Source organism: Cryobacterium cryoconiti, from assembly GCF_004403065.1.
In the GTDB taxonomy this organism is placed as follows: domain Bacteria; phylum Actinomycetota; class Actinomycetes; order Actinomycetales; family Microbacteriaceae; genus Cryobacterium; species Cryobacterium cryoconiti.
Genome location: NZ_SOHA01000028.1, coordinates 168,165 through 209,350, shown reverse-complemented (window position 1 = coordinate 209,350; position 41,186 = coordinate 168,165). Strand labels below are relative to the sequence as shown.

Sequence of the window (41,186 nt, the reverse complement as noted above, 5' to 3'; positions counted from 1 at the left end):
AAACCCCCCCCCCCCCCCCCCCAGAAAATGAAAAAGGAATGCCGATCATGACCGAAAAGCCCACCGTTCTCTTCGTCTGCGTGCACAACGCGGGCCGCTCCCAGATGGCCGCCGGCTACATGACGGCCCTGTCCGAAGGCCGCGTCGAGGTGCTCTCCGCCGGCTCGGCGCCGAAAGACCAGATCAACCCCGTCGCCATCGAGGCCATGAACGAGGAGGGCATCGACATCGCGCACAACGTGCCGAAGATCCTCACCACCGAGGCCGTGAAGGAATCGGACGTCGTGATCACCATGGGCTGTGGCGACACCTGCCCGATCTTCCCCGGCAAGCGCTACGAGGACTGGGAACTCGCCGACCCGGCCGGCCAGGGCATCGAGTCCGTGCGCCCGATCCGCGACGAGATCAAGGCCCGCATCCAGGCCCTGCTCGCCGAGATCCTGCCCGCCCAGGCATAGGTTCGACCCGCCATGAGCGATCTGAGCGCACGCAATGCCCTGCCCGGGCTGGCCTTCCCCGAGGAGTCCCTGCGGCGGCTGGCTGCTGACCTCACCCGGCGGTTCTCGGGCATTTTCGGCGGCGAGACGATCGAGCGCTATGTGCTCGAGTCGTACACGTCGCTGCTGCGCACGTCGACGGTCACGGCGTTCCTCGTGACCAACACGGGGCGTTACGCCACGGATCGCCTGACCGCGCTGGCCCAGGCCAAGGGTGCGATCGAGAAGGACGTCCCCGAGGTGCTGTTCGTCTGCGAGCAGAACGCGGGGCGGTCCCAGATGGCGGCCGTGCTGACCCAGGCCCTGTCCGGCGGCCGGGTGCACGTGCGTTCGGCCGGTTCGGCGCCGGCCAAGGGTTTGAACCCCACGGTGATGGCGGTGATGACGGAGCTCGGCCTCGATTTCCAGGACGAGTTCCCGAAACCACTGACGGATGACGTCGTGCAGGCCGCCGACGTCGTCGTCACCATGGGCTGCGGAGACGCCTGCCCGGTCTACCCGGGCAAGCTCTACCAGGACTGGGCCCTGACCGACCCGGCCGGGCAGCCGATCGAGGAGGTGCGTCGCATCCGGGACCAGATCCGGCGCCAGGTCGAGGCCATGCTCGCGACGCTCGGCGTCGATCCGCAGCCACTGCCCTAGGCCCAGCCGTAGCCCGAGTGACACTCGCCACGCGAGAGTGCCCGTTCCGGTCGAGAGTGACCCGCACAGCGGGCACTCTCGACCGGAACGGGCACGGTCAGTGTTCGGACCGGGGAACCGGCCCTACTTGCGCACCAGCTTCGCCACCGTGAACCCGCCGGCGGCGACCGTCACGGCCCCCGTCTTCGGGGCCTTCTTGTCGACGGATGCGACAGGCTTGCCAGTCGCATCGAACGCCTGCTGCGCCAGCTTGTAGCCGCGCGGCACGACGACCGTGCGCACACTGGTCTCGTTCGCGGCGCTGACGTACACCGTGGACTCCCCCGCCGAACCGGTCACCGTGATCGTCGAGATCAGCGGCTGGATCAGCAGCGCGTCAACGGATGCCGCCCCACCGGCAACGCCGACGACGGCGGTGTCCACGCCCGGCAGTGCCTCCTCGAGCGAGAGCGGCATCAGGCGTCCCGGGGCATCCGTGATGCCCTGCGCGCCCGCGCCGCCGTTACTCGTAGCGCCCAGCGCCGACGAAGCGGAGGACCAGGTCGTGGTCCCGGAGTCGGCCTCACCCTGGTTCACGATCGGGAAGACGTTGCGAGCCTGGTCGGTGGCGGGAACCGGGATGCTCAGCGAGTCGCCCGCAGCCAGCGCCACGTAGGCGCCGCCGGAGAGGTTGGCCTCGCCGGTCCACGACGACGGCGGCGTGACCACGGCTCCGCTGCCGGTGATGGTGCCGGACTCGGCCTCGACAACGCTGAGCCCCACCGTGGAGACGGTCTCGTCGATGCCGAGGGCCTTGGCCTTCAGCTTCGGATTCGCGTCCAGGGTGAGCATGGTCATCAGGGCATGGATGGTGGATTCCGCGCCCGAGTTGGGGTTGATCCGGCCGTCCTGCTCGATGCCGTCGATAGCGGTGCCGGTGGCCGGGTTGTAGGCCGGGGCTCCGTTCGGGTTGGCGCCGAAGAACCAGCCGGCGGTCACTGCGGCGAGGTCGAGCAGACCGGGAGCGTTCGCGGCCTTCGCCGTCGCGACGAGACCCTGCACCCGGGAGTCGACGCCATAGGCGATCTGGGCCTCACCCGGGGTGGGGCTCCAGGCGTTGTCCGGTCCGCCGGCGGCGAGCAGCTGCGGGGTGAACTGGGCGGCGTCCTTTACGGCGGCGCCAAGCAGGTCGGAGCGCCCGAGCACGGTGGACGCGGTGGCGACGGCGGCCGGGGCCAGTCCGCCCCAGGCGTGCCACAGGGTCTGCGACTTGTTCCACGGCATGATCGCGCCGTAGGGCCACTCGGTGGCGGAGCCGGCGGACATCTCGGCGACGCCCTCGGAGAGCTGGGTCAGCGCTGTGCGCGCGGAGGCGTCGTCCGGGACGGCCGTGACATAGGCGGCGAGGCCGAGCGCGGCCTCGGCCGAGGCATCCGCCCCGCCCGCGATCAGCCAGGCCGGCACGTTCACTCCGTCGGCCACGTCGTAGGTGCCGTACTTGCCGAGCGACTGGCGCTCGAGGGAGTCGAGCGAGAGGTGTAGGCGGTCCTGCAGGAACGACGCGAACTCCGGGTCGGTGTCCTGGAACGCCGCGTAACCCTCACCGAGGGCCCAGACGGTGCGGGCCACCCAGTAGGACTCGGCCGAATCGCTCGGGTCGGGCAGTTCCACCGGGCTGGCGCTGGGGGTCAGAGTGCCGTCGGCCTGCTGCCAGAGCACGACGTTGCCGGCGTTCGGGCCGGTCGTGGTCTGCAGGTACGTGAGGGAGCGCAGCGTCTGCACCGCGTGCTCGCGGCTGGTCTCGTCGCCGGTCTGCTGCCAGTGGCGCAGGTAGACGACCGCCGTGCGGGCCACGTCGTCGGCGTTGTATGCACCCTGAGTCCAGTGCCCGGTCGCGGGGTCGAGGCTTCCGCCACCGACCCGGCCGTAGCTTCCGTCGGCGTTCTTGTCGGAGTAGGTCCACGGCGCCTGGGCGGTGGGCTGCTCATCGATCTGATACGTGGTGTGCCCGGGGATCTCGGTCAGCGGCACGGTGTCGAGCAGGAAGTTCAGGTGCGACAGATTGGTCAGCGGTGTGGAGGCCGGCCTCGGCTTGAGGGCGGCCGCTGAGGCGAGCCCGGCAGCGGCGGTTCCGGGCGGCGGAGCCGCGGCTGCCGCGGCAGTTCCTGCTCCCAGGAGGAGCATCGAGACCGCGGCGGTGAGGGCCACGGCTTTCATTGATCGTGTGCGGGGGGACTCTGAGCGAACAGCGATGTACGTCATTTCTTCTCTCCTGGTTCAAGCCTGAACCGGTTTGGTATCACCAACTAAACCGGTTAAGGCCGACCGAGTCAAGAGAATCGCGGCAATGCGTCCCCCATTCGGGGCCGCACGGCGCCCCCCGTCAACCCATGAAAGTGCCCGTTCCGGTCGAGAGTGCCCGGCCTGCCGGGCACTCTCGACCGGAACGGGCACTGTGAGTGCGCGGTTCGCGTCGCGGTCGCGGTGCGGGCTCAGCTGCGGGCGATCTGCACCTTCTTGGTCGACTCGGTGACCTCGGGCACCGGCACGCGCACTTCCAGCACGCCGTCCCGGTACGACGCCGTGACATCCTCTTCCTTGACCCCGCGGGGCAGCACGATGTCGCGCGTGAACGATCCGTACCGGAACTCACTCCGGTAACCGTCCTTGCCCTTGTGCTCGGTCTTCTCCTGCCGCTCCGCCTGGATGTGCAGCACGCCGTCGCTGACCGACACGTCGACATCCTTGTCCGGGTCGATGCCGGGCATTTCGGCCTTCACGACGAGGTTGTCACCGTCGCGGAATTCCTCCACGCGCAGTGAGGGGGCGTCCCAGTCACCCTCGAAAAAGCGCCGCACAGGCTCCGGCATCTCGAAGCGTTCGCGCTTTGCAATTGCAGCCATGATTCGTCTCCTCCAGTTGACCCGGATGTTCCTCCAGATGCCGCACACAGTACCCCCGGGGCCGACCCCACGCCCCGGCCCCAGGCAGCAACGGCGGCGACGGATGCCCGCGCAGCCGCTTCCCAGCGTCCCGCTTTACCCTGAACGCATGACCGTCTCCCTCCAGCGCGACATCGACAGCGGACGCAGCTCCGGGCACCCGATCCGGCGCTTCCTGCGCCGCAGTCGCGCGTGGGTGGACCGGTATCCGCGACTGCGCTGGGTCTACCGGGTCCTGGTCGGTGTGCTCGGCTCCACGGTGGCCGTGATCGGCCTGATCCTGGTGCCGCTGCCCGGCCCCGGCTGGCTGGTCGTCTTCCTCGGCATCGCGATCCTCGGCACGGAGTTCCCTGCCGCGCACCGCCTCGCGGTGGTGCTCAAGCGCATCCTCACGACCGTGTGGGCGTGGTGGCGCTCCCGCCGGGCCCGCGCGTCCGCCGGAACGTCGACCGCTTCGGCTGGGTCTTGAGCTCGGTGCGCACCGAGCCGAGAATCCTCGTCACCGTCGCCAGATCCTCCGCGCTGATCCGGTCGAACAGCATGCCCCGCACCAGCCGTACATAGCCGGGGACGCCTTTGGTCAGGCAGTCCCGGCCGGCCGGTGTGAGGTGGGCCATCACCGAGCGCTCATCGCCGGCGGCCGGGCGCCGCTCCACCAGGCCGCGCTGCTCGAGTTGGCCGATCTGGTAGGTGAGACCGCTCCGGGAGACCGTGAGCTCGTCGGCGATATCGGTCATCCGGCGCGCCGATCCCGGCCCCTCACCGATGCGCGCCAGAATCTCGAACTGCGCCAGCGACAGCCCGACGCTCCCCCGCAGCTCGCGGTCGGCGGCGTACTGCACGGTGTTCGACGTCTCGAAAATTGCGGCCCAGGCCTGCATCTCGGCGGGGGTCACCGCGGGTTCGGGAATACTCATCGACCGTCCCTAGTTGTTTCGAATACGAAGCACTTCCTGCGGAGCACACACCCAGTCTCTCCCGCCACGCCCCGAAAGAGGACACCATGAGCACGACCACCCCCACGAGCACCACCGTCTACACCGCCTCCGCGACCTCCTGGGGCGGGCGAAGCGGCAAGGTCGTCACGAGCGACAACAAGCTCCAGCTGGACCTGTCGATCCCCGCCGAAATGGGCGGCGACAACGGCCCCGGCACCAACCCCGAGCAGCTCTTCGCCAGCGGCTGGGCCGCCTGCTTCCACAACGCCCTCAAGGGGGTCGCACGTCAGCAGAAGCTGGACGTGGCCGACTCCGCCGTCACGCTGACCGTCAACCTGATCGGCGGAATGGCCACCGGCTTCGACTTCGAGGTCACGATCGAGGCCCAGCTGCCCGGCATCGACGAGGCCACCGCCCAGGCTGCCCTCGAGGCCGCCCACCAGGTCTGCCCGTACTCGCGTGCCACCCGCGGCAACATCGCCGTGAACCTGGTCGTCGTCAGCGACGAAGACTAGGCACCGGGAGCGGCCGGGCCCGTCCGGGTCCGGCCCGCCACGTCATAGTCGTGCCGCAGCAGAGCCGGCAGGGCGGCCAGGTTCGCCCGACGCTCGGCCGGCAGCGCGGCGGAGAGCAGGCCCGGCAACAGCAGCGTCCACATCTCCTCCACCCTCTGGTAGAGGTCGTCCCGGCCGGTGAGCACCTCGGACACGGTCTGCACGCCCGTGAAGGCCGGACTGATGAAGTGCGCGGCCGCCTCGACGTTCAGTTCGGCGGCCGCATCGCCCTCGTCGATCGCACGCCGCAGCAGTCGGCCGCACATGTCGATCCAGTCGATGTAGGGCGCCGCAACGGGCACCGAGAAATTGGAGGCCTCCAGGGTGAGACGGATGCCCGCGCTCACCACCGGGTCGTCCCGGAGGGTCTTCGCCATCGCGAACGTCATTCTGATCGCGGCGTCCAACCCGGGCCGGGTGCTCCCCAGATACTCCGCGCCGAGGGCGATGGACGACTCGTGCTGCGTCTCGATCACGGCGAGCGCGAGGGCTTCCTTGGACGCGAAGTGAAAGTACAGCGCGCCCTTGGTGACTCCGGCGGCCGCTTCCAGACCGGCGAGGGTCGTGCTGCCGTAGCCGTGCTCCCGGAATGCTTGCGCCGCGCCGCGGATGATCGCCGCCCGCGTTCCGATCGCCCGTTGCTGCTGCGCCATGCCACTCCTCGATTCGATCCCGGTCCCAGCGTAGCGACCGCCCCGACCAGGCTGGCCCGGCAGCTCGCCGAAGCATCCGTCGCCGGCCAGCAATCCGCCGGGAATACTCCCGGCGGAAGATACTGTTTGGTATGGTTTAGGTTCACGATGCCTTCACGGGGGACAGCCGCGGCGAGTTTGTCGCCGTCTGCTGCGGGGATGCATCGCCGGGGAATCAATGTGGGGGGTCACAGATGATCGACAGCGCAAGCATGGTGCAGGTTGCCGCACTCGGACTCGGGGGCCTCGCGGTGCTGGGGAGCATCGCCCTCATCATCGCGGCACTGGTGCAGATCACCCGCGCGTTCCACCTTCATGAGGCGGCGCGGGCGAGCTGGGCACTGGCCGTCATCTGCGCGCCGGTCTTCGGCGCCGTGGCGTGGTTCGCCGTGGGCAACCGGATCGACGCCGACTGAGGCGGATTGGACCGAGGTGGCACCGCTAACTGTTCGGGCGCACGACCAGCACCGGGCATTTGGCGTGCCGCACGCACTGCTCGCTCACGGAGCCCAGCAGCATTCCGCTGAGTCCGCCGCGCCCGCGGGAACCGACGACGAGCATCCGTGCGCCCCGGGACGCATCGACGAGGGACTTCAACGGGCTGGCATAGACGGCCCGGTATTCGACCTTCAGGTCGGGGTGGCGGGCCACCTCGGCCATCACGGCCTCGACGAGTTCTTCGCGCACCGCGCCGGCGTACTCCTCGATCGAGGAGACATAGCCGAACGTCCAGTTGGCCGGGCGCGGCGCCGTGTCGATGGACCATGCACGCACCAGAACGACCGGCGCGTGCAGCTGCTGGGCCAGGTCGAGTGCCACGGCCACGGCGTGATCGGCATAGCCCGATCCGTCGTGCCCGACGACGATGGTGTCGCTGGAGGCGGGAGTCTGTTCTTGCTGTGTGTCCGGCATGACCCCAAACTACTCCGGGCCCGCCCGCCCTGCCGTGCCCCGCGGCTGCGTGTCGAAACCGCTGCAGCCGACCGCGCCGCACTCCCAGCCCTTTCCCGCCGGGCCCCGCTAAGGTCTCCCCTATGACGTACCTGGGCACGCCGCGTCGACGCCTGGCCGCAGTGGCGGTCGGCGTCACCCTGGCCCTGGCGGCCGGCGGCCTGGCTCTGGCGACATCCGTCCGCACGACCGACACGGCCGATGGCCCGGCGGTGTTCGAACCCGGCGCGATCATCAGCGACTACAACTTCTTCAACGCCGCCGCCCTGACCGAGCCGCAGATCCAGGCGTTCCTGGCAGACCGCTCCTGCCTCCCCCGCGACGAGTCACCGTGCCTGACGGACTACGAGGAGAGCACCGAGAGCCAGCCGGCGCAGGGCGACGGGCACTGTGCCGCCTACCCGGGTGGCCGCAACGAGTCGGCCAGCCGCATCATCGCGAAGGTGTCCGCGGCGTGCAACATCAGCCCGAAGGTGCTGCTGGTGCTGCTGCAGAAGGAGCAGTCCCTGCTCACCCGGCCGAGCGCATCCGGCTATCTGCGCGCCACCGGCTACGGATGCCCCGACACGGCCGACTGCGACGCGCAGTACTTCGGCTTCTTCAACCAGGTCTACCGGGCGGCCTGGCAGTTCCGGCAGTACACGCAGGAGCCCGAACGCGCCTACAAGATCGGCACCGTACGCGTGGGGTTCAATCCGGATGCGACGTGCGGGGCGACATCCGTGTCGATCCGGAATCAGGCCACCGCGAACCTGTACAACTACACGCCGTACCAGCCCAACGAGGCAGCGCTGACAGAACCGGGCACCGACGGCGACGGATGCTCGACGCACGGCAACCTGAATTTCTGGCGGTTCTACAACCAGTGGTTCGGGTCGTCCCAGTCGGTGGGCTACCCGACGGCGTTCAACTCGTGCCTGAACCTCGTCGGCGGCCAGCCCTGCCGCGACCACGGGCTGCTGCCCACCCCCTGACCGCGCCCTCGCCAGGCAGGTTCGCGGCGGGTTTCTCCGCGCAGAGCGTAATCGCCCTGACCGCACCCTGGGGCACGGGATTCAGTCAGCCCGTTTACTGAGGCCGCCGGTATGACAGGCTCAATCCCTGGTCAGGCGTTATTCTTCAGCCCGGATGACCACTCGTGGTTCGGGTTTGGTTCCCGGCAACACGCCCATCGAAACGAGCGGGCGTCCGCCCCGATTCCCAGCCCGCACGGACCGGCCACCCACTCCCGGTACCTAAGCTCCTCCGATGACTACGAACGGTCGATCGGGTATTTCACCGGCCGGCCGCCGCAATCGAAAGGATCCACTGTGAACAAGCACCAGATCAACCCGGCAACCGCCACCTCTCGCACCAAGCGGGTCGCCCTCGGCGCCGCCTCCGTGCTGACCGCCGGAGCACTGCTCGGCGTCGGCGCCCAGGGTGCCACCGCCGCCCCGCTCAGCTCCGAGACCACGTCGAGTTCCAGTTCGAGCGCCGGCGGGAGCTCCACCACCACGACCGACGCGTTCCTGGCGTCGATCACGACGGAGCTGCGTGCCGACCTCTCACACGGGCAGAGCTGGAACGTGAAGGCCCAGAACGTGGCCACCACGGTCTCGGAGCACGCTGAACTCTTCGAGAGTCTGCCGGCGAACCTGCAGGATGACCTGACCACGCTCACGGATGCCTCCGGCGCGGCTGAGCGGGCCGCCGCCGTCGACACCGTTCGCACCACGGCCCTCGCCGGGGGCTACGGCGAGGAGATCACCACGATCGCCGAGGCCGTTCGGGACAACCCGCAGCATCCGCTGGCCGCAGCCGTCCGCGCCGCCCTGGGCAGTGATGTCGGCACCGCGACGGGTGCCGAGCCGGAAGCGGCCACGGACACCGGTTTCTCGGTGACGGAGCTGGCCCTCCACCTCGCCGACAATGCCGCGCTTCTCGAGAAGCTGCCCGCCGACCTGCAGGACGATCTGGCCGACCTGAAGAGCGTGCCGGCCGACGAGCAGGAAGCAGCGGCGCAGGCGCTGGAAGCCGCCGCTCTGAACGGTGACTACGGAACCGAGATCCAGAAGCTTGCCGAACGGGTCCAGACGCACGTCGCCGCCGAGGCAGACGCTGACGCCAACGTGGGTGGAGACGCCGACGCAGGTGCCGGAGCGGGTGCCGACGCGGACGTCCACGCCGGAAACTAGCACCCCCGCACAACGGATGGCCGGAAGCGCACCGCTTCCGGCCATCCGTCTGCCCGGCGACCGCGGCATACTGGGGCCATGGCCGAGAACAAGACGCAGCCGACGGATGCCTCCGTCCAGGAATTCCTCGACGCCGCGACGCCCGACCGCCGCCGCGAGGACGGCAAGGCACTCGCCGCGATCTTCCGCGAGGTGACCGGCGAGAACCCGGTCATGTGGGGTCCGTCGATCGTGGGCTACGGCAGCTTTCGCTATGTGTCGCCCGCGAACCCGCGCACGCACGGCGACTGGATGAAGACGGGGTTCTCGCCGCGCAAGACGCAACTGTCCATCTACGGGCTCAAGGACCTTCCCGAGGGTGCCGCGCTCCTCCCGCAACTCGGCGCCTACACGGAGGGTGCCGGCTGCGTCTACGTGAAGAAGCTCGACGACATCGACCTCGACGTTCTGCGGCGCCTGGTCGCGATCGCCTGGTCGCGCGGCGACGACCCCGCGCCGGCACCGACCCCAGGGTAGGTCACGGCGCGGATCGACGACGCGCCGCCCGCCACGCGCCACCACCAGCCGCACCCCGCCGCACCCCGCCCAACAGACAGTTCCGGTCGAGTTCGCCTGGCGGAGCAGGCGATCTCGACCGGAACTGTCGACGTCGGTGGCGCGGTCACACGACCGGAGGAGCTAGAAGTCCCAGTCGGCGTCTTCCGTGTTGACGGCCTTACCGATGACGTAGGAGGAGCCCGACCCGGAGAAGAAGTCGTGGTTCTCGTCGGCGTTCGGCGAGAGCGCGGCCAGGATGGCCGGGTTCACGTCGGTGACGGTCTTCGGGAACATGGCCTCGTAGCCGAGGTTCATCAGCGCCTTGTTTGCGTTGTAGTGCAGGAACTTCTTGACGTCTTCGGTCAGACCGTGCTCGTCGTAGAGGTCCTGCGTGTACTGGATCTCGTTCTCGTAGAGCTCGAACATGAGATTGAAGGTGTAGTCCTTGATCTCATCGCGGCGCTCCTGCGAGGCAGCCTCGAGTCCCTTCTGGAACTTGTAGCCGATGTAGTAACCGTGCACGGCTTCATCCCGGATGATCAGACGGATGAGGTCGGCCGTGTTGGTGAGGCGGGCGCGGCTGGAGAAGTACATCGGCAGGTAGAAGCCCGAGTAGAACAGGAACGACTCGAGCAGCACCGAGGCGACCTTGCGCTTGAGCGGGTCGTCGCCCTGGTAGTACTTCATGATGATCTCGGCCTTGCGCTGCAGGTTGACGTTCTCCGTCGACCAGCGGAACGCCTCGTCGATCTCCTTCGTCGACGCGAGGGTCGAGAAGATCGACGAGTAGCTCTTGGCGTGCACGGACTCCATGAACGCGATGTTCGTGTAGACGGCCTCTTCGTGGGGCGTGATCGCATCCGGAATCAGCGACACGGCACCCACGGTGCCCTGGATCGTGTCGAGCAGGGTCAGGCCCGTGAACACGCGCAGGGTGAGCAGCTGCTCCGCCGGGGTGAGCGTGGCCCAGGACTGCACGTCGTTCGACAGCGGCACCTTCTCCGGCAGCCAGAAGTTGTTCGTGAGGCGGTTCCACACCTCGACGTCTTTTTCGTCTTCGATCTTGTTCCAGTTGATCGCGTCAACGTGGGAGACGAGCTTGAGCTTGTCAATCATTGGTTGTTCCTTAGTCGGCAGTTCACAGGCGATTCAGTAGTCGGGAGGCTCAGCACGAACGCACTCACAGCACCGGTATTCACAGGGCGCAGGAGACGCAACCCTCGACTTCGGTTCCCTCGAGGGCCATCTGGCGCAGACGGATGTAGTAGATCGTCTTGATGCCCTTTTTCCACGCGTAGATCTGGGCGCGGTTGATGTCGCGGGTCGTGGCGGTGTCCTTGAAGAACAACGTCAGCGACAGACCCTGGTCCACGTGCTGCGTGGCAGCGGCGTAGGTGTCGATGACCTTCTCGTAGCCGACCTCGTAGGCGTCCTGGTAGAACTCCGTGTTGTCGTTCGTCATGAACGGCGCCGGGTAGTAGACGCGGCCGAGCTTGCCTTCCTTGCGGATCTCGATCTTCGACGCGATCGGGTGGATCGATGCGGTCGAGTTGTTGATGTAGGAGATCGACCCGGTCGGCGGCACGGCCTGCAGGTTCTGGTTGTAGATGCCGTGCTCCATGACGGATGTCTTGAGCTCGGCCCACTCGGCCTGCGTGGGGATGTGCACGTCGGCCTGCGCGAACAGCTCGGCGCCGCGCGCGGTGGCCGGCTCCCAGACCTGGTCGGTGTACTTGTCGAAGAACGCGCCGGACGCGTAGGTGGAGTCCTCGAAGCCGACGAAGGCGTGGCCGCGTTCGATGGCCAGTTTGTTGGAGGCGCGGATGGCGTGGAACAGCACCGTGTAGAAGTAGATGTTGGTGAAGTCGATGCCCTCTTCGCTGCCGTAGTAGATGCGCTCACGGGCGAGGTAGCCGTGCAGGTTCATCTGGCCCAGGCCGATGGCGTGCGACTTGTCGTTGCCGTCCTCGATCGAGCGCACGGAGGAGATGTGGCTCTGCTCCGACACCGAGCTGAGGCCGCGGATGGCGGTCTCGACGGTCTTGCCGAAGTCGGGCGCATCCATGGCCAGGGCGATGTTCATCGACCCGAGGTTGCAGGAGATGTCCTTGCCGATCTGGTCGTAGGACAGGTCCTCGTTGTACGTGGTCGGGGTGTTGACCTGGAGGATCTCCGAGCAGAGGTTCGACATGTTGACGCGACCCTTGATCGGGTTCGCCGCGTTGACGGTGTCCTCGAACATGATGTACGGGTAGCCGGATTCGAACTGGATCTCGGCGAGCGTCTGGAAGAAGTCGCGGGCCTTCATCTTGGACTTCTTGATGCGCGGGTCGTCGACCATCTCGTGGTACTTCTCGCTCACGGAGATGTCCGCGAACGGCACCCCGTAGACGCGCTCCACGTCGTAGGGCGAGAACAGGTACATGTCCTCGTCTTTTTTGGCCAGCTCGAACGTGATGTCGGGCACGACGACGCCGAGGGACAGCGTCTTGATGCGCACCTTCTCGTCGGCGTTCTCCCGCTTGGTGTCGAGGAAGCGCATGATGTCGGGGTGGTGCGCGTGCAGGTAGACCGCACCGGCACCCTGGCGGGCGCCGAGCTGGTTGGCGTAGCTGAAGGAGTCTTCGAGCAGCTTCATCACGGGGATGATTCCGCTGGACTGGTTCTCGATCTGCTTGATCGGTGCACCGGACTCACGGATGTTGCTGAGCAGCAACGCCACGCCGCCGCCGCGCTTCGACAGCTGCAGCGACGAGTTGATGCCGCGGGAGATCGACTCCATGTTGTCTTCGATGCGGAGCAGGAAGCAGGAGACGAGCTCGCCGCGCTGCGCCTTGCCGGAGTTCAGGAAGGTGGGGGTGGCCGGCTGGAAACGGCCGGCGATGATCTCCTCGACGAGGGAGATCGCGAGCTGCTCGTCGCCCTGGGCCAGGCCCAGCGCGGTCATCACGACGCGGTCTTCGAAGCGTTCGAGGTAGCGCTTGCCGTCGAACGTCTTCAGCGTGTACGAGGTGTAGTACTTGAACGCGCCGAGGAAGGTCTGGAAGCGGAACTTCTTCGAGTACGCCAGCTTGTTGAGGTCGGTGATGAACTCGAACGAGTACTGGTCGAGCACGGCCTGCTCGTAGTATTCCTTCTCAACCAGGTAGTCGAGGCGTTCGCGCAGCGTGTGGAAGAACACCGTGTTTTGGTTCACGTGCTGCAGGAAGAACTCCCGCGCGGCTTCGCGGTCCTTGTCGAACTGGATTTCCCCGTTCGGGCCATACAGGTTGAGCATGGCGTTCAGGGAGTGATAATCCATCGCCAGGCCGGCTGCCGGGTGAGCCATCGTCTTCACGGCTGTTGCTTCCAAAATGATTCCAATCCGTCGTGGACGATGCGCACATCATCCGGAGTTCCAAATACTTCAAAGCGAAACATGTGGGGCACCTTGCACTTCTGGGCGATGATGTCCCCGGCGAGGCAGTACGCCACGCCGAAATTGGTGTTGCCCGCGCCGATGACGCCGCGGATGAGCGAGCGGTTCCGCTCGTCGTTCAGGAACTTGATGACCTGCTTGGGAACCGCGCCCTTGTTCTCGCCGCCGCCGTAGGTCGGCACGACCAGCACATAGGGCTCGTCGACGACGAGCGGCTCGTCGCGCGCGTGGAGCGGGATGCGGGCCGCCGGGCGGCCCAGCTTCTCAATGAAGCGGTGCGTATTGCCCGAGGTGCTGGAGAAGTAGACAATATCGGTCATGGAACACCCCCTGTCGTTGAGAAGTCGGCACGCCAAACGCCGCAGTTTTCTGCGACGCCGCCCCTGGCGACGCGGTGTTACGCGAGGCGCTGCGCGAGCTCGTTGATCTTGTCGGGACGGAAGCCCGACCAGTGGTCCTCGTCGGTGATGACGACGGGAGCCTGCAGGTAGCCCAAGGCCTTGACGGCTTCCAGCGCGTTCTCGTCGACCGACAGGTCGAGGATTTCGTATTCGATGCCCTTGTTGTCCAGGGCGCGGTAGGTCGCAGTGCACTGCACGCAGGAGGGCTTGGTGTAGACCGTGATTGCCATGGTGGGCCTTTCTCGTCGTTCAGGAATCAGTTTCAAACTCAGTTCAAACATCGTGCTCAAAATCGGTTTTCATGTGAAATCTGAAGTTCAAGACGTGCTGTATGTCGAACTGCAATACTACATCTAGTGATGCTCAAAGGGAACGGCCACTACATGCAGTAGTTACAAGTATGTAGTTATCCACCGACATTCCACCGGTTGTGCACAGCCCCGCGGATGCGAGTCGAGCCGAATCACGCGGAAGGCGGCCGAGTTATCCACAGGCAGCCCCCGGGCAGAACTCGCGCCTGTGGAAACCCTGTCGGCGTGTCGCGCCCGACCCGCGGCCCGGCACTTCGCTCGCGGCTCCACGGTCGCGGCGCACCTTATGGAAGCGGGCGCACGTTAGAGCGTGCGCCTCCTTCCATAAGGTGCGCCGCGACATCCGTAAGGTGCGCCGCGACATCCGCAGGATGCGCCACGGCATCCGTCAGGCCCGGGGCACCCCGTGCTCGGCCAGGAACCGGTGGAAGCGCTGCGGTGAGAGCGCCAGGTCCCACACCCAGCGGTCGAAGCTGTTCGAGTGGCGGCGCAGCGCATCCTCCCGGCGCTTCTCCGCCCAGACGACCTCCCCCGGATCCCGGTCGCCGAGCACCGCACCGCGGGTGTACTTCTGCTTACCGTCGAACTCACCGATCTTGCGAATGCGGCGCCAGTAGAAGTCCACCCAGTAGTCCTGCCCGTCCACGTCGGGAAAACAGACCTGCAGCTCGGGCACCTCAAAGCCGAGCTGGAACATCCGCACCCGGCTGAGGGACTCACCGCCGTTCGCCGACAGCCCGTTCCCGAAGGCGATGGCGCGCTCGGCCTGTCGCGCGCCGGCACGCGGGCTCACCGCCGCAAGCTCGGCGAACAGGTCCTCCTTGGTGAGCGCACGGCGACCACGGATGCCTCGGTGCGCCTCGGACGCGACCCGCTCCTGCTCGACTCGCAGGGCATGGTCGATCATGGTGACGCCCACGAGAAAGCTGGTGCTCGCCGCGACATCGACCAGGGTGCGCGGCAGCGAGGTCACCGCGATTCCCTCGATGAGGACCGGGTCGGGTGCAGGGGCCCCGCGATGGCTGGTTGTGAACCGGGCGTTGCTGCCTCCGGAGGCATCCGGGTCGATCATGTGCACGGAACGTGGCCAGGCCCCGATGATCGGCAGCCCATGCAGAACCGCCGCAGAGCCGTGCGACAGCACGAGCGGCCGGGCGGCGGCCAGGGCCGTCGAGAGCACGAACAGACGGTAGCGCTGATCGGGGTCGGCCGCGCGCCACACCTCCCCCGGCACGTAGATGCCCCGGCGCGTGCGTACGAGTGCTCCACCGCGGATCAGGGAGTCCACGGCGTGCGAGTTGAGGCCGCTTTCTCGGAGCGCGGCGTAGGTGATGAGCCCGTCGAGGCGGGCCCTGACGATGTCCAGGAGTTCAGTCATGCCTCACCCTGCGGCCGGACCGCCGGCCCTGAGCGGGTGCGACGGGCATCCGTGCACAACGGGGGAAAACGGCGGCTGGGGACGACAGGATGCGGCAACCTCGGTCTCGGTCGAATACCGGCGCCCGGCCGCACGCGCCCCGCCGCCTCCGACGCGGCTCACGGCGCACCCTGTGGAAGGAGGCGCACGTTAGAACGTGCGCCTCCTTCCACAGGGTGCGCCACGACGGAAGTACGGAGTGCTCGAGCGGAAACGCCGGGAACACGCGTCCGAACGGATGCGCCGTGGCCGCATCCGTGCCAGGCACGCGAAGTGGCAGGCACGCGAAGTGGCAGGCACGCGAAGTGGCAGGCACGCGAAGTGGCAGGCACGCGAAAGGGCCGACTCCGTGAGGAGCCGGCCCTTTCGTCTGGATGCTGTGATGCAGGTGTACTGCCGGGTTGTTACTCGGTCAGCGGGGCGAGGGTCGGGTCGTTCGCGTATGCATCGGCCGCGTTGTCCTTGGTCACGATGACCGGGGGCAGCAGGTAGGCCGGGACGACGATCTTGCCGTTGTCGTAGGACTCGGTGTCGTTGACCTCGGGGGTGTCGCCCTTCTGGAGGACGTTGACCATGTCGATGGCCTGGGCAACGAGCACACGGGTGTCCTTGTTGATGGTGGAGTACTGCTCGCCGGCCATGATCGACTTGACCGACTCGACTTCGGAGTCCTGACCGGTGACGATCGGGATGTCCTTGCCGGCCGCCTTCACCGAGGTGATGATGGCACGGGCGAGGGTGTCGTTCGGGGAGAGAACGCCATCGAGCGTCTTGTCGCTGTACGTGCTGGTGAGCAGCGCGTCCATGCGGCTCTGAGCGTTCTCAGCCTTCCAGCCGGCGGTCGCCGTCTGCTTGATGTCGGTCTGGCCCGAGGCGACGACGAGGGTTCCGTCGTCGATCTTCGGCTGCAGAACGCTCATGGCGCCGCCGAAGAAGACGGCCGAGTTGGCGTCGTCGGAGGAACCGGAGAACAGCTCGATGTTGTACGGGCCGTCACCCTTCGTAGCCAGTCCGTCCAGGAGCGCCTGGCCCTGGAGTTCACCGACGTTGAAGTTGTCGTACGCCACGTAGTAGTCGACAGCCTCGGTGTTCAGGATGAGGCGGTCGTAGGCGATCACGATCGCGCCGGCGTCGCGGGCCGACTGCACCTGGGTGGCCAGCTGGCCACCGTCAGCGGCACCGATGATGATGACCTTGGCACCGTTGGTGACCATGGCCGAGATCTGGTCCTGCTGGTCCTTGACCGTGGTCGAGGCACCCGCATACTGCACGTCGCCCTTGTAGCCGGCTTCTTCGAGGCCGTCTTCGAAGAGCCCGCCGGCGAGGACCCAGTTCTCCGAGGTCTTCGAGGGGAGCGCAACGCCGATGACCGAGTCTTCGGCGAAGCCGGCAGCAGCGCCGTCTCCGCCCGCGGTCTCCGTGCGGGTGGAGCAACCAGAGAGTGCCATCAAGGCCACTGCGGCGATCGCAGTTGTCGCAAGAATCTTTCGCATTGTGATTACTTTCTATTCGTTGGGGTTTGGTGAAGGGATAGGAATGGGAGGCGCGGACGCCCGGCTAGTTAGGCAGGGTCGACTGCGGCCGAGCGCTCTCCGGGGTGCCGGAGTCGGGAACGACCAGGGGCGGTTCGGCGGGGAACTCGGCGGTCTTCTTCTTGCGGGTCAGCAGGCCGATGATCGACGGGCGGCCCTGACTCTTGTTCCAGACGTCCACACCGACGGCCACGAGCAGCACCATGCCCTTGATGATCTGCACCCAGTCGGAGCCGACGCCCAGCAGCTGCAGTCCGTTGTTGAGCACGGCCATCACGAGGCCACCGATGATGGAGCCGATGACGGTTCCGATTCCACCGGACACGGCCGCACCGCCGATGAACACGGCGGCGATCGCGTCGAGTTCCCAGCTGAGGCCGTCCTGCGGGCCGGACGCCACCGAGCGGGCGACGAAGATCATGCCGGCGAGGGAGGCCAGGATCGACATGTTCATCATCACGAGGAAGTTCACCCGGCGGGACTTGACGCCGGAGAGTTCGGCAGCGAGCTTGTTGCCGCCGACCGCGTAGACGTGGCGGCCGAAGATGGTGTTGCGGGTGACGAAGGCGTAGAAGAGGACGAGCACGCCGAGGATGATCCCGGAGACGGGGAAGCTCGTGCCGACGCGGCCACCGGCGAACAGGATCGATGCGTAGACGATCACGGAGCAGAGCAGCACGACCTTCACGATGCTCACCCACAGCGGTGCGGGGGTGGAGCCCATGATCTTCTGCACGCGGCGTGCGCGCCACTCGGAGAAGATGACGGCCAGCACGATGACGAGGCCCAGCAACAGGGTCAGGTTGTTGTAGCCCGTGTTCGGGCCGACTTCCGGCAGGTAGCCCGATCCGATGATCGTGAAGCCGTCGGGCACGGGAACGGTGTTGGCGTTACCGATGACCTGGTTGCCACCGCGGAAGATGAGCATGCCGGCCAGTGTGACGATGAACGCGGGCACGCCCACGTAGGCCACCCAGGCTCCCTGCCAGGCCCCGATCAGCATGCCGACGACCAGGCCGAGCAGGATGGCCAGCGGCCAGGGCATGTTCCAGTCCCGCATGGCCGTGGCCACGACGATGCCCGTGAAGGCGGCCACGGAACCGACCGACAGGTCGATGTGACCGGCGATGATGACCATGACCATGCCGATGGCGAGGATCAGGATGTAGGAGTACTGACTGACCAGGTTGATCAGGTTGCCGGACGACAATGTCAGCCCGTCGGTCAGGTACTGGAAGAGAAGGATGATGGCGATCAGGCTGAAGAGGATGCCGAATTGCCGCAGGTTCGAGCTGCCGCTGCCGAAGATCTTCTTCAGATCACCGAGCGCGCTCGTGCGGGTACTCGTGTCTTCGCTCATATGCTCTGAACCTTCTTCCTTGCGGAGGTCATACTCTTCATCAGGGTTTCGGGATCGGCGGATTCCGCCGGGATGCAGTCGGTGATCGCGCCCTCGAAGACCGTATAGATGCGGTCCGCGAGGCCGAGGAGCTCCGGAAGCTCAGAGGAGATCAGGATGACTCCCTTACCCTGCTCGGCCAACTGCTGGATGATGCCGTAGATCTCGTACTTGGCACCCACATCGATGCCGCGGGTGGGTTCGTCCAGGATCAGCAGGTCAGGGTCGGTGAACATCCACTTGGCCAGGACCACCTTCTGCTGGTTGCCGCCGGAGAGCTTGCCGACGCCCGCATTGACGCTGGGGGTCTTGATCCGCAGGCTCTTGCGGTACTCCTCGGCGATGCCGAATTCCTTCGAGTCGTTGACGACCGGTCCGGACGAGATCTTCGCGAGTTTCGCCGAGACGATGGAGCGCTTGACGTCGTCGAGCAGGTTCAGGCCCAGCGCTTTGCGGTCCTCGCTCACATAGGCGAGACCGTGGTCGATGGCGTCGGCGACGCTCTTCAGGACGATTTCCTTGCCGTCCTTGTAGATGTGCCCGGAGAGGAAGTTGCCGTAGGACCGCCCGAAGATGCTCATGGCCAGTTCCGTGCGGCCGGCACCCATCAGACCGGCGATGCCGACGATCTCACCCTTGCGCACGGTGAGGCTGGAGCCCTTGACGACCATGCGCTCCGCGACCTGCGGGTGCTGCACGGTCCAGTCCCGCACCTCGAAGAAGACCTCACCGATGTGCGGCGTGCGGTCCGGGAAGCGGCTCTCCAGGCTACGACCGACCATGCCGCGGATGATGCGGTCTTCGTTGACGCCATCGGCGACGACGTTCAGGGTCTCGATCGTCTTGCCGTCGCGGATGATCGTGATCGAATCCGCGACCTGTTCGATCTCGTTGAGCTTGTGGGAGATCATGATCGAGCTGATCCCCTTGCCCTTGAGCCCGCGGATCAGGTCCAGCAGGTGCATGGAGTCCGACTCGTTCAGGGCCGCGGTCGGCTCATCGAGGATGAGCACCTTGACCGACTTGTTCAGGGCCTTGGCGATCTCGACGAGCTGCTGCTTGCCGACGCCGATGTTCTTGATCAGGGTGTCCGGGTCGTCGCGCAGCCCGACCCGGGCGAGAAGCTCGAGCGCGGTCTTCTTGGCGGTGATCCAGTCGATCGCGCCCCACTTGGTCGGCTCGTTGCCGAGGAAGATGTTCTCCGTGATGGAGAGCTCCGGGATGAGCGCCAGCTCCTGATGGATGATGACGATGCCCGCTTCTTCGCTCGAACGGATGTCCTTGAAGTGCACGTTCCGGCCCTGGTAAATGATGTCGCCCGTGTACGTGCCGAAGGGGTAGACACCGGAGAGCACCTTCATCAGCGTGGACTTGCCGGCGCCGTTCTCGCCGCAGATCGCGTGGATCTCACCGCGGTTCACCGTGATGGAGACGTCCGACAGGGCCTTGACCCCCGGGAACTCCTTGGTGATCGATCGCATCTCTAGGATTACGTGGTCACTGGACATCGTTGGACTCCTCACGCCCGGGTCCACGACTGGCATCCCACACCGAAGACGGGCTGGATGCGCTGAAGGAGAAGCCGACCCCGCCCCCGCTCAGCAGGGCGGCAGCGGAGCTGCCGGGCAGGTGGAAAAGTGTGCTCACAAGCTTGACCTCAATGTCATGCGATTCGAAATTTGTGGTGGTGTCCGGTCATATGTGACCGATCACATTGTCACTATAGACCCGTCGGCGGTCGTGGTGTCAAGCTCCGTTTGTCACGCTTGCGTAACAGCGCCCGGCACCCGCCACAGCCCCTCACAAGCCGCCGGGCGATCGGTCAGAACGGCGGCGGCGCGGTCGATCCGCGCACCACCAACTTCGGAACGATCGGCTCCGGCCGAGCACTCGGCGGCCCGTCGCCGAGACTGCTCAAAAGCAGGGCGATGCACCGCCGGCCGAGTTCGGCGAAGTCCTGCCGCACCGTCGTCAGCGGCGGCCAGAAATGTGCCGCTTCCGGAATATCGTCGAAGCCGACGATGCTCATATCGCGGGGCAGCACCAGCCCGGCCTCACGACAGGCGTGCATGAATCCCAGCGCCATCTGGTCGTTCGACGCGAAGATGGCGGTGAAATCTCGCATCCGGAGGAGTTCCCGGCCGGCGTGATAGCCGAAATCGGCGGTCCAGTCGCCCAGGATCGGCGCCATGGTGGGCACGTCCCTGTCCCACATCTCGTCGAGGAAGCCACGCATCCGCGCCTCGGCCTCGATCCAGTCCTGAGGCCCGGCCAGGTGGTAGATCTGGCGGTGCCCGAGGTCGATCAGGTGCCGCGTGGCTTCCCTGGCCCCGGTCATCTGGTCGACGGACAGCGAGTTGTCGTTGAGGAGGCCCCGGGACGACAGCGTGACGAAGGGCACCTCGATCGACAGCTGTTCGAGAACGTCGAAGACCCGCACCTGCGGCGCGATCACGACGATCCCCTCCACGGACTGGTTCATCAGGTGGTCGATGGCCGCCTCGATCGACTCGGGATCGACGTTCGTCAGGTTGGCCGTGTTGACGTAGTAACCGGCCTCCCGGGCCGCATCCTGGATCGCGGCGATGCTGCTGGCCGGCCCGTAGGCACTCTCGGCCGACAGCAGGCCGATGGTGCGTGAGCGCCCGCGCGACAGCGCTCGGGCGGCCCGGTTCGGCCGGTACTGCAGGTCTTCCATGACCTGGAGCACCTTCGCCTTGGTGGAATCGCGAATGCTGGGGTGGTCGTTGAGCACGCGGGACACGGTCTGATGGGAGACCCCCGCCAGGCGCGCCACATCACGGATGCTCGGGGCACGCCCCTTGGGCAGATCGAGAGTCACGGGAAGACCTTGGTCGTATGTGCACGGTCACAATTGTGAACGCAGAACCAGTATGCACGCCGGGGACGCTGTGCGGCGCACCTGCGGCGACCCCGCGCCGCGGGAGCCCGGGAAACCGGGCGTGGGCGCTGTGCCCGAGATGAATGCCCCTGCAGGCATGACGAGATGGAATCGATTCACCCAACGGCATGCGTTGCCCGGCGCGCCGACTGGTGCCGTTTCACCGCGTGCACCGCCACCGCCAGGGCGGCCAGTACCGCCGGGACGATCAGGTTGGAGCCCGCGAGCGCGAGGAGACCGATCGTGAGCACGACCGATACGACGGCCAACCACCAGCCCACCGTGTAGCGGTCGAGCAGGCGTACGGCCGCGATCGTGCCGAGCACGTAGATGGCAACCATCGAGCTGGTGTGGATCAGGATGAACGCCGACAGCGGGAGATCCCAGACGACCATGGCCGCAAAGTAAGCGCCGATCATGGCCAGCACGACGGTCAGGCTGCGTCGCGGGACTCCCCCGGCCTCCACGCCGGCCGCCATCCAGCGGGGCAGGTCGCCGTCGCGGCCGAGCGACGCGCCGAGCTTTCCGAACGCCCCCAGGTAGACATTGAGCACGCCGACGGCCACGACTGCGGCGATCACGGCGACGAGCACCGGGCCGACCCCCGGCGCGTTCGTCGCCACCAGGTCGAGCAGCGGAACCTGTCCCTGCGCCGCGGACTCGCCCAGAACGGCGACCGTGACGTACTGCAGCGCCAGATAGGCGACGCCGACCACGACCAGGGCGATCGCCGTGGCGAGGGGGATGACCCGTCGGGGATTCCTGAACTCCCCCGCAATGTGGGTGCCGACCTCCCAGCCCGCGAAAGCCCAGACGAACAGGCTGATGGCCTGGCCGACGCCGCCCCAGCCCTGTGGCAGAAACGGCGCGAAGTTGTCAGGGTCGGCGGACGGGAATGCCAGCGCCACCACACCGACCACCACGAAGAGAAGCGCACCGGTGAGGATCAGCTGCGCCGCCCCCGAAACCCGCACGCCCAGGTAGTTCGATACGAACGGCGGCACCAGGATCAGGAGGGCGACCCACGGTACCGCCGAACGCTCCGCACCGACGATGGCCACGACATACTCTGCCCCGAGCACAGCCACCACGGGCGCCCCGACGCCGACGCCGAAAAAGAACCAGTACCCGGTCATCCGAGCCCAGGTCTGCCCGAGGGACCGGCGCACATAGCTGGCGACGCCACCGGGGTCCGGATAGCGGGACGCCAGGGCGGCGAACGTGCCGGCCAGTGGGATCGACAGCAGGAAGACGACGAACACCGAGACCAGAGATGCCGGCCCGGCCGCGGCGGCGGCCAGGCCGGGCAACACGAGGATGCCCGTGCCGAGCACCGCAGCGATGTACAGGGCCGTGCCCTGCAGCAGGCCGAGGCTGCCAGCTCCGGGCGTCGCGGCATCCGGTGCCGAATCGCCCGGCCGGCGGGAGAGTTCCTGCGAAGAAGTGGTCACCTGACTATGGTGCCGCACAGCTCAGCCCCTCCGGAACGGCAGAAATGACACACTCCTCGAAGAAACTGCCAGTCTGGTTCCGGCTAGACGGCCGCGAGGGCTCGATCGATGTCGGCGATGAGGTCGGCGACATCCTCGATGCCCACGGAGAGACGGATCACGTTGTCCGCCACTTCGAGTTCGGTGCCGCGCACCGACGCGTGGGTCATCTCGGAGGGGTAGTTGACCAGCGATTCCACGCCGCCGAGAGATTCGGCGAGCTGGAACAGCTGCGTGGACTCGGCGAAGGAACGCGCCGCGGCCGCGCCGCCCACGAAGGAGATCGAGAGCATTCCGCCGAAGCCGCTCATCTGCTTCTTCGCCAGTTCGTGGCCCGGGTGGGTCGACAGGCCCGGGTAGTAGACCCGGTCGATCGCCGGGTGACCCTGCAGGTGCTCGGCGATGGCCTGGGCGTTGCTGCAGTGGCGGTCCATCCGCACCGACAGGGTCTTGATTCCGCGCACGGTGAGCCAGGCATCCATCGGGGCCGAGACGGGGCCGGCGGCGAACTGCAGGAACTGGGCCTTCTCGGCGAGCTCGTCGTCGTTGATGATCAGGGCGCCGCCGAGCACGTCGGAGTGTCCGCCGAGGTACTTCGTGGTGGAGTGCACCACGACGTCAGCCCCGAAGGACAGTGGCTGCTGCAGCGCGGGCGACGCGAACGTGTTGTCCACGATCACGGTCACGCCGAAGCGGTGGCCGATTTCGACCAGGGCCGCGATGTCGCAGACCTTCATCAGCGGGTTGCTGGGCGTCTCAACCCAGAGGATCTTCGTTTCGCCCGGGATGATGGCCTGTTCGACGGCGGCGAGGTCGCTCATCTCCACGGTGGAGTTGAGGATGCCCCAGGCGCCGTGCACCCGGTTGATCAGCCGATGCGTTCCACCGTAGACGTCGTTGCCCAGCACGATGTGGTCGCCCGGCGCGAGCAGGGCGCGCAGGATGGTGTCTTCCGCGGCCAGTCCGCTGGCGAAGGACAGACCGTGCTTGCCGCCCTCAAGCGCGGCCAGCAGAGTCTCCAGCACCGTGCGGGTCGGGTTGCCGCCGCGGCTGTATTCATAGCCGCCGCGCAGGTGCCCGATGCTCTCCTGCACATACGTCGACGTCTGATAGATCGGCGGGATCACGGCGCCGGTCGTCGGGTCGAATTCCTGCCCGGCGTGGATGGCGATGGTATCGAAGTTGTGAGCCATTGATTCGTCCTTAGTCATGCTGTTCAGGCGCTCAGGTAGGTGAGCAGGTCGTGGCGGGTGATGACGCCGAGGGGTTTGCCGCCGTCGGTGACGAGCAACGCGTCGTGGCCGGTGAAAGCGGCCCGCGCGGCCGCGACGGGCTCGTTCACCCCGATCAGCGGGAGGGAGCCGGCGACGAACTCGCCGACGCGGTCGGCCAGTTTCGCCTCCCCGGAGAAGACGAGTTCCATCAGCCGGCGTTCATCGATCGCGCCGACGACCTCCCCCATCACCACCGGGGGCTTTTCGGTGAGCACCAGCACCTGGGAGACGCTGGCCTCGGTCATCACCCCGATGGCGTCGTGCACCGTGGCGCTGGGGTGCACGTAGACGAACGGCGGCAGGGCGCCGGTCTTGGCTGCGAGCAGGTCGCCGACCGTGTGCCCGGCGGGCGCGTTGGTGAAACCGTAGCTGCGCATCCAGCCGTCGTTGAAGATCTTGCCCAGGTAGCCGCGCCCGCCGTCGGGCAGCAGCACGACGATGGTGTCGTCGGGGCCGAGGGTTTTCGCCGCGCGCAGGGCGGCGACGACGGCCATGCCGCTCGAGCCGCCGACCAGGATGCCCTCTTCGAGGGCGAGCCGGCGGGTCATCGCGAAGGAGTCGGCGTCGGAGACGGCGATCACCTCGTGCACGACCGCCGGGTCGTAGGCCCCCGGCCAGAAGTCCTCGCCCACGCCCTCGACCAGGTATGGCCGACCGGTGCCGCCGGAGTACACGGAGCCCTCCGGGTCGGCGCCGATGATGCGCACGGTGTCGCCCGAGACCTCGCGCAGGTACCGGCCGGTGCCGGTGATGGTGCCGCCGGTGCCGACGCCCGCGACGAAGTGCGTGAGCGTGCCGTCGGTGTCGCGCCAGATCTCCGGACCGGTCGTCTCGTAGTGGCTGAGCGGGCCGTTCGGGTTGAAGTACTGGTTGGGCTTGAACGCACCCGGGATCTCCCGGGCCAGCCGGTCGGACACGCTGTAATACGAGTCGGGGTGGTCGGGGGCGACGGATGTCGGCGTCACCACGATCTCGGCGCCGTACGCCGTGAGCACGTTGCGCTTGTCCTCGCCCACCTTGTCCGGCAGCACGAACACGCACTTGTAGCCGCGTTGCTGGGCGACGAGGGCCAGTCCGACGCCCGTGTTGCCCGAGGTCGGTTCGACGATGGTGCCGCCGGGGAGCAGGAGGCCGTCGCGTTCGGCGGCATCGATGATGCGCACCGCGATGCGGTCCTTCGCGGATCCGCCCGGGTTCAGGTACTCCAGCTTGACCAGCACGGTGGCGCTGATCCCCTCGGTCACCTTGTGCAGTCTGACCAGCGGGGTGTCGCCGATGAGGTCGAGAACGGTGTCGGCAATTTTCATCGAAAGTCCTTCATCGACGGTCTGTCGTCGGGCGTGTGTCGTCGGGGTTTCGGGCCGTGCCAACTCTATCGGCGCCCGCTGTGCGGGACCAGTCAGCGTTACTCGGCGAGAAGTTGCGTCAGCGGCGCCGGCGGCGCCGTGACCTGCTCGGAGTACAGGCGCGCATAGACGCCGTCCGCGGCGAGTAGTTCGGTGTGGGTTCCGCTCTCCACGATCCGGCCGGCGTCCACCACGAAGATGACGTCGGCCGACACGATGGTGGAGAGCCGGTGCGCGATGGCGATGGTCGTGCGCCCGCGGGACGCGGTGTCCAGGGCCGCCTGCACGACGCGCTCGGAGATGGCGTCAAGGGCGCTGGTGGCCTCGTCGAGGATGAGCACCTCCGGGTCTTTGAGCAGCACCCGGGCGATGGCGATGCGCTGCTTCTCGCCACCGGAGAGTCGGTAGCCGCGCTCCCCCACCACCGTGTCGTACCCGGCCGGGAAGGAGGCGATGGTGTCGTGGATACTCGCCGACCGGGCAGCGGCCTCGAGTTCGGCATCCGTCGCCTCCGGTTTCGCGTAGCGGAGGTTCTCCGCGATGGTGGCGTGAAAGAGGTAGGTCTCCTGGCTGACGATGCCGATGTGCGAGACGAGGGACTGCTGCCGGAGGGCGCGCACGTCGACGCCGGAGAAGAGCACCCGGCCCGCCGAGGCTTCGTAGAATCGCGGGATGAGGTAGGACACGGTGGTCTTGCCGGCGCCGGACGGGCCGACGAACGCGGCGAACTGGCCCGGCTCGATCGTGAAGGAGACGTCGTCCAGGGTCGGGCGGGACTCCTCCCCGGCGTCCGGATAGGCGAAGGTGACCCGGTCGAAGGCAACCCGCCCCACCGCCTCGCCGGCCGTGGGCACGGGGGCTGCATCGGGGGCGTCCCGGATCAGCGAGGTGAGGTCGAGGTACTGGAAGATCCGCGCGAAAAGGGCGCTCGAGGTCTGCAGGTCGAGCGCGACGCGCATCAGGCCGAGAAGCGGGAACAGCAGACGCGACTGCACGGTGGTGAAGGCCACGATCGTGCCGGCCGTGATGTCGGTCGTGCCGCTGCCCATCAACAGCCCGGCTACGAGATAGACGATCGCGGGGATGCTGGAGAGGAAGATGCTCACCATCGCGAAGAACCACTGACCGCTCATCTGCTGGCTGACCTGCAGCTGCACCTGGTTGGCGTTCTCGTCGGCGTACCGACGGATCTCCGTCTGCTGCCGGGTGAAACTCTTGGAGAGCAGGATGCCGGAGACGCTCAGCGTCTCCTGGGTGATCGCCGTCATATCCGAGAGCGACTCCTGGGTCTTGGCTGCGATCCGGGCGCGCACCTGGCCGACCCGGCGCTGAGCGAAGACCAGCACGGGCATCAGGATCACGGCCACGATGGCCAGTTGCCAGCTCAGCAGGAGCATGGCGACCAGGGCCGCGATCACGGTGACGGCGTTGCCGAGCAGGCTGGAGACCGTGTTGGTGAGCACGCTCGCGACGCCGCCCACGTCGTTCTGCAATCGCGATTGGATGACGCCCGTCTTGGTGCGGGTGAAGAAGCTCAGTTCCATCGATTGCAGGTGGGTGAACAGCCGCACCCGCAGAGCACCCATCACCGAGTTGCCCACGGTGGCGGTGAGCCAGGTCTGCCAGACGCCGAGCAGCTGGGACCCCAGGTAGATGGCGATCATCACACCCACGAGCACGGCGAGGTGCTGCACGTTCGGGCTGCCGTCGGGCGGGAACAGACCCTCGTCGAAGGCGCGCTGCACGAGCAGGGGTGGCACCACCGAGAGCGCCGCGCCGATGAAGACGAGCACCACGGTGACGGTGAGTGCTGCCCGGTGGGGTGCGAACAGGCCGCTGATGCGGCGCAGCAGATGGGGGATGCGTGGGGCTTCGGCGTTCTCGGCGCGCTGCGCCACGGCGTCGCCACCGCTGACCCGGCCCCGCCGACCGCCGCCTCCTCCGCCTCCGTGCATTCCACTCATGAATTCACTCTAAACTCCCCCGCGACTGCCTCCCCACGACCCCGGACCGGCCCCCGCCGCAACCCCCGCGGAGACACAACTGTGCCCGTTCCGGACATGTGTTGCCCGTGGGGCGGGAACACTTGTCCGAAACGGGCACAGTTGCTGATGCGGCTAGCCCTTTGTCGAACCGGCCAGGAGGCCGCGCACGAAGTAGCGCTGCAGGGAGAAGAACACGAGCAGCGGAACCAGGATCGAGATGAACGCGCCCGCGGTGAGCAGATGCCAGTCCTGGCCCCGGGTTCCGGTGATCTCGGCCAGCAGTTTGGTCATCGGGGCGACCGCGCCGTCCGCGAAGATCAGCGCCACCAGCAGGTCGTTCCAGACCCACAGGAACTGGAAGATGGCGAAGGATGCGATCGCCGGCATGGTCAGCGGCAGCACGATCCGGAAGAAGATCTGCCCGTGCCCCGCACCGTCGACCCGTGCGGCTTCGATGACGTCGGCGGGAATCTCCGACACGAAGTTGTGCAGCAGGTAGATGGCCAGCGGCAGGGCGAACATCGTGTGCGCGATCCACACCTGGGAGTAGCCGCCGGCGTCGCTGATGGCGGAAACCACCGGGATGCCGAAGATCTCACCCTGCGAGAAGAACTGCAGGAGCGGAACGAGTGCCATCTGCAGGGGCACGATCTGCAGAGCGAAGACCGCGATGAACAGCACGTTCTTGCCGCGGAAGTCGATCCAGGCGAAGGCGTAGGCGGCCAGGCTGGCCACGATCAGCGGGAGCAGCGTGGCGGGGAGGGTGATCGCGATCGAGTTGATGAACGCGCCGGCCAGGTTCAGCTGGCTGTTACCGGCCTGCAGAACGTCGCTGTAGTTGTCGAGGGTGAGGCCCCAGTTCGAGAAGAGCGTCCACCAACCGGTGGTGCGCACCTCCTGCGCCGGACGGAACGAGGAGACGAACAGCCCGAACGTCGGGATCGTCCAGAGTACGGCGATCACGAGGGCCGCCATGGTGGCGCCGCGGCTGGTCAGCCGCTTCTTGGTGCGTTTGGCCGCTGTCGATTCCTGACGGCGTTCACCGCGGCGAATCTGGCTCTGGGTGGCTTCGTCGGGAAGCTCAACCGGAAGTATCGCGCTCATCGGATTTCCCTTTGCTTCTGGATCTGGCGGGCGTTGTAGACGACGATCGGGAGCACCAGCAGGAACAGGATCACGGCGAAGGCCGCGGACCGACCCTGCTCGAAGTTCTTGAACTGCGTGTACATCTCGTTCGCGATGACGCTGGTGTCGTTGGCGCCTGCGGTCATGGTCCGAACGATGTCGAAGACCTTGAGGGAGGCGATGGAAATCGTCGTCAGCACGACGACCAGGGCGCTGCGGATGCCGGGGACAGTCACGTTGGTGAACTTCTGCCAGGCGTTGGTGCCGTCGAGTTCGGCGGCCTCCATCTGCTCGGCCGGCACGCCCTTGATGGCCGCGGACAGCACGACCATGGCGAATCCGGTCTGCACCCAGATCAGGACGACGATCAGGAAGACGGTGTTCCACGGGGCGTTCGCCAGGAAGTCGACCGGCTGGCCGCCGAACCACACCACGACCTGGTTGAGCAGGCCGATCTGGTTCTGGTCGGCCGGGCGGGCCGTGTAGATGAAGCGCCAGATGATGGATGCCCCGACAAACGAGATGGCCATGGGCATGAAGACCATGATCTTGAAGTACTTCTCGCCGCGGCTCTTGTCGATGAAGACCGCGTAGGCCAGGCCGGCGACCGTGGACACGAGCGGGGTGATGAGCACCCAGACGATCGTGTTGAGCACCGTGCGGATGGCCTCCGGCTGGGTGAACACCCAGACGAAGTTGTCGAAGCCGATGAACTCGGTACCCCGGGAGTTCATGAAGGCCTGCACCGTGGTCTGGATGGTCGGGATGATGAGGCCGATGATGAGGAGCAAGATGGCCGGCGAGAGGAAGCCGAAGAGCTGGAAGAGGTAGCCGGCGCCGGCACGCGACCGGTAGTCGACGATGAAGAAGACACCACCGAGCACGGCTGCCGCGGCGGTCGCCCACCAGTACGATCCGGCGGCCAGCAGGATGAGCATCGGAGCGGCGACGCAGACGGCGAGGCGGATGACGGTGTAGACGGCCCCCTTGCGCGGGGCTATTTCGACGAAGAACAGGATCGCGGCCACCAGGGCCACAAACGTGAAGATGATTATGGGGACTTGCGCGAGTGCCGGCAAATCAGCCAGCCAGGCAAGGAATGCCGACATTTGAAACCTCTCGAGTACGACTGCGGACTCACAGTGTTCGCTGGTGGGGCGGAAAACTACCGCCACGGTACACCAGCAGAGGGGTGCGGGTCGCCCTTTTCGTGGGGGCGACCCGCACCGTTTGGTGCTCGTACTGCACGTGCTGATTCAGTGTGTGCAGATACTCAGTGTGTGCTGCTGTGGAACGACTGCGACTAGCTGGACGGCCAGCCGGCTTCGATGCTGGTGAGCACCTCGTCGGTTGACGTGCCGTTGACCCAGTTGACCATTCCCTTCCAGAAGGTGCCGGCGCCCACGGAGCCGGGCATCAGGTCGGAGCCGTCGAAGCGGAAGGTGGTTTCCGGGTCCTGAAGGATCTTGATTGCTTCCTGCAGGATCGGGCTCTTCGCGTTCTTCGGGTCCAGACCCGAGTTGGCGCTGATGACACCACCGAGGGCAACGCGGCTGTTCGCCCAGTCGTCGCTGGAGAGGTACGTCTGAACGGCCTGCGTGTCGGCGTCATCGGCGAATGCGGCGACGATCTCGCCACCACCGGTCACAGCCTGGCTGCCGGCTTCTTCGGCCGGGGTGATGAAGGCCCAGACGTCACCGTCGGGACCGACCTCTCCGCCGGCATCCGTGATGAAGCCGTCGAAGAAGGATGCCTGGTGGTGCAGCGCGCAGGTACCCTCGGCGAGCGGCGTGGCCACGTCACCGAACGCGGTGCTGTTGATCGAGCGGACGTCACCGAATGCGGCGTTGACGTAGGCCGGGTTCAGCAGGATCTCTCCGACGGAGTCGAAGGCCGACTTGATCGCAGGGTCAGTGAACGGGATCTCGTTGGCAACCCACTTGTCGTAGGTCTCCGGCCCAGCCTGGCGCAGGACGAGGTCTTCGACCCAGTCCGTGCCCGGCCAACCGGTGGCGTCACCCGAGCCGAATCCGGCGCACCACGGGGCGCTGCCGGTCGTCTCCTGGATGGTCTTCGTCACGGCGAGGAGCTCGTCCCAGGTTTCGGGAACTTCAACACCCCACTCGGTGAACTTGGCCGGGGAGTACCAGATGAAACCCTTGACGCTGGCCATCAGCGGAGCGCCGTAGAACGTGTCGCCGACGGTGCCGTAGGCCTTCCAGTCTTCGGACCAGAACTCGTCGACGTTGTCCTCGACGGACTTCGGAGCCGGCTTCAGGAAGTCGCGGCTGGCCAGGTCGGCCATCAGGCCGGGCTGCGGGAAGATCGCGATGTCGGGAGCGCTGCCGCCCTGGGCGCGGATGGCGATCTGAGCTTCGAATTCCTTCGACGCTTCGTACTGGATGTCAATGTCGTTTTCTTCTTCCCAGGCAGCCCAGGACTCTTCCAGGAGCTCGGCCTCGGTGTCTCCGATGGTGCCGTAAACGGATACGACGCCGTCGCCCTCTGCTCCGGCTTCGCTGTTCGTGCTGCCGGGACCGCCGGAACAACCGGCCAGGGTCAGACCTGCTATCGCCGCGATGGCGATGGGTGCTGTGATTCGGCGGTGGAATGACCGCATTTTTCCTCCTCGTTGAGTGATGGCGGTGTGCGAATGGTTTTTTCCAACGACACCGAGGTGATGCAGGTACTGCTTGTGTGCTGAAAACGATCAGATAAGGAACCGGTTCCACACGACAAGTTACGGCACGAAGGAGCGAATCGCAAGACCGGCTTTGTCACGGAATGGCAAAGATCGCGCTCCCACGGGAAAAGTCCGTCATCCTGCGCAGTGGATCGCCGTCAAATCATGCACATTTCATGGAACCGGTTCCAGCGGCGGCCCGGGAGCTGTACAGTAATCGGAACGGATCCAAGGGCGGAGGCTGGAATGAGCGCAATTGCAGATGTCGCGCGCCTCGCCGGCGTGGCGAAAGCCACCGCATCCCGGGCACTGAGCGGTCGGGGCTATGTGTCGGAGGAGACCCGGCGCAAAGTCATCGAGGCAGCCAGGGAGATCGGCTATGTCGCCTCCCCGAATGCCGCCAGCCTGGTCACAGGACGCACCAAGAGCATCGGGGTGATCATTCCGTTCATCAGTCGCTGGTTCTTCTCCGAGGTGCTGGAGAGCATGGAACAGGCACTGCTGGACGAGGGGTACGACATGACCCTCTACAACCTGCCGGCCCCGTCACCGGAGCGGGAGCGGGTCTTCGACTACTTCCTGGCCCGCAAGCGCTTCGACGGCGTGATCTCGGTGGGGGTGGCCCTCAGCGACAACGAGGTCAACCTGCTGCACCGTCTGGGTCGCCCGCTCGTGGGTATCGGCGGCCCGATCCGCGGTGTGCACACGATCGCCATCGACGACGTGGCCTGCGCCCGGCTCGCGACAGAACACCTGCTCAGCCTCGGCCACACCGACATCGTGCACATCGGCGGGAGCAAGGAAGACGAGATGGACTTCCAGGTGCACAGCAACCGGCTCACCGGTTTCTACGCCGCCATGGATGAGGCCGGACTGCCGTCCGAGGGCTCCGGCTCGTTCTACGCCTGCGAATTCACCATGCCCGGCGGCTACCAGGTGGGCCAGGCCGTTTTCGGCGACCCGCGCACGCGTCCCACCGCGGTTTTCGCCGCGAGTGACGAGATCGCCATCGGACTCATCGTCGCCGCGCGGGAGCTCGGCATTCAGGTGCCGGCGGACCTCTCCGTGATCGGCATCGACGGACACCCGTACGCCGACATGTTCCGGTTGACGACGATCGAGCAGCACCCCCGGCGACAGGGCCGCCTGGCCGTGCTCTCGCTCCTGGCCGAGCTGGAAACGGCCACACCCGGCGAGGAGGATCACCTCACGGTGCTGCCGACGAACCTGGTCATCCGTTCGAGCACCAGCGGGCCGCGGCCACCGCACGGAGGCTGACCGGCCCGCCTGAGCGCCGGACCGGGGTTAAGGAGAGAAGGCGTCGCATCCGTTGGATGCGACGCCTTCTTCGTGTTGACGGCTTGCGCCGTCACGCATTCTCGAAGAGAACAGAACCCCTTGCGGGGCCCCGACTACTTGAGGGCTGCGGTGGCGCCGGCAGCTTCGAGAGCAGCCTTGCCCTTTTCGGCAGCTTCCTTGGAAACGCCTTCGAGGACGGCCTTCGGCGCGCCATCGACGACGGCCTTGGCCTCGCCGAGGCCCAGGCTGGTGAGCTCGCGCACAACCTTGATGACCTGGATCTTCTTGTCGCCGACAGCCTCGAGGATGACGTCGAAAGCGGACTGCTCTTCGACCTCTTCAGCGGGTGCAGCAGGACCGGCAGCGCCGGCAACGGCGACCGGAGCAGCAGCGGTGACCTCGAAGGTCTCCTCGAACGCCTTGACGAACTCGGAGAGCTCGATGAGGGTGAGGCCCTTGAACTGTTCGAGCAATTCCTCGGTGGAAAGCTTTGCCATGATTTTTCTCCCTATAGTTTCTTAGTTACTCACCGCGATGCCAGGCCGATGCCTAGTTCGCGGACTCCTGCTTCTCACGCAGCGCGTCGATGGTGCGAACAGCCTTCGACAGCGGTGCGTTGAACAGATATGCGGCTCCGAACAGCGAGGCCTTGAATGCGCCGGCCAGCTTGGCCAGCAGCACTTCGCGGGACTCGAGGTCGGCGAGCTTGCCTACCTCTGCGGCGGTGAGCGGGTTACCGTCGAAGTAACCACCCTTCACTACCAGGAGAGGGTTTGCCTTGGTGAAGGCACGCAGGGTCTTCGCGACGGCGACAGGGTCTCCGTGCACGAATGCGATTGCGGACGGACCGACAAGCTCGTCGTCAAACGACGTGATGCCGGCGTTGTTCGCCGCAATCTTGGTCAGCGTGTTCTTCACCACGGCGTACGTGGCGTCCGCACTGATGGAAACGCGCAGCGACTTGAGCTGCGCAACAGTGAGACCGCGGTACTCGGTGAGCAGAACGGCGGTCGAGCTCTGGAATTTCTCCGTAAGCTCGGCGACCGTTGCTTCCTTGTTCGCCATGGCGCTCCTCTTGGTTTCATGTGCCGGTAGCCCGGGGCGCAGACATGAAAAAAGCTCCAGCGCAGGCGCCGGAGCTGGGAACGCATTCCATGGGAATGCAGTCTGACTTCGAATCCTGCGCGGGCCGTTCACGTGAATGAACCTTCGATTGCCCCTGTATTTCTACATGGCAATAACCGGCGGTCTTTGGCTTCCCCCCACGTTACGGGACGAGGATGCCCGGCGCAAATCGACATCCGTGCCCTACCGCCGTCACTGCGCGGAGAAAGTAGTTGACGTGTGTCCACTAGATGCATATAGTTGCAGCTTGTCAACAATCTCCAGGAGTCGCATGTCCCGCGCCCAGCGCCCCACCCCCGCCTCGCCCCGGCGCACCATCTCCGCCGACGGCAGCATGACGCAGCGCCAGGTGCTCGAAGCCCTGTCCGGGCTGCTGATGGGCATGTTCGTCTCGATCCTGGCCGGCACCGTGGTCGCCACCTCCATGCCGGTCATCATCTCCGACCTGCACGGCGACCAGTCCGCCTACACCTGGGTGATCACCGCCACCCTGCTCGCCACCACCGTGAGCACGCCGATCTGGGGCAAGTTCGCCGACCTCTTCAACCGCAAGCTGCTCATCCAGCTGGCCCTCGCGGTCTTCGTGATCGGGTCGGCGCTGGCCGGCTTCTCCCAGGACACGGGCACCCTGATCGCCTTCCGGGTGCTGCAGGGCCTCGGTGCCGGCGGCCTCGCAGCGCTCAGCCAGATCATCATGGCGGACATCATCAGCCCGCGTGACCGAGGCAAGTACGCCGGCCTGTTCGGCGCGGTCATGGCTCTCGGCACGGTCGGCGGCCCCCTGCTCGGCGGAGTGGTGACGGATGCGTTCGGCTGGCGCTGGAACTTCTTCATCGCCCTTCCGGTGGCCGTCATCGCCATCGTGCTGTTGCAGCGCACACTGCACCTGCCGCCGCGGATCAAGCGCGTGGTGCGGATCGACTACCTCGGCGCGGTGCTGATCACCGGGGGCGTCTCGCTGCTGCTGATCTGGGTGACCCTGGCCGGAACCCAGTTCGAATGGGCATCCGTCGCCTCGTTCGCCATGGTTCTCGGCGCGGGCCTGCTGCTGCTCCTGGCCGTGCTCGTGGAGTTCCGGGCACCGGAGCCGATCATCCCGCTGGGCCTGTTCCGGAACCGCACCTTCACGCTGGCCACCATCGCCAGCATCTCCGTCGGCGTGGCCATGTTCGGCACCTCGGTGTTCCTCAGCCAGTACATGCAGCTCGCCCGCGGCGCCACCCCGACCGAGTCCGGGCTGCTCACCATCCCGATGATGGGCGGGTTCCTGATCTCCTCGACCCTCTTCGGCACCCTGATCAGCCGCACCGGCAAGTGGAAGTCGATCATGGTCTCCGGCAGCGTGCTCGTGATCGTGGGGCTGCTGCTGCTCGGCACCCTGGACTACCGCACCAGCCTGGTCTTCGTCGGCGTGTTCATGTTCGTGCTCGGCGCTGGCCTCGGCATGCTGATGCAGAACCTCGTGCTCGTGGTGCAGAACTCGATCGAGGTGAGCCGCCTGGGCGTGGCCACCAGCGCAGTGACCTTCTTCCGCAGCCTCGGCGGCACCATCGGCGTCTCCGTGCTCGGCTCCGTGCTCGGCACCGTCGTGGCCCGGCAGATCAGGGACGGCATCGGCGGGCTCAGCCCGGCCAATCAGGCTGCCGCCGCGGAGACCCTCGGCTCGGGGGCCATCCCCCACATCAACGCGCTGCCGGATGCCCTCCGCCTGCTGGTCGAATCGGCCTACGGCTCCGGCGTGGGCACCGTGTTCCTGCTCGGCGCCCCCCTGGCCGTGATCACGCTCGTGATGGTCTCGCTGCTGCCCAACACCTCGCTCGGGGAGCAGAGCGCGATCGCGCGCGCCCACGCGGAGGACACCGCGGCCGACGTGCACCGTGAGCTCGAGGACGCCGAGGACATGCTGATCGAGGTGAGCGCGGCATCCGCGGGGCTGGTGCCGTCGGGTCGGAACCACCCGACCGGCACGATCCGGCTGCCCGAGGCGGCGCCCGGGTCCCGCGGCGAACCCGGCGAGGCCCCGCCTCGGGCGACGCGTCAGTAGTCTGTGACCATGACGAACCCGGCGGCACCCCAGACCGCTTCAGGCACGGCAGGCTCGGACACAGCAGGCTCGGACACGGGAGGCTCGGACACAGCGGCGGCGATCGCCGAGGTGGAGCAGGAGATGAGCATCCTGGCCGGGCACATCCGGGCCAGCATGCGCGACGCGGCACTCTGCATCGACCCGAGCCTGCAGCCGTTCGGACTCAAAGTGCTGCGCCTGCTCAGCCGGAGCGGGCCGATGCACGCCAGTGCCGTCGCCGGCGCGCTCTACGTGGACAAAAGCGTGATCAGCCGCCAGGCCAAGGTGCTCTGCGGGCTCGGCCTGGTCGAGACCCAGGTGGATCCGGAGGACGGCCGAGCCCGGTTCCTCGCGGTGACCCCGGCCGCGGTGCGGAAGCTCGCCGAGGTGCGGGCCGGCGACACGGCGATCATCCACCGGCGGCTGAGTCGTTTCTCCCCCGAGGACCTGCACCGGCTCACGGCCCTGCTCGCTCAGCTCAACACGCCCTAGCCTCCGCGCGTGGCCGCCGCAGGACATCCGTCGCCGACTCTGCCCGAACGAATTCGCAAGGGGGCACGAGGCGGTGGGGCGCAGCAGGTCAGGTCAGCGGGAGCGAGACGCGGAAGCAGGTGCGGCCGGGGCGGCTCTCCACCCCGATCTCGCCGTGGTGCGCCGCCACAACCGCCTGGGCGATGGCCAGGCCCAGGCCGGTGCTGCCCGTGCCGCGGAAGCGCGAGCTGTCGCCGCGGGCGAAACGCTCGAACAGGGTGGACTGGAGGGTCTCGGGGATGCCGGGCCCGTCATCCGTCACCGTCACGACGGCACGGTCGCCCTCGACCGTGAGGGCCACGTCGACCGTGGTCTCGGGGGGCGTGTGGATGCGCGCGTTGGCGAGCAGGTTGGCGAGCACCTGGTGCAGCCGCGCGGCGTCGCCGACGGTCTGAACCGGCTCCTCGGGCAGATCCAGGCCCAGGACCCGACCCGGGCCGGCCGCGTGGGCGTCGCTGACGACGTCCACGAGCAGGCTGGTCAGGTCGACCGGGCCGCGATCCAGTTCCCGGCCCTCGTCCAGGCGGGCGAGGAGCAGCAGGTCTTCGACCAGGCCGGTCATGCGCACCGACTCCGACTCGATCCGGCCCAGCGAGTGCAGCGCGTCCGGCGGCAGTTCCTGGTCGGAGCGGCGGGTGAGCTCCGCGTAGCCGCGGATCGACGCGAGTGGCGTACGCAGCTCGTGGCTGGCGTCGGAGACGAACTGGCGCACCTTGCGCTCGCTGGCCTGGCGGGTCTCCAATGCCACGTCGACGTGGTCGAGCATCCGGTTCAGGGCCGAGCCCACTCGGCCGACCTCGGTGCGGGGGTCGGTGTCGGCGGCCGGCACGCGCTCGACGAGTGACACCTCCCCGTGGTCGAGAGGGAGTTCGGCTACCCGGGCTGCGGTTTCGGTCACCCGCACCAGAGGGCGCAGCGCCAGACGCACGATCCAGGTGGCCAGCACCGCCGCGACAAGGATGCCGCCCAGCGACACGACCGCGATGATCAGGCCCAGCTGGGTGACCGTGTTCTGCACCCCGGACAGTGGCAGGCCCACCAGAAAAAGAGTGCCGCCCCGGTTCGTGTCCGCGCGGACCCGGTAGTCGCCGGCGTCGCCGCCGAGGTCGACTGTCACCGCGGTGGACTCCTGCATGGCCCCGGCCAGGATCTGCACCTGGTCGTTGGTCAGCGCGGTGATCTCTCCGCTGTCCTCCTCGGTGTATCCGGCCGTCACGATTGTGCCGTCGTAGACCAGGGCAAGGGTTCCGGGCTGCTGGGCCGGGCCGTTCAGAATCATCTGCGCCGTCAGGGGGAAGTACACCTCGCCGCCGCCGCCGTCGTCGTCGTCACGGCGCACGTCGATCACCGAACCCGAGCGCCCGGAGGCCGAGGCGAGCTGCTGGTCGAGCCCGTCGATCAGGGAGGCCCGGAGAATTGCAACGCTGACCAGGCCGATGCCGACGCTGACCAGGGTGAGCAGGCCGACGACGGCGAGCACGAGGCGGCGGCGCAGGGTCCACGGCGCGCGCCGTCGACCGGCGTCGACCTCGCCCGGCCGGTGGGAGGAACGAGGGGTCATGAAGCGGTCTTCAGCATGTAGCCGGCACCGCGCACCGTGTGGATCATGGGTTCCCGGCCGGCGTCGACCTTCTTACGCAGATAGGAAATGTAGATCTCCACGACGGAGGACTTGCCGCCGAAGTCGTAGCTCCACACCCGGTCCAGGATCTGGGCCTTGCTCAGAACGCGCCGGGGGTTGCGCATCAGGAATCGCAGCAGTTCGAACTCGGTGGCGGTCAACTCGATCGGGTCCTCCCCGCGGAACACCTCGTAGCTGTCCTCGTCGAGGGTGAGGTCACCCACTGTGATGCGGGGATCCAGCGAGTCCGCCACGGTGAGCGTGGACCGCCGGATGAGCCCCCGCAGCCGGGCCACCACCTCCTCGAGGCTGAACGGCTTCGTGACGTAATCGTCGCCGCCCGCCGTCAACCCCTTGAGCCGGTCGTCGAGGGAGTCCTTCGCCGTGAGGAAGAGCACCGGGGTCTCCTGACCGCCGGCACGCACACGCTGCAGCACCTGCAGGCCGTCGATATCGGGCAGCATGATGTCGAGCACGATCGCATCGGGCCGGAACTCCCGGGCGATGGTCAGCGCCTGGCGCCCCTCGCCGGCCGTGCGCACCTCCCAGCCCTCATATCGCAACGCCATCTGGAGCAGATCGGTGAGCGTGGGCTCGTCGTCGACCACCAGAACCCGGATGGGACTGCCGTCCGCCTTGGTCAAGCGCGGTGCGCGGACCACTCGATCGTTCTCGCTGGTGCTCATGATTCCTCAGTATCCGAATGCCGGCTATGAAAATCCTATGGGCCGTCCGTGTCTCTCCTGTGAAGAATTCCCGGCAACCGCCACTCAGGTCTTACACAGGTTGGCCATAGTCTCACCATAGAACGTCTCCTTAGTTTCAGTTTCGGAGGTCACGCGACCACCGGAACTGGAGACCCATGTTTTTCACCTACCTGCGTCGGGAACTCGCGGGCCGCCGCAAGCAGACCGCCATCGTCTCGATCGGCATGGCGTTGGCCATCGCCCTCGTCATCATCGTGAATTCCGTGTCCAGCGGGGTGCAGCTGGCCCAGGCCAGCGTGCTCGGCTCCGTCTACGGGGTGGGCACGGACGTGACGGTCACCCAGACTCCCACCGCCCCGGAGGAGGGCGCCGCAGCCGGCGGGCGGCAACGGTTCGATTTCGGGGCCGCGGAGGGCACGACGGCCGACGGGACGACATCCGTCAGCCAGTCCCGGCTCGACGCCGACCTGGGCACGTCCACCTTCGATGCGACGGCCCTCGACACGGTCGGAGCCGTCGACAACGTGCACGCCGCGGCCGCGACCCTCGCTCTGCGCAACACCACGTTCAACGGGGCTCTGCCCGGCTCGGCCGACATGCCCGCGGCCGCGCCGACGGATGACGCCGCCACCGGCGCCGAGCGACCCGAGGGCGGCCCGGACGGCGCCGGCGGCAGTTCCTTCGACGTCGACTCCTTCACCGTGCTCGGCCTCGACCCGGGCGGGGAGGCCGTGGGCCCGCTCTCGGCGGTCAGTCTCACCGACGGCCGTTCACTGGCCACCACGGATGCCGGCACGAACGTGGCCGTGCTGGACTCGAGCTACGCCACGACCGCGTCCCTGACCACCGGCGACACCGTCTCCATCGCGGGCACCGACTTCACCGTGGTCGGCCTCGTCAGCGCCGCCTCCGCCGACGCCGACACCGCCGCGAACGTCTACATCCCGCTCGACGTGGCCCAGAGCCTCTCGGGCCTGACCGGCCAGGTCTCCAGCATCTACGTGCAGGCCGCCTCGTCGACCGACATCGAGCAGGTGCAGGCCGATATCGAGGCGGCGCTTCCGGCCGCGACCGTGAACACCCAGGCCGACCTCGCCTCCAGCGTCTCCGGTTCGCTGGCCAATGCCGCCGACCTCGTGAAGAACCTCGGACTGTGGCTTTCGCTGATCGTGTTGGCGGCGGCCTTCCTGATCGCCATCCTGTTCACCATCTCCGGTGTCACCCGCCGCACCCGCGAGTTCGGCACGCTCAAGGCGATCGGCTGGTCGAACGGCAGGATCGTGCGTCAGGTTGCCGGCGAGTCGCTCGTGCAGGGACTGATCGGCGGCGCCGCGGGCATCGCCGTAGGCCTGCTCGGCATCCTCGTGGTCAACCTGGTCGCCCCGACCCTGACCGCCGGCGCCACCAGTGCGGCGACAGTCGCCGGGCCGGGCGGACCCGGCGGTCGCGGCTTCGGCGGCGCGGCCCCGGCCGTGGCCACCTCCGACGTGGTGCTGACGGCGCCGGTGACCGTCTCGGTCGTGCTCCTCGCCGCAGGCCTGGCCGTGCTCGGCGGTCTGCTGGCCGGTCTGGTCGGCGGCTGGCGCGCCTCCCGGCTGCGCCCGGCCGAGGCCCTGCGCAGCATCAACTGATCGTTCCCGCACCCTTCACCTCTCTCCTCCTCTCTCTTCTCTTCTAAGGAACCCACCGTGTATGTATTGACGAACGTCACCAAGAAATACGAGCAGGGCAAGCGCACCGTGACCGCGCTGAAGAATGTCAGCCTGACGATCCCGGATGGCCAGATGGTCGCCATCCAGGGTCCCACCGGCGGCGGCAAATCCACCCTGCTGCAGATGCTCGGGGCGCTGGACCGGCCGACCGACGGCACGGTCTCCCTGGGTGACGCGGACCTGTCCGAGCTGGGCGACGGCCGGCTCGGCCGGATCCGGGCCCAGGAGATCGGCTTCGTCTTCCAGGGGTTCAACCTGATCCCCACCCTCAGCGCGCTGGAGAACGTGGAGACCGCTCTGGCACCCCTGGGCGTGAGCAGCGCGGATCGCCGGGAACGCGCGTCGGCGGCGCTGGCCTCCGTGGGTCTCGGCGACCGCCTCGGCCACCTCCCCGACGAGCTCTCCGGCGGCCAGCAGCAGCGCGTGGCCATCGCCCGCGCGCTGGTGAAAAAGCCGACCGTGCTGCTGGCCGACGAACCGACGGGCAACCTCGACGAGGGGACCCGCGACGAGATCATGGACCTGCTCGAGGGCCTGTGGCGGGAACAGGGCCTGACCCTGATCCTGGTCACGCACGACACGGCCGTGGCCCGCCGGGCGCAGCGGCGTCTCCTGATCAAGAAGGGAGCGCTCACCGAGGTAGCCTGACCGGGCGACCGGCGTGGGGGGCCGGCGTGGGGGGCCGGCGTGGGGGCCGGCGTGGGCGGGGCGGGCGTGGGCAGGCCCGGCGAACGGGCACAATGGAACAGTGACGAACCTGATGCTCTCCTTGTTCGACGAGGAGGAGCATCCGTCGCCCCCCGACCCGGTTCCGGCCCGGGCCTCGGTCCCCGCGGCGCACCTCGCGCGCATCGTCGCCGATTCCACCGACCGGGTGGCCTGGCTGCGGGCCCGCGCCCAGGGCATCACGGCCACGGATGTCGCCAAGCTCGCC

Annotated in this window: 40 protein-coding genes (1 of these 40 only partly in view); 14 read left to right on the top strand and 26 right to left on the bottom strand. The window is 67.1% G+C overall.

Annotated features, from left to right (window positions below; all coding sequences use genetic code 11):
- Positions 1–47: 47 nt before the first annotated feature.
- A complete protein-coding gene (locus E3T49_RS09935; RefSeq protein ID WP_134424745.1) occupies positions 48–458 on the top strand; it encodes an arsenate reductase ArsC in 411 nt (136 codons plus the stop codon).
- Between the two features lie 12 nt (positions 459–470).
- Positions 471–1,139, top strand: coding sequence for an arsenate reductase/protein-tyrosine-phosphatase family protein (locus tag E3T49_RS09930; protein WP_134424744.1), 669 nt, complete (start codon positions 471–473; stop codon positions 1,137–1,139).
- A gap of 123 nt (positions 1,140–1,262) precedes the next feature.
- On the opposite strand, the gene E3T49_RS09925 is transcribed toward E3T49_RS09930, so the two are convergent.
- Positions 1,263–3,380, bottom strand: a complete 2,118-nt coding sequence (locus tag E3T49_RS09925; protein WP_134424743.1) for a hypothetical protein — start codon at positions 3,378–3,380, stop codon at positions 1,263–1,265.
- A gap of 230 nt (positions 3,381–3,610) precedes the next feature.
- Positions 3,611–4,021 (bottom strand): Hsp20/alpha crystallin family protein, encoded by a 411-nt coding sequence (locus E3T49_RS09920; RefSeq protein WP_134424742.1) that lies wholly within the window; start codon positions 4,019–4,021, stop codon positions 3,611–3,613.
- Positions 4,022–4,169: 148 nt separating this feature from the next.
- Here E3T49_RS09920 and E3T49_RS09915 point away from each other — a divergent pair, with 148 nt between their 5' ends.
- Entirely contained in the window at positions 4,170–4,529 is a 360-nt protein-coding gene (locus tag E3T49_RS09915) for a TIGR02611 family protein (RefSeq protein ID WP_134424741.1), read from the top strand.
- Here E3T49_RS09915 and E3T49_RS09910 read toward each other — a convergent pair.
- Positions 4,450–4,977, bottom strand: coding sequence for a MarR family winged helix-turn-helix transcriptional regulator (locus tag E3T49_RS09910; RefSeq protein ID WP_134424740.1), 528 nt, complete (start codon positions 4,975–4,977; stop codon positions 4,450–4,452). The genes E3T49_RS09915 and E3T49_RS09910 overlap by 80 nt on opposite strands.
- Before the next feature lie 86 nt (positions 4,978–5,063).
- Here E3T49_RS09910 and E3T49_RS09905 point away from each other — a divergent pair, with 86 nt between their 5' ends.
- Complete coding sequence (locus tag E3T49_RS09905) at positions 5,064–5,513, top strand: organic hydroperoxide resistance protein (protein WP_134424739.1); 450 nt, start codon at positions 5,064–5,066, stop codon at positions 5,511–5,513.
- Here E3T49_RS09905 and E3T49_RS09900 read toward each other — a convergent pair.
- The gene (locus tag E3T49_RS09900) at positions 5,510–6,205 is read right to left on the bottom strand and encodes a ScbR family autoregulator-binding transcription factor (RefSeq protein ID WP_134424738.1); all 696 of its coding nucleotides are present in this window, start codon (positions 6,203–6,205) and stop codon (positions 5,510–5,512) included. The two genes, E3T49_RS09905 and E3T49_RS09900, sit on opposite strands and share 4 nt — an antisense overlap.
- 233 nt (positions 6,206–6,438) lie before the next feature.
- On the opposite strand from E3T49_RS09900, the gene E3T49_RS09895 reads away from it, so the two are divergent.
- On the top strand, positions 6,439–6,660 hold the full coding sequence (locus E3T49_RS09895; protein WP_134424737.1) for a PLDc N-terminal domain-containing protein: 222 nt from the start codon (positions 6,439–6,441) through the stop codon (positions 6,658–6,660).
- A gap of 25 nt (positions 6,661–6,685) precedes the next feature.
- Here E3T49_RS09895 and E3T49_RS09890 read toward each other — a convergent pair whose 3' ends face one another.
- Positions 6,686–7,156: a universal stress protein gene (locus E3T49_RS09890; protein ID WP_134424736.1), complete on the bottom strand. Its 471-nt coding sequence runs from the start codon at positions 7,154–7,156 to the stop codon at positions 6,686–6,688.
- Positions 7,157–7,278: 122 nt separating this feature from the next.
- Between E3T49_RS09890 and E3T49_RS09885 the strand changes: the two genes are divergently transcribed.
- From E3T49_RS09885 to E3T49_RS09875, 3 genes are all read left to right on the top strand, one after another.
- Complete coding sequence (locus tag E3T49_RS09885) at positions 7,279–8,169, top strand: hypothetical protein (RefSeq protein WP_134424735.1); 891 nt, start codon at positions 7,279–7,281, stop codon at positions 8,167–8,169.
- Between the two features lie 336 nt (positions 8,170–8,505).
- Positions 8,506–9,372: a hypothetical protein gene (locus E3T49_RS09880; RefSeq protein ID WP_134424734.1), complete on the top strand. Its 867-nt coding sequence runs from the start codon at positions 8,506–8,508 to the stop codon at positions 9,370–9,372.
- Positions 9,373–9,450: 78 nt separating this feature from the next.
- The gene (locus tag E3T49_RS09875) at positions 9,451–9,888 is read left to right on the top strand and encodes a DUF1801 domain-containing protein (RefSeq protein ID WP_134424733.1); all 438 of its coding nucleotides are present in this window, start codon (positions 9,451–9,453) and stop codon (positions 9,886–9,888) included.
- Positions 9,889–10,050: 162 nt separating this feature from the next.
- Here the strand turns inward: E3T49_RS09875 and nrdF are convergent, their stop codons facing one another.
- From nrdF to E3T49_RS09795, 17 genes are all read right to left on the bottom strand, one after another.
- The gene (nrdF, locus tag E3T49_RS09870) at positions 10,051–11,025 is read right to left on the bottom strand and encodes a class 1b ribonucleoside-diphosphate reductase subunit beta (protein ID WP_134394886.1); all 975 of its coding nucleotides are present in this window, start codon (positions 11,023–11,025) and stop codon (positions 10,051–10,053) included.
- 79 nt (positions 11,026–11,104) lie between these two features.
- Positions 11,105–13,237 carry a class 1b ribonucleoside-diphosphate reductase subunit alpha gene (nrdE, locus tag E3T49_RS09865; protein ID WP_134424766.1) on the bottom strand — a complete coding sequence of 711 codons (2,133 nt, stop codon included), beginning with the start codon at positions 13,235–13,237 and terminating at the stop codon, positions 11,105–11,107.
- A 5-nt stretch (positions 13,238–13,242) separates the two neighbouring features.
- The gene (gene nrdI / locus E3T49_RS09860) at positions 13,243–13,647 is read right to left on the bottom strand and encodes a class Ib ribonucleoside-diphosphate reductase assembly flavoprotein NrdI (RefSeq protein WP_134424732.1); all 405 of its coding nucleotides are present in this window, start codon (positions 13,645–13,647) and stop codon (positions 13,243–13,245) included.
- Between the two features lie 77 nt (positions 13,648–13,724).
- Positions 13,725–13,958, bottom strand: a complete 234-nt coding sequence (nrdH, locus tag E3T49_RS09855; RefSeq protein WP_134363478.1) for a glutaredoxin-like protein NrdH — start codon at positions 13,956–13,958, stop codon at positions 13,725–13,727.
- A gap of 469 nt (positions 13,959–14,427) precedes the next feature.
- A complete protein-coding gene (locus E3T49_RS09850) occupies positions 14,428–15,417 on the bottom strand; it encodes a hypothetical protein (protein WP_134424731.1) in 990 nt (329 codons plus the stop codon).
- 443 nt (positions 15,418–15,860) lie between these two features.
- Positions 15,861–16,949: a substrate-binding domain-containing protein gene (locus tag E3T49_RS09845; protein WP_134424730.1), complete on the bottom strand. Its 1,089-nt coding sequence runs from the start codon at positions 16,947–16,949 to the stop codon at positions 15,861–15,863.
- A 64-nt stretch (positions 16,950–17,013) separates the two neighbouring features.
- The gene (mmsB, locus tag E3T49_RS09840) at positions 17,014–18,348 is read right to left on the bottom strand and encodes a multiple monosaccharide ABC transporter permease (RefSeq protein ID WP_134424729.1); all 1,335 of its coding nucleotides are present in this window, start codon (positions 18,346–18,348) and stop codon (positions 17,014–17,016) included.
- Entirely contained in the window at positions 18,345–19,895 is a 1,551-nt protein-coding gene (gene mmsA, locus E3T49_RS09835; protein WP_134424728.1) for a multiple monosaccharide ABC transporter ATP-binding protein, read from the bottom strand. Before mmsA ends, mmsB begins: the two co-directional genes overlap by 4 nt.
- On the bottom strand, positions 19,885–20,034 hold the full coding sequence (locus E3T49_RS16180) for a hypothetical protein (RefSeq protein WP_166785516.1): 150 nt from the start codon (positions 20,032–20,034) through the stop codon (positions 19,885–19,887). Before E3T49_RS16180 ends, mmsA begins: the two co-directional genes overlap by 11 nt.
- 175 nt (positions 20,035–20,209) lie before the next feature.
- Positions 20,210–21,229 (bottom strand): LacI family DNA-binding transcriptional regulator, encoded by a 1,020-nt coding sequence (locus E3T49_RS09830; protein WP_134424727.1) that lies wholly within the window; start codon positions 21,227–21,229, stop codon positions 20,210–20,212.
- Between the two features lie 176 nt (positions 21,230–21,405).
- Positions 21,406–22,740 carry an APC family permease gene (locus E3T49_RS09825; protein WP_134424726.1) on the bottom strand — a complete coding sequence of 445 codons (1,335 nt, stop codon included), beginning with the start codon at positions 22,738–22,740 and terminating at the stop codon, positions 21,406–21,408.
- Between the two features lie 83 nt (positions 22,741–22,823).
- Complete coding sequence (locus tag E3T49_RS09820; RefSeq protein WP_134424725.1) at positions 22,824–23,972, bottom strand: cystathionine gamma-synthase; 1,149 nt, start codon at positions 23,970–23,972, stop codon at positions 22,824–22,826.
- 23 nt (positions 23,973–23,995) lie between these two features.
- Entirely contained in the window at positions 23,996–25,360 is a 1,365-nt protein-coding gene (locus E3T49_RS09815; RefSeq protein WP_134424724.1) for a cystathionine beta-synthase, read from the bottom strand.
- A 98-nt stretch (positions 25,361–25,458) separates the two neighbouring features.
- Positions 25,459–27,363 (bottom strand): ABC transporter ATP-binding protein, encoded by a 1,905-nt coding sequence (locus tag E3T49_RS09810; protein WP_420898539.1) that lies wholly within the window; start codon positions 27,361–27,363, stop codon positions 25,459–25,461.
- A 153-nt stretch (positions 27,364–27,516) separates the two neighbouring features.
- Positions 27,517–28,488, bottom strand: coding sequence for a carbohydrate ABC transporter permease (locus tag E3T49_RS09805; protein ID WP_134424723.1), 972 nt, complete (start codon positions 28,486–28,488; stop codon positions 27,517–27,519).
- Entirely contained in the window at positions 28,485–29,618 is a 1,134-nt protein-coding gene (locus tag E3T49_RS09800; protein ID WP_134424722.1) for a carbohydrate ABC transporter permease, read from the bottom strand. The genes E3T49_RS09805 and E3T49_RS09800 overlap by 4 nt, the downstream gene beginning before the upstream one ends.
- Before the next feature lie 194 nt (positions 29,619–29,812).
- A complete protein-coding gene (locus E3T49_RS09795; RefSeq protein ID WP_134424721.1) occupies positions 29,813–31,129 on the bottom strand; it encodes an ABC transporter substrate-binding protein in 1,317 nt (438 codons plus the stop codon).
- Between the two features lie 309 nt (positions 31,130–31,438).
- Between E3T49_RS09795 and E3T49_RS09790 the strand changes: the two genes are divergently transcribed.
- Positions 31,439–32,470 carry a LacI family DNA-binding transcriptional regulator gene (locus E3T49_RS09790; RefSeq protein WP_134424720.1) on the top strand — a complete coding sequence of 344 codons (1,032 nt, stop codon included), beginning with the start codon at positions 31,439–31,441 and terminating at the stop codon, positions 32,468–32,470.
- Between the two features lie 134 nt (positions 32,471–32,604).
- Here the strand turns inward: E3T49_RS09790 and rplL are convergent, their stop codons facing one another.
- The gene (rplL, locus tag E3T49_RS09785; RefSeq protein WP_134363492.1) at positions 32,605–32,988 is read right to left on the bottom strand and encodes a 50S ribosomal protein L7/L12; all 384 of its coding nucleotides are present in this window, start codon (positions 32,986–32,988) and stop codon (positions 32,605–32,607) included.
- Positions 32,989–33,040: 52 nt separating this feature from the next.
- Positions 33,041–33,556 (bottom strand): 50S ribosomal protein L10, encoded by a 516-nt coding sequence (gene rplJ, locus E3T49_RS09780; protein WP_104100771.1) that lies wholly within the window; start codon positions 33,554–33,556, stop codon positions 33,041–33,043.
- 394 nt (positions 33,557–33,950) lie between these two features.
- Here rplJ and E3T49_RS09775 point away from each other — a divergent pair, with 394 nt between their 5' ends.
- Together E3T49_RS09775 and E3T49_RS09770 are read left to right on the top strand one after the other, a co-directional pair.
- Positions 33,951–35,660: an MDR family MFS transporter gene (locus tag E3T49_RS09775; protein ID WP_134424764.1), complete on the top strand. Its 1,710-nt coding sequence runs from the start codon at positions 33,951–33,953 to the stop codon at positions 35,658–35,660.
- A 9-nt stretch (positions 35,661–35,669) separates the two neighbouring features.
- Positions 35,670–36,173 carry a MarR family winged helix-turn-helix transcriptional regulator gene (locus tag E3T49_RS09770; protein ID WP_134424719.1) on the top strand — a complete coding sequence of 168 codons (504 nt, stop codon included), beginning with the start codon at positions 35,670–35,672 and terminating at the stop codon, positions 36,171–36,173.
- 88 nt (positions 36,174–36,261) lie between these two features.
- Here the strand turns inward: E3T49_RS09770 and E3T49_RS09765 are convergent, their stop codons facing one another.
- Complete coding sequence (locus E3T49_RS09765) at positions 36,262–37,773, bottom strand: sensor histidine kinase (protein ID WP_134424718.1); 1,512 nt, start codon at positions 37,771–37,773, stop codon at positions 36,262–36,264.
- Positions 37,770–38,519, bottom strand: coding sequence for a response regulator transcription factor (locus tag E3T49_RS09760; protein WP_134424717.1), 750 nt, complete (start codon positions 38,517–38,519; stop codon positions 37,770–37,772). The genes E3T49_RS09765 and E3T49_RS09760 overlap by 4 nt, the downstream gene beginning before the upstream one ends.
- A 176-nt stretch (positions 38,520–38,695) precedes the next feature.
- Between E3T49_RS09760 and E3T49_RS09755 the strand changes: the two genes are divergently transcribed.
- The 3 genes from E3T49_RS09755 to E3T49_RS09745 form a co-directional block, all read left to right on the top strand.
- Entirely contained in the window at positions 38,696–40,171 is a 1,476-nt protein-coding gene (locus E3T49_RS09755; protein WP_134424716.1) for an ABC transporter permease, read from the top strand.
- A 57-nt stretch (positions 40,172–40,228) separates the two neighbouring features.
- Positions 40,229–40,900, top strand: a complete 672-nt coding sequence (locus tag E3T49_RS09750; RefSeq protein ID WP_134424715.1) for an ABC transporter ATP-binding protein — start codon at positions 40,229–40,231, stop codon at positions 40,898–40,900.
- A gap of 112 nt (positions 40,901–41,012) precedes the next feature.
- Positions 41,013–41,186, top strand: partial view of a YqaJ viral recombinase family protein gene (locus E3T49_RS09745; RefSeq protein ID WP_134424763.1) — the 5' end (the start) only. Its footprint extends 507 nt past the window's final position; 174 of the gene's 681 nt are visible here — the first part of the coding sequence; it begins with the start codon at positions 41,013–41,015; the stop codon falls past the right edge of the window.

Excerpts from the sequence above, each read along its gene's own strand:
- E3T49_RS09935 (WP_134424745.1), top strand. The coding sequence starts at position 48 with ATGACCGAAAAGCCCACCGTTCTCTTCGTCTGCGTGCACAACGCGGGC.
- E3T49_RS09930 (WP_134424744.1), top strand. The coding sequence starts at position 471 with ATGAGCGATCTGAGCGCACGCAATGCCCTGCCCGGGCTGGCCTTCCCC.
- E3T49_RS09925 (WP_134424743.1), bottom strand. The coding sequence starts at position 3,380 with ATGACGTACATCGCTGTTCGCTCAGAGTCCCCCCGCACACGATCAATG.
- E3T49_RS09920 (WP_134424742.1), bottom strand. The coding sequence starts at position 4,021 with ATGGCTGCAATTGCAAAGCGCGAACGCTTCGAGATGCCGGAGCCTGTG.
- E3T49_RS09915 (WP_134424741.1), top strand. The coding sequence starts at position 4,170 with ATGACCGTCTCCCTCCAGCGCGACATCGACAGCGGACGCAGCTCCGGG.
- E3T49_RS09910 (WP_134424740.1), bottom strand. The coding sequence starts at position 4,977 with ATGAGTATTCCCGAACCCGCGGTGACCCCCGCCGAGATGCAGGCCTGG.
- E3T49_RS09905 (WP_134424739.1), top strand. The coding sequence starts at position 5,064 with ATGAGCACGACCACCCCCACGAGCACCACCGTCTACACCGCCTCCGCG.
- E3T49_RS09900 (WP_134424738.1), bottom strand. The coding sequence starts at position 6,205 with ATGGCGCAGCAGCAACGGGCGATCGGAACGCGGGCGGCGATCATCCGC.
- E3T49_RS09895 (WP_134424737.1), top strand. The coding sequence starts at position 6,439 with ATGATCGACAGCGCAAGCATGGTGCAGGTTGCCGCACTCGGACTCGGG.
- E3T49_RS09890 (WP_134424736.1), bottom strand. The coding sequence starts at position 7,156 with ATGCCGGACACACAGCAAGAACAGACTCCCGCCTCCAGCGACACCATC.
- E3T49_RS09885 (WP_134424735.1), top strand. The coding sequence starts at position 7,279 with ATGACGTACCTGGGCACGCCGCGTCGACGCCTGGCCGCAGTGGCGGTC.
- E3T49_RS09875 (WP_134424733.1), top strand. The coding sequence starts at position 9,451 with ATGGCCGAGAACAAGACGCAGCCGACGGATGCCTCCGTCCAGGAATTC.
- nrdF (WP_134394886.1), bottom strand. The coding sequence starts at position 11,025 with ATGATTGACAAGCTCAAGCTCGTCTCCCACGTTGACGCGATCAACTGG.
- nrdE (WP_134424766.1), bottom strand. The coding sequence starts at position 13,237 with ATGGCTCACCCGGCAGCCGGCCTGGCGATGGATTATCACTCCCTGAAC.
- nrdI (WP_134424732.1), bottom strand. The coding sequence starts at position 13,647 with ATGACCGATATTGTCTACTTCTCCAGCACCTCGGGCAATACGCACCGC.
- nrdH (WP_134363478.1), bottom strand. The coding sequence starts at position 13,958 with ATGGCAATCACGGTCTACACCAAGCCCTCCTGCGTGCAGTGCACTGCG.
- E3T49_RS09850 (WP_134424731.1), bottom strand. The coding sequence starts at position 15,417 with ATGACTGAACTCCTGGACATCGTCAGGGCCCGCCTCGACGGGCTCATC.
- E3T49_RS09845 (WP_134424730.1), bottom strand. The coding sequence starts at position 16,949 with ATGCGAAAGATTCTTGCGACAACTGCGATCGCCGCAGTGGCCTTGATG.
- mmsB (WP_134424729.1), bottom strand. The coding sequence starts at position 18,348 with ATGAGCGAAGACACGAGTACCCGCACGAGCGCGCTCGGTGATCTGAAG.
- mmsA (WP_134424728.1), bottom strand. The coding sequence starts at position 19,895 with ATGTCCAGTGACCACGTAATCCTAGAGATGCGATCGATCACCAAGGAG.
- E3T49_RS09820 (WP_134424725.1), bottom strand. The coding sequence starts at position 23,972 with ATGGCTCACAACTTCGATACCATCGCCATCCACGCCGGGCAGGAATTC.
- E3T49_RS09815 (WP_134424724.1), bottom strand. The coding sequence starts at position 25,360 with ATGAAAATTGCCGACACCGTTCTCGACCTCATCGGCGACACCCCGCTG.
- E3T49_RS09810 (WP_420898539.1), bottom strand. The coding sequence starts at position 27,363 with ATGAGTGGAATGCACGGAGGCGGAGGAGGCGGCGGTCGGCGGGGCCGG.
- E3T49_RS09805 (WP_134424723.1), bottom strand. The coding sequence starts at position 28,488 with ATGAGCGCGATACTTCCGGTTGAGCTTCCCGACGAAGCCACCCAGAGC.
- E3T49_RS09800 (WP_134424722.1), bottom strand. The coding sequence starts at position 29,618 with ATGTCGGCATTCCTTGCCTGGCTGGCTGATTTGCCGGCACTCGCGCAA.
- E3T49_RS09795 (WP_134424721.1), bottom strand. The coding sequence starts at position 31,129 with ATGCGGTCATTCCACCGCCGAATCACAGCACCCATCGCCATCGCGGCG.
- E3T49_RS09790 (WP_134424720.1), top strand. The coding sequence starts at position 31,439 with ATGAGCGCAATTGCAGATGTCGCGCGCCTCGCCGGCGTGGCGAAAGCC.
- rplL (WP_134363492.1), bottom strand. The coding sequence starts at position 32,988 with ATGGCAAAGCTTTCCACCGAGGAATTGCTCGAACAGTTCAAGGGCCTC.
- rplJ (WP_104100771.1), bottom strand. The coding sequence starts at position 33,556 with ATGGCGAACAAGGAAGCAACGGTCGCCGAGCTTACGGAGAAATTCCAG.
- E3T49_RS09775 (WP_134424764.1), top strand. The coding sequence starts at position 33,951 with ATGACGCAGCGCCAGGTGCTCGAAGCCCTGTCCGGGCTGCTGATGGGC.
- E3T49_RS09770 (WP_134424719.1), top strand. The coding sequence starts at position 35,670 with ATGACGAACCCGGCGGCACCCCAGACCGCTTCAGGCACGGCAGGCTCG.
- E3T49_RS09765 (WP_134424718.1), bottom strand. The coding sequence starts at position 37,773 with ATGACCCCTCGTTCCTCCCACCGGCCGGGCGAGGTCGACGCCGGTCGA.
- E3T49_RS09760 (WP_134424717.1), bottom strand. The coding sequence starts at position 38,519 with ATGAGCACCAGCGAGAACGATCGAGTGGTCCGCGCACCGCGCTTGACC.
- E3T49_RS09755 (WP_134424716.1), top strand. The coding sequence starts at position 38,696 with ATGTTTTTCACCTACCTGCGTCGGGAACTCGCGGGCCGCCGCAAGCAG.